The sequence below is a fragment of the Paraburkholderia yinzeri genome, assembly GCF_046581065.1.
GTDB lineage: Bacteria > Pseudomonadota > Gammaproteobacteria > Burkholderiales > Burkholderiaceae > Paraburkholderia.
On the sequence record NZ_JBFOCJ010000002.1, the window covers coordinates 1,659,498 to 1,715,520 of the forward strand.

At 66.7% G+C, this 56,023-nt stretch carries 51 protein-coding genes (2 of these 51 only partly in view); 30 read left to right on the plus strand and 21 right to left on the minus strand.

The annotated features are described in order from the left end of the window. Nucleotides 1-592 carry the 5' portion of a LysR family transcriptional regulator gene (locus WJ542_RS24550; RefSeq protein WP_411192070.1) on the minus strand. It extends 353 nt beyond the left edge of the window, so 592 of the gene's 945 nt are visible here — the first part of the coding sequence; the start codon lies at nucleotides 590-592; its stop codon lies beyond the left edge, outside the window. A 150-nt stretch (nucleotides 593-742) separates the two neighbouring features. Between WJ542_RS24550 and WJ542_RS24555 the strand changes: the two genes are divergently transcribed. After that, nucleotides 743-1,759, plus strand: a complete 1,017-nt coding sequence (locus tag WJ542_RS24555) for a LysR family transcriptional regulator (RefSeq protein WP_411192071.1) — start codon at nucleotides 743-745, stop codon at nucleotides 1,757-1,759. A gap of 62 nt (nucleotides 1,760-1,821) precedes the next feature. On the opposite strand, the gene WJ542_RS24560 is transcribed toward WJ542_RS24555, so the two are convergent. Further along, on the minus strand, nucleotides 1,822-2,799 hold the full coding sequence (locus WJ542_RS24560) for a 2-dehydropantoate 2-reductase (RefSeq protein WP_411192072.1): 978 nt from the start codon (nucleotides 2,797-2,799) through the stop codon (nucleotides 1,822-1,824). Nucleotides 2,800-3,176: 377 nt separating this feature from the next. Between WJ542_RS24560 and WJ542_RS24565 the strand changes: the two genes are divergently transcribed. The 7 genes from WJ542_RS24565 (at nucleotide 3,177) to WJ542_RS24595 (ending at nucleotide 9,323) form a co-directional block, all read left to right on the plus strand. Then, nucleotides 3,177-4,589 (plus strand): DUF2252 domain-containing protein, encoded by a 1,413-nt coding sequence (locus WJ542_RS24565; protein WP_411192073.1) that lies wholly within the window; start codon nucleotides 3,177-3,179, stop codon nucleotides 4,587-4,589. A gap of 56 nt (nucleotides 4,590-4,645) precedes the next feature. Then, complete coding sequence (locus WJ542_RS24570; RefSeq protein ID WP_411192074.1) at nucleotides 4,646-5,431, plus strand: SDR family oxidoreductase; 786 nt, start codon at nucleotides 4,646-4,648, stop codon at nucleotides 5,429-5,431. Between the two features lie 85 nt (nucleotides 5,432-5,516). After that, nucleotides 5,517-5,741 carry an oxidoreductase-like domain-containing protein gene (locus WJ542_RS24575; protein WP_411192075.1) on the plus strand — a complete coding sequence of 75 codons (225 nt, stop codon included), beginning with the start codon at nucleotides 5,517-5,519 and terminating at the stop codon, nucleotides 5,739-5,741. Next, a complete protein-coding gene (locus WJ542_RS24580; RefSeq protein WP_411192076.1) occupies nucleotides 5,738-6,625 on the plus strand; it encodes an NAD-dependent protein deacetylase in 888 nt (295 codons plus the stop codon). Before WJ542_RS24575 ends, WJ542_RS24580 begins: the two co-directional genes overlap by 4 nt. Continuing rightward, a complete protein-coding gene (locus WJ542_RS24585) occupies nucleotides 6,622-7,272 on the plus strand; it encodes a DUF938 domain-containing protein (protein ID WP_411192077.1) in 651 nt (216 codons plus the stop codon). The genes WJ542_RS24580 and WJ542_RS24585 overlap by 4 nt, the downstream gene beginning before the upstream one ends. Before the next feature lie 110 nt (nucleotides 7,273-7,382). Beyond that, nucleotides 7,383-8,792, plus strand: a complete 1,410-nt coding sequence (gndA, locus tag WJ542_RS24590; RefSeq protein WP_027795017.1) for an NADP-dependent phosphogluconate dehydrogenase — start codon at nucleotides 7,383-7,385, stop codon at nucleotides 8,790-8,792. 228 nt (nucleotides 8,793-9,020) lie between these two features. Beyond that, entirely contained in the window at nucleotides 9,021-9,323 is a 303-nt protein-coding gene (locus tag WJ542_RS24595; RefSeq protein WP_411192078.1) for a DUF4148 domain-containing protein, read from the plus strand. 370 nt (nucleotides 9,324-9,693) lie between these two features. On the opposite strand, the gene WJ542_RS24600 is transcribed toward WJ542_RS24595, so the two are convergent. After that, nucleotides 9,694-10,425, minus strand: coding sequence for a DUF2968 domain-containing protein (locus tag WJ542_RS24600; protein ID WP_411192079.1), 732 nt, complete (start codon nucleotides 10,423-10,425; stop codon nucleotides 9,694-9,696). 152 nt (nucleotides 10,426-10,577) lie between these two features. Continuing rightward, nucleotides 10,578-10,898, minus strand: a complete 321-nt coding sequence (locus tag WJ542_RS24605; protein ID WP_411192080.1) for a hypothetical protein — start codon at nucleotides 10,896-10,898, stop codon at nucleotides 10,578-10,580. A 204-nt stretch (nucleotides 10,899-11,102) separates the two neighbouring features. Here WJ542_RS24605 and WJ542_RS24610 point away from each other — a divergent pair, with 204 nt between their 5' ends. Next, on the plus strand, nucleotides 11,103-11,846 hold the full coding sequence (locus WJ542_RS24610; protein ID WP_411192081.1) for a peptidoglycan DD-metalloendopeptidase family protein: 744 nt from the start codon (nucleotides 11,103-11,105) through the stop codon (nucleotides 11,844-11,846). Between the two features lie 55 nt (nucleotides 11,847-11,901). Then, nucleotides 11,902-12,909, plus strand: coding sequence for a low-specificity L-threonine aldolase (gene ltaE / locus WJ542_RS24615; protein WP_411192082.1), 1,008 nt, complete (start codon nucleotides 11,902-11,904; stop codon nucleotides 12,907-12,909). Nucleotides 12,910-12,948: 39 nt separating this feature from the next. Here ltaE and WJ542_RS24620 read toward each other — a convergent pair whose 3' ends face one another. Continuing rightward, nucleotides 12,949-14,451, minus strand: coding sequence for an MFS transporter (locus WJ542_RS24620; protein ID WP_411192083.1), 1,503 nt, complete (start codon nucleotides 14,449-14,451; stop codon nucleotides 12,949-12,951). Nucleotides 14,452-14,652: 201 nt separating this feature from the next. Between WJ542_RS24620 and WJ542_RS24625 the strand changes: the two genes are divergently transcribed. After that, a complete protein-coding gene (locus tag WJ542_RS24625; protein ID WP_411192084.1) occupies nucleotides 14,653-17,106 on the plus strand; it encodes a glycogen/starch/alpha-glucan phosphorylase in 2,454 nt (817 codons plus the stop codon). Nucleotides 17,107-17,154: 48 nt separating this feature from the next. On the opposite strand, the gene WJ542_RS24630 is transcribed toward WJ542_RS24625, so the two are convergent. The 11 genes from WJ542_RS24630 to phnG form a co-directional block, all read right to left on the minus strand. After that, on the minus strand, nucleotides 17,155-17,559 hold the full coding sequence (locus WJ542_RS24630) for a DUF6232 family protein (RefSeq protein ID WP_411192085.1): 405 nt from the start codon (nucleotides 17,557-17,559) through the stop codon (nucleotides 17,155-17,157). A 164-nt stretch (nucleotides 17,560-17,723) separates the two neighbouring features. Continuing rightward, nucleotides 17,724-18,926 (minus strand): porin, encoded by a 1,203-nt coding sequence (locus tag WJ542_RS24635; protein WP_411192086.1) that lies wholly within the window; start codon nucleotides 18,924-18,926, stop codon nucleotides 17,724-17,726. A gap of 323 nt (nucleotides 18,927-19,249) precedes the next feature. Continuing rightward, nucleotides 19,250-20,365: a succinylglutamate desuccinylase/aspartoacylase family protein gene (locus WJ542_RS24640; RefSeq protein WP_411192087.1), complete on the minus strand. Its 1,116-nt coding sequence runs from the start codon at nucleotides 20,363-20,365 to the stop codon at nucleotides 19,250-19,252. A 261-nt stretch (nucleotides 20,366-20,626) separates the two neighbouring features. Continuing rightward, a complete protein-coding gene (locus WJ542_RS24645; RefSeq protein WP_411192088.1) occupies nucleotides 20,627-21,394 on the minus strand; it encodes an ABC transporter substrate-binding protein in 768 nt (255 codons plus the stop codon). Nucleotides 21,395-21,749: 355 nt separating this feature from the next. Then, nucleotides 21,750-22,883 (minus strand): alpha-D-ribose 1-methylphosphonate 5-triphosphate diphosphatase, encoded by a 1,134-nt coding sequence (locus WJ542_RS24650; protein WP_411192089.1) that lies wholly within the window; start codon nucleotides 22,881-22,883, stop codon nucleotides 21,750-21,752. 35 nt (nucleotides 22,884-22,918) lie between these two features. Continuing rightward, entirely contained in the window at nucleotides 22,919-23,704 is a 786-nt protein-coding gene (gene phnL, locus WJ542_RS24655) for a phosphonate C-P lyase system protein PhnL (RefSeq protein WP_411192090.1), read from the minus strand. Between the two features lie 10 nt (nucleotides 23,705-23,714). Further along, nucleotides 23,715-24,485, minus strand: a complete 771-nt coding sequence (gene phnK, locus WJ542_RS24660; RefSeq protein ID WP_411192091.1) for a phosphonate C-P lyase system protein PhnK — start codon at nucleotides 24,483-24,485, stop codon at nucleotides 23,715-23,717. Continuing rightward, on the minus strand, nucleotides 24,482-25,390 hold the full coding sequence (locus tag WJ542_RS24665) for an alpha-D-ribose 1-methylphosphonate 5-phosphate C-P-lyase PhnJ (RefSeq protein WP_411192092.1): 909 nt from the start codon (nucleotides 25,388-25,390) through the stop codon (nucleotides 24,482-24,484). Before WJ542_RS24665 ends, phnK begins: the two co-directional genes overlap by 4 nt. Continuing rightward, nucleotides 25,387-26,523 carry a carbon-phosphorus lyase complex subunit gene (locus tag WJ542_RS24670; protein ID WP_411192093.1) on the minus strand — a complete coding sequence of 379 codons (1,137 nt, stop codon included), beginning with the start codon at nucleotides 26,521-26,523 and terminating at the stop codon, nucleotides 25,387-25,389. The genes WJ542_RS24665 and WJ542_RS24670 overlap by 4 nt, the downstream gene beginning before the upstream one ends. Then, entirely contained in the window at nucleotides 26,523-27,185 is a 663-nt protein-coding gene (gene phnH, locus WJ542_RS24675) for a phosphonate C-P lyase system protein PhnH (protein WP_411192094.1), read from the minus strand. The genes WJ542_RS24670 and phnH overlap by 1 nt, the downstream gene beginning before the upstream one ends. Continuing rightward, nucleotides 27,182-27,673, minus strand: a complete 492-nt coding sequence (gene phnG / locus WJ542_RS24680; protein WP_411192095.1) for a phosphonate C-P lyase system protein PhnG — start codon at nucleotides 27,671-27,673, stop codon at nucleotides 27,182-27,184. The genes phnH and phnG overlap by 4 nt, the downstream gene beginning before the upstream one ends. 200 nt (nucleotides 27,674-27,873) lie before the next feature. Here phnG and phnF point away from each other — a divergent pair, with 200 nt between their 5' ends. Genes phnF through phnN form a run of 3 tightly spaced genes read left to right on the plus strand, consistent with a single transcriptional unit; the run spans nucleotide 27,874 to nucleotide 29,911 of the window. Continuing rightward, entirely contained in the window at nucleotides 27,874-28,632 is a 759-nt protein-coding gene (gene phnF / locus WJ542_RS24685; protein ID WP_411192096.1) for a phosphonate metabolism transcriptional regulator PhnF, read from the plus strand. Beyond that, the gene (locus WJ542_RS24690; RefSeq protein WP_411192097.1) at nucleotides 28,629-29,360 is read left to right on the plus strand and encodes a DUF1045 domain-containing protein; all 732 of its coding nucleotides are present in this window, start codon (nucleotides 28,629-28,631) and stop codon (nucleotides 29,358-29,360) included. The genes phnF and WJ542_RS24690 overlap by 4 nt, the downstream gene beginning before the upstream one ends. Then, nucleotides 29,357-29,911, plus strand: coding sequence for a phosphonate metabolism protein/1,5-bisphosphokinase (PRPP-forming) PhnN (phnN, locus tag WJ542_RS24695; RefSeq protein WP_411192098.1), 555 nt, complete (start codon nucleotides 29,357-29,359; stop codon nucleotides 29,909-29,911). Before WJ542_RS24690 ends, phnN begins: the two co-directional genes overlap by 4 nt. 71 nt (nucleotides 29,912-29,982) lie before the next feature. Here the strand turns inward: phnN and WJ542_RS24700 are convergent, their stop codons facing one another. Further along, complete coding sequence (locus WJ542_RS24700; protein ID WP_411192099.1) at nucleotides 29,983-30,807, minus strand: IclR family transcriptional regulator; 825 nt, start codon at nucleotides 30,805-30,807, stop codon at nucleotides 29,983-29,985. Nucleotides 30,808-31,382: 575 nt separating this feature from the next. Here WJ542_RS24700 and cyoA point away from each other — a divergent pair. The 6 genes from cyoA (at nucleotide 31,383) to WJ542_RS24730 (ending at nucleotide 37,690) form a co-directional block, all read left to right on the plus strand. Next, nucleotides 31,383-32,279, plus strand: a complete 897-nt coding sequence (gene cyoA, locus WJ542_RS24705) for a ubiquinol oxidase subunit II (protein ID WP_411192100.1) — start codon at nucleotides 31,383-31,385, stop codon at nucleotides 32,277-32,279. Nucleotides 32,280-32,282: 3 nt separating this feature from the next. Further along, nucleotides 32,283-34,292: a cytochrome o ubiquinol oxidase subunit I gene (gene cyoB, locus WJ542_RS24710; protein WP_411192101.1), complete on the plus strand. Its 2,010-nt coding sequence runs from the start codon at nucleotides 32,283-32,285 to the stop codon at nucleotides 34,290-34,292. Further along, entirely contained in the window at nucleotides 34,292-34,903 is a 612-nt protein-coding gene (gene cyoC, locus WJ542_RS24715) for a cytochrome o ubiquinol oxidase subunit III (RefSeq protein ID WP_411192102.1), read from the plus strand. Before cyoB ends, cyoC begins: the two co-directional genes overlap by 1 nt. After that, nucleotides 34,904-35,248 (plus strand): cytochrome o ubiquinol oxidase subunit IV, encoded by a 345-nt coding sequence (cyoD, locus tag WJ542_RS24720; RefSeq protein ID WP_411192103.1) that lies wholly within the window; start codon nucleotides 34,904-34,906, stop codon nucleotides 35,246-35,248. A gap of 313 nt (nucleotides 35,249-35,561) precedes the next feature. Continuing rightward, entirely contained in the window at nucleotides 35,562-36,764 is a 1,203-nt protein-coding gene (gene pcaF, locus WJ542_RS24725) for a 3-oxoadipyl-CoA thiolase (RefSeq protein WP_411192104.1), read from the plus strand. A 344-nt stretch (nucleotides 36,765-37,108) separates the two neighbouring features. Beyond that, entirely contained in the window at nucleotides 37,109-37,690 is a 582-nt protein-coding gene (locus tag WJ542_RS24730) for a hypothetical protein (protein ID WP_411192537.1), read from the plus strand. Between the two features lie 96 nt (nucleotides 37,691-37,786). Here WJ542_RS24730 and gabD read toward each other — a convergent pair whose 3' ends face one another. Both gabD and WJ542_RS24740 read right to left on the minus strand, forming a co-directional pair. Then, a complete protein-coding gene (gabD, locus tag WJ542_RS24735; protein WP_411192105.1) occupies nucleotides 37,787-39,238 on the minus strand; it encodes an NADP-dependent succinate-semialdehyde dehydrogenase in 1,452 nt (483 codons plus the stop codon). A 136-nt stretch (nucleotides 39,239-39,374) separates the two neighbouring features. Beyond that, entirely contained in the window at nucleotides 39,375-40,658 is a 1,284-nt protein-coding gene (locus WJ542_RS24740) for a 4-aminobutyrate--2-oxoglutarate transaminase (RefSeq protein WP_411192106.1), read from the minus strand. Nucleotides 40,659-40,815: 157 nt separating this feature from the next. Between WJ542_RS24740 and pdxR the strand changes: the two genes are divergently transcribed. From pdxR to WJ542_RS24765, 5 genes are all read left to right on the plus strand, one after another. Beyond that, nucleotides 40,816-42,465, plus strand: a complete 1,650-nt coding sequence (gene pdxR / locus WJ542_RS24745; protein ID WP_411192107.1) for a MocR-like pyridoxine biosynthesis transcription factor PdxR — start codon at nucleotides 40,816-40,818, stop codon at nucleotides 42,463-42,465. Between the two features lie 196 nt (nucleotides 42,466-42,661). Then, nucleotides 42,662-43,699: a M14 family zinc carboxypeptidase gene (locus WJ542_RS24750; RefSeq protein WP_411192108.1), complete on the plus strand. Its 1,038-nt coding sequence runs from the start codon at nucleotides 42,662-42,664 to the stop codon at nucleotides 43,697-43,699. Continuing rightward, complete coding sequence (locus WJ542_RS24755) at nucleotides 43,696-44,490, plus strand: alpha/beta fold hydrolase (RefSeq protein WP_411192109.1); 795 nt, start codon at nucleotides 43,696-43,698, stop codon at nucleotides 44,488-44,490. The genes WJ542_RS24750 and WJ542_RS24755 overlap by 4 nt, the downstream gene beginning before the upstream one ends. A 64-nt stretch (nucleotides 44,491-44,554) precedes the next feature. Beyond that, nucleotides 44,555-45,628, plus strand: coding sequence for a selenide, water dikinase SelD (gene selD / locus WJ542_RS24760; RefSeq protein WP_411192110.1), 1,074 nt, complete (start codon nucleotides 44,555-44,557; stop codon nucleotides 45,626-45,628). Beyond that, nucleotides 45,625-46,545 carry a cation diffusion facilitator family transporter gene (locus WJ542_RS24765; protein WP_411192111.1) on the plus strand — a complete coding sequence of 307 codons (921 nt, stop codon included), beginning with the start codon at nucleotides 45,625-45,627 and terminating at the stop codon, nucleotides 46,543-46,545. The genes selD and WJ542_RS24765 overlap by 4 nt, the downstream gene beginning before the upstream one ends. A gap of 26 nt (nucleotides 46,546-46,571) precedes the next feature. On the opposite strand, the gene WJ542_RS24770 is transcribed toward WJ542_RS24765, so the two are convergent. Next, nucleotides 46,572-46,784, minus strand: coding sequence for a hypothetical protein (locus WJ542_RS24770; protein WP_411192112.1), 213 nt, complete (start codon nucleotides 46,782-46,784; stop codon nucleotides 46,572-46,574). 158 nt (nucleotides 46,785-46,942) lie between these two features. Then, on the minus strand, nucleotides 46,943-47,947 hold the full coding sequence (locus WJ542_RS24775) for a LysR family transcriptional regulator (protein ID WP_411192113.1): 1,005 nt from the start codon (nucleotides 47,945-47,947) through the stop codon (nucleotides 46,943-46,945). A 247-nt stretch (nucleotides 47,948-48,194) separates the two neighbouring features. Here WJ542_RS24775 and WJ542_RS24780 point away from each other — a divergent pair, with 247 nt between their 5' ends. From WJ542_RS24780 to WJ542_RS24800, 5 genes are all read left to right on the plus strand, one after another. Then, nucleotides 48,195-49,046: an alpha/beta hydrolase gene (locus WJ542_RS24780; RefSeq protein WP_411192538.1), complete on the plus strand. Its 852-nt coding sequence runs from the start codon at nucleotides 48,195-48,197 to the stop codon at nucleotides 49,044-49,046. Nucleotides 49,047-49,078: 32 nt separating this feature from the next. Continuing rightward, nucleotides 49,079-50,332 (plus strand): efflux RND transporter periplasmic adaptor subunit, encoded by a 1,254-nt coding sequence (locus WJ542_RS24785; RefSeq protein ID WP_411192114.1) that lies wholly within the window; start codon nucleotides 49,079-49,081, stop codon nucleotides 50,330-50,332. A gap of 92 nt (nucleotides 50,333-50,424) precedes the next feature. Further along, a complete protein-coding gene (locus WJ542_RS24790; RefSeq protein WP_411192115.1) occupies nucleotides 50,425-53,610 on the plus strand; it encodes an efflux RND transporter permease subunit in 3,186 nt (1,061 codons plus the stop codon). 14 nt (nucleotides 53,611-53,624) lie between these two features. Beyond that, nucleotides 53,625-55,181, plus strand: a complete 1,557-nt coding sequence (locus WJ542_RS24795; RefSeq protein ID WP_411192116.1) for an efflux transporter outer membrane subunit — start codon at nucleotides 53,625-53,627, stop codon at nucleotides 55,179-55,181. 72 nt (nucleotides 55,182-55,253) lie between these two features. After that, a protein-coding gene (locus tag WJ542_RS24800; protein ID WP_411192117.1) for an Nramp family divalent metal transporter crosses the window boundary here: on the plus strand, nucleotides 55,254-56,023 show its 5' portion. It continues 556 nt past the right edge of the window; only the first 770 of its 1,326 coding nucleotides appear in the window; the start codon lies at nucleotides 55,254-55,256; the stop codon falls past the right edge of the window.

Genomic DNA, 56,023 nt, shown 5'->3' on the forward strand with positions numbered 1-56,023 from the left:
GCACGACGAAGGCTTCGTTGGCCAGCGCCTCGAGCGGGATGCCGCGCCGGTGCGCGAGCGGGTGAGTGGGCGCGGCCACGATCACGTAGGGATGCGGCGCAAACGCTTCGTTGATGGCGTCCGCGCCATGCGGCGGACGCACCATCACGGCGAGATCGGTCTGGTTCGTCGCGAGTTGCTGCAGCAGTTGCTCGCGGTTATGCACGGAGAGATTGAGTTGCACGCCCGGATAGCGCCGCGTGAATTCGGCCAGCACGCGGGGGAAGAAGTAGTCGCCGGCGCTGATGACGGCAACGTTGAGCTTGCCGCCCGAAATGCCCTTCAACTGGCCCATTGCCTCGTCGACCTCGTGGAACTGCTGGATGATCGTGCGGCTGTAGTGAAGCATTTCGCTGCCGGCCGGCGTGAGGTAGATCTTCTTGCCGAGCTGCTCGAAAAGCGGCAGCCCCGCATGGTCTTCGAGCTGGCGGACCTGCGTGGAAACGGCTGGCTGGGTGAGGTGGAGCTCCTCGGCCGCGCGCGAAAAGCTGAGATGACGCGCCACGGTTTCGAAGACTTTCAACTGGCGCAGCGTGGCGTTTCGCATGGTCATGGCCGATCCATAAAGGAACGTGAATTGCCATGGTAACAACATCTAATCGTGAGTCATTCAGCAATGACCCTGGCGTGAAGTATAAAGGACTCCGAATGTAGTGCGTGAGACGTGCGAAAAAGCGCCGGAACCAAGGAGCAAGAGATGTCGATGAACGTATCGCTTCAGCAACTCAAGGTATTCGTGGCCGTCGCGCGGGCGCGCAGCTTCACGCGCGCCGCGCGCGAATTCGGTCTCACGCAGTCGGCGGTGAGCCGCTGCGTGCGCGATCTCGAAGAGGCGGTCGAACTGAAACTGTTCGACCGCACCACGCGCCAGGTCGAGCTCACGGTCGCCGGCAGTGGCTTCGAGCGGCGCATCGGCCGTCTGCTCGACGAGATCGACATGGCGCTCAACGAAGGCCGCGCTGCGCATCAGTCGCATAGCGGCGTGGTGCTCGTGGCGAGCAATCCGGTGCTGTCCTCGGGCTGGGTGCCGGCTGCGCTCGCGCGCTGCGCGGCGGCGTTTCCGGATCTCACGATGCAGCTCGAGGATTTGCCGCAGGCTGCCGTCATTCACGCGGTGGAACAGGGCGAAGCGGACTTCGGCGTGATCGCCGAAACGATGCCTTTTGCCGGCGACGGCAGCCTCGAAGTGCAGCCGCTCGCCGCAACGCCGCTGTGCGCCGTGCTGCCGCCGCGTCATCCGCTCGCCCAGCACGGCACGCTGCGCTGGAGCGATCTTGCCGACGAAGCGCTCGTGACGCTCAATCGCGACGCGGGGTGTCACGGTGCCGTGATGCGTGCGCTGGCGGGTTGCCGACCGGAAGGCAAGCCCGTGCAGGAGTTTGCGCATGTCGAGGGCGTGGCGCGTATGGCGCAGTTAGGGCTGGGCATCGGCGTGCTGCCGGTTTGCGCGGGCCATGCCCACGCCGTCGATCCGGCCGATGCCACCTGCCACTGGCCCGCGCCGCCGGGCTCGCTCGTTGCGCGCGTGCTGCATCCGGTCGTTAACGTGAACACGATGCTCGTGCGCCGCCGTCATCGTTCGCTGCGTCCTTGTGCTCAGGCCGCGTGGACGCAGTTCGTCACCGATGGATCGGCGGCGGACGAGCAGGACGGCGCGCGACGCGGCGCGATGCCAGCCGGCGCCGACGCGCCGGCACCTGACGAGGTGAGCATTGATTGATCGGGGGCCGACTGTAGGCCCATCGGCGGCCGCGCCGACCACGCGCAGCCGCCTGCCTCGCATTACGCGGCTTGCAGCGCCATCCGCTCGCGTTGCTTGACGAGCGCGAGCACGACGTCGATCGCGGGCGTGGGCTCGCCGACCAGCCGGCCCATCTCCTGCACCACGGTCAGCAGCGGATCGATCTCCATGGGCCGGCGGTTTTCGAGGTCGACGAGGGTCGAGGTCTTGTGCGCGCCCACCGCGCCGGCGCCGTCGATGCGCCGTTCGACGTCCACGCGAAACTGCACGCCGAACTGCCCGGCAATGCGCTGCGCTTCCAGCATCATGGTGCGCGCGACGTTGCGGGTGGCCGGGTCGGACGCGATGATGTCGAGCGTCGCATGCGTGAGCGCGCTGATCGGGTTGAAGCAGAGATTGCCCCACAGCTTCAGCCAGATTTCGTCGCGGATGTTCTCGCGAATCGGGGCTTCGAAGCCGGCGGCCTGCATGATTTCGTGCAACTGAACGAGCCGCGGCGTGCGCTTGCCCGAGGGTTCGCCGATGGGAAATTTCTTGCCGTAGACGTGGCGGATCACGCCGGGGGCTGCGATTTCGGCAGCCGGATAGAGCACGCAACCTATCGCGCGCTCGGGCGTGAGGCGGGTCCATTGCGAGCCGTCCGGGTCGATGCTGTTAAGCCGCGTGCCCTCGAACTTGCCGCCGTGTTCGTGGAAGTACCAGTAAGGGATGCCGTTGGTGCCGGTCACGATGGCCGTGTGCTTGCCGATCAACGGCTCCATGGCGTCGATCACGCCAGCCACCGAATGTGCCTTGAGCGTGATGATGACGACGTCCTGCACGCCAGGCTCCCGCGGATCGGACGTGCAGCGCACGTTGGCGACATATTCTTCGTTATCCATAAGAAGTCGTGCGCCGCGCTCGCGCATGGCGGCCAGGTGCGGGCCGCGCGCGATGAAGCTCACGTCGGCGCCCGCGCGTGCGAGCTGCACGCCCATCATGCCGCCTATCGCGCCCGCTCCAAAGATGCAGATCTTCATGGTGAAACCCCAATGACGTTGAGAACCGCTTGTCCGTCATGCGCGCGGCGGACGATGGTTCGAGCATAGGGGCGCGCGCCGCTTATCGACAGTTAAAGTTTATCGGCGCGATCATCAAGGGAAGCTTATGGTTGGTTGGGCGGCCGCCGGAATCCATCCGGTTCTCGCGCCGCGCCGGGCGACGGTGAGCGGCATCACGGCGCAAGGTATATGAAGGGCGTTCCGGGTGCGTCTGCGCGGTCGCATCGCGACATCCGGCTTGCGCGATTGCGGCCTGCACGCTTAAATAGTGCCCGAGAGGTGGCGCACGCGAGGGGCCGCAGGAGCGCGCGTCCATGCATGGCGAATCGTGACATCGAAAGGAACCGGAGACGTTCATGAGTACGAGCACCATTGCTGAACGCGAGGCGGCCGGCCGTGCCGTGCGCGAGCGTGTGAAACGTTCCAGCCATCGGCATATCGGCGAGCTCGATCGCGATCCGCTCGACCTGCTGCGGCAAAACAGCGAGGGCCGCGTGCAGAACCTCGTGCCGCTGCGCTACGGGCGCATGCTCGTCTCGCCGTTCACGTTCTTTCGCGGCAGCGCGATCCTGCAGGCACACGACCTTTCGCTCGTGCCGAATACCGGCATGGCGATGGAGATCTGCGGCGACGGGCATCTGATGAACTTCGGCGGTTTCGCCACGCCCGAGCGGCAGCTCGCGTTCGACCTGAACGACTTCGACGAAGCCGCGCCCGGTCCCTGGGAGTGGGACCTCAAGCGCCTCACGGCGAGCCTCGTCGTGGCCGCGCGGCATATGCGCTACTCGCGCGGCGTTGCGGAGGCGCTCGTGGCGGCCGCGGTCACCACCTACCGCGACCGCATGAGCCAGTACGCCGAGTTCGGCGCGCTCGATCTCTGGTACGACAGGATCACGTTCGACCGCATGGTCGAGACGGCGCTCACGCCGGAAGGCCGCCGCCTGATCCGGCGCGGCATGGAGAAGGCGGCGGGCCGCACCCATGAAAGCATGCTCGACAAGCTCGCCGAACGCGATGCCGACGGCCGCTGGACGATGCGCGACACGCCGCCCGCGCTTTTTCACGTGCACGGCGCGAACACGCTGTTCGAAGCCGAGGACGACTGGTTCAGGATCGGCGGCTGGCGCGAACTCGTCGAGCCCATGTACGACGCTTACAGGAAGACCCTCGCGCAGGACCGGCGCGAACTGCTCGATCACTTTGCGCTGCAGGACCTCGTATTCAAGGTGGTGGGCGTGGGCAGCGTGGGCACGCGCTGCCTCGTCGCGCTCCTGACCGACCACCACGACAAGCCGCTCTTCCTGCAGATCAAGGAAGCGCGCCGGTCCGTGATCCAGCAGTTCTACAAATCGCCCGCGTTCCGGCACGAGGGGGCGCGCGTCGTGCAGGGCCAGCGGCTTCTGCAGGCGGCGAGCGACATCTTCCTCGGCTGGTCCACAGGGCCCTCGGAGCGCCACTTCTACTTCCGGCAACTGCGCGACATGAAGCTTTCGGTCGAGCTCGAACTGCTCGACAGCACGCTGCTCGAAGGCTACGCGCGCCTGTGCGGCTGGGCGATGGCGCGCGCGCACGCGAAGTCGGGCAACACGGCTATCGAAATCGCCGCGTATATCGGCCGCCACGACCAGTTCGCGGAGGCACTCGTGGGCTATGCGTTCGCCTATGCGGATCAGGTGGAGCGCGACTACGACGTCTTCCTGAAGGCCGCGCGCAGCGGCAAGATTCTCGCGCGCAGCGACGAGGACATGGCCGCCGACTTCCGGGTCTGACGAGACCGCGGGTGTCCATGCGTCTACGTTCGATAACCCCAGGCAAGGAACTCATCATGAACGAATCCCAGACCGCCTCCCAGGCCACCTCGCCACGCAAGGTTGCGCTCGTCACGGGCGCGGGCAGCGGCATCGGGCGCGCCTGCGCGCGCAAGCTGCTCGCGAACGGCTTTACCGTGGTGCTGGCGGGGCGGCGCGCCGAACCGCTGCGCGCACTCGCCGACGAAGCCGCGGCAGCCGGCCAGACGGTGCTCGCGGTGCCCTGCGACGTGACCGATGCCGCGGCCGTCGATGCCCTCTTCGCGACCATCCGCGCGCAGTATGGCCGCCTCGATCTGCTGTTCAACAACGCGGGGCGCAACGTGCCGCCGGTCGACATCGACGAAATCGAGGTGGCCGACTGGCGCGCCGTGGTCGATACGAACCTGACCGGCGTGTTCCTCTGCACGCGCGGCGCGTTCGGGCTCATGAAGCGGCAGACGCCGCGCGGCGGCCGCATCATCAACAACGGATCGATTTCGGCGCATGCGCCGCGGCCTTACAGCATCGCCTACACGGCGACGAAGCACGCCATCACGGGGCTCACGAAGTCGGTCTCGCTCGACGGGCGCCGCTACGACATTGCGTGCGGACAGATCGACATCGGCAATGCGGCCACCGAAATGGCCGAGCGCATGGCGCGCGGCGTGCCGCAGGCGAACGGCGAGATCGCCGTCGAACCCCTCATGGATGTCGAACGGGTGGCCGACGCGGTGCTGCAGATGGCGCAGTTGCCGCTCGAAGCGAATATCCAGTTCATGACGATCATGGCCACGAAGATGCCGTTCGTCGGGCGCGGCTAGGCGGCGCGACACTCTGCGGCGAGGGCGCGCAAGGTTACGCGAGGTTACGTATACTGGACGCCGATCCGCCACGACGCCCGCGCTCATGCCCAAGCCCCCGCGTCCCGACGACGACCCGCGCCCCGAACCGCCCGAGCGTCCCGACAACGACGCCTGCTGCCACAGCGGCTGCGACCCTTGCATCTTCGACCTCTACGACGAGGCGCTAGACCGCTGGCGCGCCGAGCTGGCCGCATGGGAGGCGCGCGAGACCGCCCGCCGCGCGGCGGGGCGCAAACGCAAGCCCAAAGTTCCAGCCAGGCCGTCATGACCGAATCCGTTTCGCCCGAATTCATCCCGCTCAAGGCTCCCGCACTCGACCTTGCCGCGCTTGACGCACTGCAGGCTTACGTCGAGCGCCATCCGCGCCTGTTCGTGCTGACCGGCGCGGGCATCAGCACCGACTCCGGCATCCCCGGCTATCGCGACGAAAACGGTGCGTGGAAGCGCTCGCCGCCCATTACGCTGCAGGAGTTCCTCGGCTCGGAAGCGTGGCGCCGCCGCTACTGGGCGCGCAGCCTGCTCGGCTGGCCGACCGTGGGGCTCGCGCAGCCCAACGGCGCGCACCGCGCGCTCGCGCGGCTCGAAACCGCCGGCTACGTGGGCGCGCTCGTCACGCAGAACGTGGACGGGCTGCACCAGCGCGCCGGCAGCCGCGACGTCGTCGAGCTGCACGGCAGCATCGGTCACGTGCACTGTCTTGACTGCGGCGCCCACTACACGCGCGCGTCGATTCAGCCGCTGCTCGAAGCGAACAACCCCGAGGTGGCGGCCTCGATCGCCCAGCCCGCCGCCGATGGCGATGCCCATCTCGACTTCGATGGCAACCTGCCGTTCGTGGTGCCGGCATGCGCCGCCTGCGGCGGCATGCTCAAGCCCTCGGTGGTGTTCTTCGGCGAAAACGTGCCGCGCGAGCGCGTGGCGCAGGCCTCGGCGGCGCTCGACGAGGCGGATGCCGTGCTCGTCGTCGGTTCGTCGTTGATGGTGTTTTCGGGCTACCGTTTCTGCGCATGGGCGCAGCAGCGCGGCAAGCCGGTCGCGGCCGTGAACCTCGGGCGTACGCGCGCCGACCCGCTCCTCGCGCTCAAGGTCGAGGCCCCGTGCGCCGCGGCGCTCGACGCGCTCGTCGAACGCCTCGGCATCGACCTGCAATGAAATTCCCGACCACGATGAACGATTCGCAAACCGACCCGCGCGAACCACGCGACTCGCGCCTGAGCGCCCCCGCCGCCGAACGCAACGCCGCGCCGATCCTCGACGTGTTGCGGGGTGTGCTGCCCGCGCGCGGCACGGTGCTGGAAATCGCAAGCGGCACCGGCACGCACGCGGCGTATTTCGCCGCCGCGCTGCCGCATCTCCTCTGGCAGCCGAGCGACGCCGACCCGCGTGCCCGCGCGTCGATCGCGGGCTGGCGCGCGCAGACGGACCTTCGGAATCTGTTGATGCCGCTCGACCTCGACGTGACGCGCGAGCCCTGGCCGATCGACGCGGCAAACGCGATCGTCTGCATCAACATGATCCACATCGCGCCCTGGGAAACGGCGCTTGCACTTATGCAAGGTGCCGGTACGCGGCTTGCTACGAGCGGCGTGCTGGTGACCTACGGCCCATACCGGCGCGGCGGCGCGCATACTGCGCCGAGCAACGAGGCATTCGACGCCGACCTGCGCGCGCGCAATCCCGCCTGGGGCGTGCGCGACATGGAAGCCGTGGAAACGCTGGCCGAAGCGGCGGGCCTTGTCTACGAGGCGCGCGTGCCGATGCCGGCGAACAATTTCAGCCTCGTGTTCCGAAAGCGCTGAATCCGGGCGCCGCGTGCAGGCATTCGCGCATCGCACGGGCGTTTCCCTTATGCTTGCACGATTGACGCCCCGGGCGTCTCCGTCATTCTGAAGTGGAGTGGAGAAACAACATGAGCAAACAGCCAATCGGCGTGGTAGGGCTTGCCGTGATGGGCAGCAATCTGGCGCTCAACATCGAGAGCCGGGGCCATGCGGTGTCGGTGTTCAACCGCAGCCGCGAGAGAACCGACGAGCTGATCGCCGAGTACCCCGACCGCAAGCTCGTGCCGAGCTATACGCTGGAAGAATTCGTCGCGTCGCTGGAAAAGCCGCGCCGCATCCTGCTGATGGTGAAGGCCGGCGAGCCCACCGACGCCACCATCGCCGCGCTCAAACCGCTGCTGGACCAGGGCGACATCCTGATCGACGGCGGCAACACGCATTTCACCGACACGATCCGCCGTAACCAGGAACTCGCGAAGGCGGGCCTGCACTTCATCGGCACAGGCGTTTCGGGCGGCGAGGAAGGCGCGCTGAAAGGCCCCTCGATCATGCCCGGCGGCCCGCGCGACGCTTACGATCTGGTTGCGCCGATCCTCACCGAAATCGCGGCCAAGGCGCCGGACGGCGCGCCCTGCGTCGCGTATATGGGGCCTGACGGCGCGGGCCACTACGTGAAGATGGTGCACAACGGCATCGAGTACGGCGACATGCAACTGATCGCCGAAAGCTACGCGGTGCTCAAGCAGGTGCTGGGCCTTTCGAACGAGGAACTCGGCAAGGTCTATACCGAATGGAATCAGGGCGAGCTCGACAGCTATCTCATCGAGATCACCTCGAAGATCTTCGGCAAGAAAGACGAGGAGACGGGCAAGGATCTCGTGGACGTGATCCTCGACCGCGCCGCGCAAAAGGGCACCGGCAAGTGGACGAGCCAGAACGCGCTCGACATTGGCGTGCCGCTGCCGCTCATCACCGAGTCGGTGTTCGCGCGCGTGCTCTCTTCGCTGAAGACGCAGCGCGTGGCGGCGAGCAAGGTGCTCTCGGGGCCGGCTCACAAGCCGTTCACGGGCGACCGCACGGCCTTTATCGAAGCGGTGCGCCGCGCGCTCTACCTGAGCAAGGTGATCTCGTACGCGCAGGGCTTCGCGCAACTGCGCGCCGCCTCCGACGAGTACAAGTGGGATCTGCAGTACGGCACCATCGCGAAAATCTTCCGCGCGGGCTGCATCATCCGCGCGCGCTTCCTGCAGAAGATCATGGACGCCTACGCCAACGATCCGCAACTGGCGAACCTTCTGCTCGACCCGTACTTCCGCGACGTCGCGGCGAACTACCAGGCAGCGCTGCGCGATGTGGTGATCCAGGCCGTGGCGGCCGGCGTGCCGGTGCCGGCGTTCTCGTCGGCGGTCGCCTACTTCGACGGCTATCGCTCGGAGCGTCTGCCGGCGAATCTCGTGCAGGCGCAGCGCGACTTCTTCGGCGCGCATACGTTCGAGCGCATCGACAAGCCCGGCAGCTTCCACGCCGACTGGGCCTGACGGCAGCGGAGCGCGCCACCGGCGGCGCGCGGCCAAAAACCGCACTGTCGTTGCGGTCTTTGTAGGAATCGAAAGGTGAGTCCTCAGGACTCACCTTTTTTATTACCGAAATCGCAACGGTGTTTTCCAGATTAAGGGTTTTCCCTATATCGGGTTTACTCCTACACTGTCATCACTCGCTGACGAACAAGGTGTTCGAAGCGAAAGAAAACAGACGGAGGTCCGATCATGAAGAAGCTTCTTCCCGCAGTTGTTGTTGCTGCCATGCTTGCCGCCCCGGCGATTTCGTTCGCCCAGTCGAGCCAGCAAGGCCTGACCCGCGCCGAGGTTCGCGCGCAGCTCGTCGAACTCGAGCAAGCCGGCTACAAGCCGCAAAGCGACCGGGTGAACTACCCGCAAGACCTGCAAGCCGCAGAGGCTCGCGTCAGCGCGGAAAAGCTCGCCAACGGCAATACCAGCGGCTATGGCGCACCTGCCGCCGGCACCTCCGAGTCGGGCGCTCCGGCGCAACCGGCCCGCGTCACCCCGTAACGGTCAGCGCGCTTCGGCTGCCGGATAGCCCGGCTGGCCGGGGCGGCAGTACCGCCTGGAATTTGCAGGAGTAGTCGCCAGTTGTAGAAGTGGCAATGCCCCGCAGTGAAGTTCTCGCAGTAGCGCCAGCCGTAGAAGTTGCAGTCTCAGGCAGTTGATGTGGCAGTAGCAGTGGCTGTAGTGGTTGCAGTGCAGAAGTGAGCAGAGAGAGCTTGCAGTATGCAGTAGAGAAGTGGCAGTACGAGCAGGACAGAGGTAGCTGTACCCGCAGTACGCAGTCGAGCGCGGCCCGGTCCAGAACCGGCCCGCGCTTTTTCTTTGCCTCGATCATCGGCCTCCGGCCCTCTTTGTGCGGGCCGTCGCGGCGCTTTCAGCGTCCCGGCAGATGCGGCACGCCTTCGTTGCTCGTCACGCTGAGCTGGTGGATCGTGCGGTGCGTCTTGTTCAGTTGCGCCTGGGCAGCAATACGCTGGGCCTCCAGTTGCGCCACCTCCTTGCGGACCTGATGCTGGCGGCTCGTCACGCGATGCTCCTGCTCCGTGTGCCGCTGCAGGTCCGTGCGCAGACGCTCCGCCTGCGCTTCCGATTCCTCGATTTGCCGCACCAGTTGCTCGTTCTGGGCGATCAGCCAGGCGCGGCGCGTTTCGCCGTCCGCGAGCCGCGTGGCCTGCTCCTCCAGGAGATGAAACGCCGCCCCGGCGGCATCGACGTCGGCGGCCTTCAGCGCACGCCAGAGCAAACCGTCCTGATGCAGCGCCACGTAATAGCTCAGCGTGCGCGCGTGGAAAAGCAGGCTTACCGTGTAGTCGAAGCTGCGGAACACGCGGAATGTCGCGAGCTCGTTCGCGGCGGCGAGCGCCGCGAATGTCGCGCCGTCGGCGATCTGCACGGGGCGGCCGTTCAACTGCGACGGCACGACGGGCACCGCGCGCAGTGTCGGCACCGGGCGCACGGCGCTGCCGCCTTCGGCTTCGAGTGCTTCGGACTGCGTTTCTTCGGCCACGGTTTCGGCCGACGCCAGATGCGCTTTGTGCGATACGGCGACGAGATGCGACGGGCCGCCCGAGAGCACGGCGTTACGGCGGTTCAGGAAAGTTTTCACGGCGTTTCCCCCAGAATGACACGCCCTCTTGCCGGCGGCCGGTCATACGCCTCACAACGAGGCGAGCCGCCGGGGCAGGCGTGCTGTCAAAACGGGGCAGGCGGGGGGAGGGCAACCGCAGGCTGCCGTCCGCCGTCCGCTCCGGGCTGGCCTCAATGCAACAGGCGCCGCCGGTGTGCGATGTCGTCGAAGAGCGCACGGCCGGGCTCCAGCGCGAAAAGCCAGGTTTCGTCATAGCCGCTGAGCGTATCGAGCGCGTCACGCAGGCGCTCCAGCACCACGGCCGGAATTTCGACGGTTGCCTCGACGCCGCCCGACAGGCGCGCGACGCTGGCGTGCTGGACCAGTTCGTCGGCGGCCTCGGCCACGTCGGCTGCAAAAACCAGATGGTTGTTCAACAATTCGACGAGGCCAGGCGAAGCCGCGACGTCTTCGACACTGAGTTGCACGGAAAGGAAAGTGGCTTTGTTCATCCTCGGATTCCTCACGGACGTGGCACCGCAGCGAGAGACCTGGCATTGTTTTTCTGGAGCAGCACGACGCAGTATAGGCGAGCGCCGCAACAAGTGAGAGCCGGCCGCTTCGAGGGGGCGCCTGACGGGTCGACAAACGGCGGGCGGCAAACGGCGGGCGATATAATGGGGGCCGTTCGCGAGGAACCAGCGAGGATCAGCAAGATGAATCGATACCGGCGAAACCCGGGCGTGGCGGCGGCGTTGGCTGCCCTGACGCTCCTGATGAGCGCCTGCACGATCACCCCTTGGTCGGGCGAGCCGGCGGCGCCTGCCGCGACCTCGAACGGCGGCGTACCCGCCGGCTATTACCGCGTCAATCCCGGCGATACGCTGGGACGCATCGCCAATGCCTTCGGCCAGCGGCCGCAGGATATCGCCAGCTGGAACCAGTTGCCGCCCAGCGCTTCCGTCGTGCCCGGCCAGGTGCTGCGCGTGGCGCCGCCGTCCGCCTACGCGCCCTCGCCCGTGCCGCCGCAGCAGTCGTCGGCAGTGCCAGGCGCGCCAGCGGCGGCGGGCGTCGCGATGCCCGCGCCGGTCAACGCTTCCCTCGCGCTCAACTGGCCCGCGCGCGGGCCGATCGTGCAGCGTTTCGTTCCCGGCCAGTCCACCGGCATCCTGATCGGCGGATCGGTGGGCGAGCCCGTGAAGGCCGCTGCGGCGGGCCGCGTGGTCTACGCGGGCACGGGTATCGAGGCCTACGGGCCGCTCGTCATCATCAAGCACAACGATACGGTGGTGACCGCCTACGGCCACAACAGCAAGCTGCTCGTGAAGGAAGACGACGTCGTCGCGCAGGGCCAGCCCATCGCCGAAATGGGCCTCGACTCGCATGGCGTCGCGGGCGTCCAGTTCGAAGTGCGCAGCGGCGGCAAGCCGGTCGACCCGCTGCCGCTGCTGCCGCGCTAGGTCGGCTTGCCGCCGGCCGCCGCCACGCGAGCGCCCGATACAAGGAACCCGTAGCATGATCGATCTGCGTAGCGATACCGTCACCCGCCCGGGCCAGGGCATGCTCGCCGCCATGACGCAAGCCGAAACCGGCGACGACGTCTGGGGCGACGATCCCACCGTGCTGCGCCTGCAGGCGCGCGTTGCCGGGGAAGCGGGCAAGGAGGCGGGCCTCTTCTTTCCGAGCGGCACGCAGAGCAATCTCGCCGCGCTGATGGCCCACTGCGCCCGCGGAGACGAATACATCGTCGGCCAGGCGGCGCACACGTACAAATATGAAGGCGGCGGCGCGGCCGTGCTCGGCAGCATCCAGCCGCAGCCGCTCGACAATGCCGAGGACGGCACCATTGCGCTCGAGCGCATCGCCGCCGCGATCAAGCCGCTCGACGACCACTTCGCGCGCACGCGCCTGCTGGCATTGGAGAACACGATTGGCGGGAAGGTGCTGCCCGCGGCCTACGTGGCCGAGGCAACGCAGCTTGCCCGCTCGCGCGGGCTCTCCACGCACCTCGACGGCGCGCGCGTGTTCAATGCGGCCGTTGCGTCGGGCCAGCCATTGAACGTGTTGGCCGAGGGCTTCGATTCGGTTTCGATCTGCTTCTCGAAGGGGCTGGGTGCGCCGGTGGGTTCGGTGCTGGTGGGCAGCCGCGCGCTGATCGACACGGCGCACCGCTGGCGCAAGGTGCTGGGCGGCGGCATGCGCCAGTCCGGCGTGCTGGCGGCCGCTTGCCTTTATGCGCTCGACCACAACGTCGCGCGTCTCGCCGACGATCACGCGAACGCCGCCCGGCTTGCCGCGGGTCTCGCGCAGATCGGCGAGGTCAAGGTCATGTCGCAGGCCACGAACATGGTGTTCGTCCAGTTCCCGCAGGCACACTGCGCGCCGCTCGAAGCGTGGCTGAAGGAGCACGGCATTCTCACGCAGATGCTTTATGCGTCGCGCTTCGTCACGCATCTCGATGTAACGGCCGCCGATATCGACACCTTTGTCGACGCCGTGAAAGCGTACTTCGCGAGCCGCTAACCGGCGCGCGCGCCCGTTTCCCCATTCCGTCCTGATGCCTCAGGCGCCGCGCACCGCCCGGTGCGACGGCGCGAAGAGGCGTACGCCGCTGACCACGCTCGCGGCGCCCGCGAACACGGCGCCGAGCGTTAGCGCGAGGGTGGGCCCGTGGCGGCCCACGAGGCCGAAGCACAGCGCGACGAGCGCCGCCCCCGTGGTCTGCCCGATGAGCCGCGCGGTGGCGATGATGCCGCTCGCGCCGCCGCTGCGCTCGGGCGGGGCACTCGACATGATGGCGCGCAGATTGGGCGACTGGAAAAAGCCGAAGCCCGCGCCGCAGATCGCCATGCGCCAGACAATGGCTCCCACGCTGGGGTGTGGCGCCATCAGCGCGAGCGAGGCCATGCCTGCCGAAAGGATCGCGAGCCCGATCGCGCCGAGTAGCCCGGGCGGGTAGCGGTCGGACAGACGCCCGGCGATGGGCGCGGCGGCCGCCACGACGACCGACCAGGGCGTCATGAGAAAGCCGGTTTCCACCTGGCTGCGCATCAGCACGGTTTCGAAATAGAACGGCAGCGAGACGAACGCGAGACCCTGCGCCGCGAACGAGCAGATCGCCGTCAAGGCCGACAGCGTGAACACGGGCCGCTTGAAGAGATCGACGGGCAGCATCGGCGCCGGATGGCCCGCTTCGCGCCGGATCAGCAGCATGCCGAAGACGAGCGCGATCACGGCGGCAATGCCGATTACGCCGGCGCTCGCGCGCTGCGCCGATTCGCCGAGCGCGAAGATCAGCGCGGCGAACGCGACGACGTTCAGGACCGCCGCGACGGGATCGAAGGCGTGCTTTCCGTTGGCCGTGTGCGGCAGCGCGGGCAGGGCGAACGCGAGCGCGAGGACGCCAAGCGGCACGTTGACCGCGAAGAGCCACGGCCAGGTTCCCACCGAGAGAATCACCGAGGCGATGGTCGGCCCGATCGCGAACGAGACGCCCACCACGAGCGCGTTCATGCCGAGCCCGCGTCCGAGCCGGTGCGGCGGATAGAGGAAGCGGATCAACGCCGTGTTGACGCTCATGATCGCGCTCGCGCCGAGGCCCTGCAGCACGCGCGCGGCGGCGAGCGCACCGAGCGTGGGCGAAAGCGAGCAGGCGAGCGACGCCACCGTGAAGATCGCGAGCCCGCTCACGTAGACGCGTCGGTGCCCGATGATGTCGCCGAGCGCCGCGAGCGGCAGCAGCGTGGCGACCATGGCGAGCTGGTAGGCGTTGATGATCCACACCGAAGCCGCAGGCGCCGCGTGCAGGTCGGTGGCGATGGCGGGCAGGGCGGTATTGGCGATGGCGGTGTCGAGTGTGGCGAGCGCGACGGCCAGCATCACCGCGGCCATCGCGCGGCGATTCTTTGCGGATACGGGGGCGTCGGCGGACTGCGCCTCGCGGGTCGCGGACGTGGTTTCGGGCAAGGCGGTCTCGGGCGGAAGAAGGGAAAGGGCGGCGGCGCGCGCCGCGCCGAACCCGGTAATTGTTGCAGAGCACAGCGGATCGTGCAGGGCGCGCCTCATGGCGTGGGCTGACTGTAAGGCGAGCGGCGCGGCATCGGGCAATGCGGGGCGGCATGCCACTTGCGGCGGCGCGCCGTCCCGCATTGCCCGATGCCGCGCCGCCGCAAGCGCCGGGAAAATGTCCTACTCTGCAAATTTGATCTGTGCTCGTGGTCCGGCGGGACGCTGCAGCACACCCACTCCGGTCGACGGGAGGTATCGATGACAGCCATAGGTCTGGAATTCGACCAGTTGAAGAACAGCGCCGAGGCGCTGCGCCGTTCCATTTCCAACCGCCTCATGTACGGCGTCGGCAAGGACGCCGTCACGGCGCGCCCGCAGGACTGGCTGCATGCCGCGGCGCTGGCCGTGCGCGATCGGCTCGTCGAACGGTGGATGGTCACCACGCGCCGGCAGTACGACCAGGACGTCAAACGCGTCTATTACCTTTCGATGGAATTTCTGATCGGCCGCACGTTTTCCAACGCGCTGCTCGCGCTCGGCATTTACGACCAGATGAAAGAGGCGCTGGCCGACGTCGGCGTCGACATGGAGTCGGTGATCGACTTCGAACCGGACGCCGCGCTCGGCAACGGCGGCCTCGGCCGCCTCGCCGCGTGCTTTCTCGATTCGATGGCGACGCTCGGCATCCCGGGCTTCGGCTATGGCATCCGCTACGACTACGGCATGTTCCGGCAGCAGATCGTCGACGGCGAGCAGGTCGAGGCGCCCGATTACTGGCTGCACGCCGGCAATCCGTGGGAATTTCCGCGGCCCGAGGTGCAATATCACGTGCGCTTCGGCGGGCGCACGGTGCAGCGCAACGGCACGGTCGAATGGATCGACACGCAGCACGTCAACGCGATGGCCTACGACACCGTGATTCCCGGCTACGCCACGAGCGCGACCAACACGTTGCGCCTGTGGTCCGCGCGCGCGGACGAGGAGCTCGATCTTTCCGCCTTCAACCAGGGCGACTATCAGCGCGCGGTGGAAGCGCGCAACGAGTCGGAGAACGTCTCGCGCCTGCTCTATCCTGACGATTCGACCATGGCCGGCCGCGAACTGCGCCTGCGCCAGGAGTACTTTTTCGTCTCCGCGACGATGCAGGATCTGATCCGCCGCTACCTGCGCACGCACAGCACGTTCGGGCGCTTCTCCGACAAGGTGGCGGTGCACCTGAACGACACGCACCCGGTGCTCGCCGTCCCCGAACTGATCCGTTTGCTCGTGGACGTGCACGGCATGCCGTGGGACGAAGCGCTGCAGCATGTCGGCCGCGTGTTCTCGTACACGAATCACACGCTCATGCCGGAAGCGCTGGAAACCTGGGATGTCGAACTATTGGCGCGCCTCCTGCCGCGTCACCTCGAAATCATCTTCGATATCAACGCGGCCTTTCTGCGCGAGGCGAACGAACAGGGCGCGCACGATCTCGACATGATCCGCCGCATCTCGCTCGTGGACGAATATGGCCAGCGCCGCGTGCGCATGGCCTATCTCGCGATCGTGGCGAGCCACAAGGTCAACGGCGTTTCGAAGCTGCATTCGCAGCTCATGCAGCGCGATATCTTCTCCGACTTCGCGCGTCTTTTTCCCGACCGCTTCACGAACGTCACGAACGGCATTACGCCGCGCCGCTGGCTCGCGCAGGCGAACCCGCCGCTTGCGCGCCTGATCGACGAGAGCATCGGCACGCGCTGGCGCAGCGACCTGCTGGAACTACACGGCTTGCGCAAGCTGCGCGGCGACGCTTCGTTCGAAGCCGCGTTTCGCGCGGCCAAGCGCAGCAACAAGGTGCGGCTCGCGCAGCGCATTGCTCAGCGTCTCGGGGTGACGGTCGACCCGGACGCGCTCTTCGACATGCAGGTGAAGCGCATTCACGAATACAAGCGGCAACTGCTCAACGTGCTGCATGTGATCGTGCGCTACAACCGTATCGTCGAGAACCCGCAGCGCGACTGGGTGCCGCGCGTGGTGGTGTTCGCGGGTAAGGCCGCGTCGGCCTACCGCATGGCCAAGATGATCATCCGGCTCATCAACGACGTGGCCGCGAAGGTGAACCACGATCCGCGGGTAGGCGACCGGCTCAAGGTGGTGTTCGTGCCCAATTACGGCGTGAGCGTGGCCGAGGTGCTGATTCCGGCCGCGAATCTCTCCGAGCAGATCTCGACGGCGGGCACGGAGGCCTCGGGCACCGGCAACATGAAGCTCGCGCTCAACGGCGCATTGACGATGGGCACGCTGGACGGCGCGAACATCGAGATCGGCGAGGCCGTGGGACCGGAGCACATCTTCATCTTCGGCAACACGTCGGACGAGGTGGATGCGTTGCGCGCCTCGGGCTACCGGCCGCGCCAGATCTACGAGGAAAACGCCGAACTGCACACCGCGCTCGACCAGATCCGCACGGGCTTCTTCTCGCCGGGCGACCCGGCGCGCTTCACGGAGATTTTCCACACGCTCGTGGACTGGGGCGACCACTATCTCGTGCTCGCCGACTTCGCGGCCTTCGTGGCCGCGCAGGAAGCGGCCGACCGGCGTTTTCTCGACGTGCCGGGATGGACGGCGAGCTCGATCGAAAACGTGGCGGCGATGGGGCCGTTCTCGTCGGATCGGGCGATTGCCGAATACGCGCGCGATATCTGGCGCGTCAAACCGATCGATCCGAACTGACCGGGCTGCCGGGCTTCGTGTCAGGTCGGTGCGAAGCTCAATGCAGGCTCAATGCGCCGGGCTGCGAGCGGCCGCATCGGGTCGGCCCGCCATGGCGAAGCGCACGATCTGCTCGACGCGTTCGGCAAAACCGCGGTCGAGGCTCGTCAGCGCTTCGCGCCGTTCGCCGCCCATCACGACGATCAGCCGATGCGTGACATCCTGGGTGAACCACGCGATCAGCCCGACCACGAACAGCATCGCCCCGCAGATCAGCCCGCCCCCGGAACCGTGAAGGCCGCCCCACGCGCCGAGCGCGACGCCGGCTACCGAGAGCACGATCGGCACGATGCGGTTGCGGCGCCCGGTGATGACCTGCACGTCCTCGATGTCGCGCAAGGCGAAGACCTGGCCCGCGACGGAGAGCGCGGTGCGCGTGACCGATACGCCGGCTTCGTTGAAGGGGAGTTCCATCGATGAGAACGCTGCGAGGGGAAAGGGCGCAGCGTACCAGAAGCGCGCGCGTCGCGCGCGGCGGCGCGACGTCGCAAAGGAAAACGGGGCATCCCGCCGGATGCCTCGTGTCAATGACGCCGGCATCGCAGACCGGCGCCGGGCCGTTGCCGGCCGCTTCGTTTTTAGAACTTGACGCGCATGCCCACGTGCACCGCGAGCTGGTCCTGCGAGCCCGAGCCCGACGGCTGGAAGATGCTCGAGTTCGAGTCGCCGATCTGCGCCTGCACCGGCGCGCCCTTGTACGAGCCCGACGCGTCCTGGTAAGCGACGGCCAGATAGACGTCCGTGCGCTTGCTGAGCAGGTAGTCGACGGCCGCGTCGATCTGGTTCCAGTGCGCGCCGAAGAGACCCGAGGCACGCGAGTACGTATAGCCGAGCTGGCCCGAGAGCGCCGGCGTGAACGCGTACCTGGCGCCGGCTTCGTAGGCGTTGTAGAGGTACGACGAGGAGGCGATCTGCGAGAGCAGCGTGTTCGTCCACAGGGCCCACACGGTGGCCGGGCCGAGCGTGTAGCGGCCGCCCACGCCGAACGTGCGCAGGTCCTGCAGCGCGCCGCCGATGCCGGAGATGGTCGTCGTGAAGGCGGGCGAGGCCGCGCCGGGGTACGTGATGTTCGTATAGGCGGCGCCGAGGCCGAACGGGCCGTAGGCGTAGTTCGCGCCGAAGCTGTACGTGCGCGACGAAGCCTCCGCGGACGTGGTCGGCGCGCCGGCGAACGAGGTCGTGTTCGAGAAGCCGTACAAGCCGCCGAAGGTCAGGCCCGAGAAGTTCACGCTCGAGAACTTGACCGAGTTGTTGATGCGGCTCGACGTCAACTGGTCGATATCGTTGAAGTGGTAGGCCCAGTTGCCCACGGCCGTGTTGCCGCCGTTCGAGTAGTAGCCGCCGAGATAGTCGGTGCTGAACGAGTATTGACGGCCGAACGTGAGCGAGCCGATCGTGTTTTGCGTCAGGCCGACGTAGGCCTGGCGGCCGAACAGCGTACCACCCTGGCCGGCTGCGCCGGTGCCGCTGCTGAAGCCGTTTTCGAGCACGAAGATCGCCTGCAGGCCGCCGCCCAGGTCTTCCGTGCCGCGCAGGCCCCAGCGGCTGCCCTGCGCGACCCCGTCGCCGTAGCCCCAGTAGCTGCTGCTTCCGCCCGTAGCGTTCTTGATGTGGCTGTTGTAGCTGATACCCGCGTCGATCAGGCCGTACAGCGTGACACTGCTTTGTGCCTGTGCTGCGCCCGCGACCGAGGCAAGAACGGCGGTGGTCAATATTTTCTTCAAAGCATTCTCCGGATTGAGGAAAGATTCGAATGCCCCGTTTCTGCTGGACAGGGTCATGCGACGCGCTGAAATTTAAACACCAATCGCGAAAGGGATGTGACAGTATTTTCATATTACTGATATGTATTATTTATGTTGCATAAATAAGACATCGCCTGCAAAGCCTTTTGTGGCATGGGTTCCGGCGATTTATGGGGTGCCGGGAGGGGCCGTCAGAAAGCCTCTTTTGCAGCTTTCAAGCTTTCAATATGAAAATTTGTTCATTAGATGTTTAGATTTCGCCCGGCCGGGGTCGATGCGGAGTGCGAAGCAATGGGGAGGGGCGCCGGAGTGGCGCGAAGCCGGCCCATGCCACGGCATGAGCCGGCTGGAAGGACGGGTTACAGCGACAGGAGCGAACCGCTGCGGATCGGCCGGTCTCCCGCGATGCGGGCCACTTCCATGCCCGCCGTCGCGAAGCGCGCGCTATGTCGCGCGTACATCACGCCGCTCACGGTGCTGCACAGCGTGAGCACTTCGTCGGTGAGCGGGTTGACGATGTCGGCCACGGGCGCGCCGGCCTCGATCCAGGCGCCGGTATCGGCGCGAAACACGATCACGCCGCTGGCGGGCGCGACGACAGGCTCGGTGCCGGCGAGCGGCGTGGCGGGAAACGCCAGCGCCGGCAGCGGCGCCGGGGTGCCCGCGATCACGCCGCGACGGATCAGGTAGTCGACGATACCCTGCGCGTCGCGCTCGGCGAATTCGTGCGAGACGTCGCGCTGGCTGCGCAGCTCCACCGTCACCGAGATCGCGCTGTGCGGAATCGGGAAGCGCTTGCCGAAGCGCTCGCGCAACTCGGTCCAGCAAAAGCTGTGAATCTCGTCGAACGGACTGCCGATCGAGTTCAGCGCGAGCAGCGACGCCTTCGCGTCGAGATAGCGCGCGAGCGGCTCGACGTCGGTCCACAGCTCGGGGTTCGTGTAGAGGTGCAGCGCCGCTTCCCAGTCGCAGTGCAGGTCGAGCACGATGTCGGCATCGTACGAGAGGCGCTGCAGCGCGAGGCGCTGCGAATCGAGCTCGTTTCGCGGCTTCTGCGCGGCGAGCGCCTCGCCCATGGCGGCGCGGATGGCCTGGCGGTTGGCGTCGGCGTCGGGGCCGAGGCGTTCCTCGATGGTGGGCAGTACGAGCGCCGTCAGGTCGTAGAAGTTGCGATTGAAGTTCTGCGCCGTGTTCGATTCGAAGCGCCCGATGAGATGGCCGAGCCACTGCTGGTTCAGGCCGATCGGATTGGCCACCGGCACCACGACGATCTCGCCGCGGAGGCGGCCCGCTGCTTCGAGCCCGGCGAGCTTGCGCCGCAGCGCCCAGGCGGCAAGCATGCCCGGCAGTTCGTCGGCGTGCAGCGAGGCCTGTACGTACACCTTCTGGCCGCCGCCCGTGCCGTAGTGAAAGCTCGTGATCTGCCGCGCGGTGCCGAGGGCGGGCGCTATCAACGGATGGTTCTGGGTACGCATGTTGGAGACGCGCGCTGCGGCAGGCCGCGGCACACGTGAGTAGTGGGTTCGTGAAAGGGAAGCCCGCAGCCGGGCTGCAAGAAGCGATCTTAGCGGATTCGATCTGGCGCCGTAACTTCGGTGGAAACGCGCCGAGGCGTGCGGCGCGCGCAGATTGCGCAGATGAAGCAGACAAAGCAGGGGCGAAAAAAAACCCGAACCGCAGTCCGGGTTTTTCTCTCACCTCGGGGAACACGCCGCGAGGCTTGGAGCGCGCGTCGATCAGCCGCCGTACACGTCGAAGTCGAAATACTTCGCTTCGATCTTCTTGTACGTGCCGTCCTTGATCATGTCGGCGATGGCCTTGTCGATCTTCGTCTTCAGGTCGGCGTCTTCCTTGCGCAGGCCGATGGCGGCCGCGCCCGTCGGGATTTCCTTGCCCGCGAACTGGAAGCCCGCGCCGCGCGGGGTCTTCAGGAAGCCGAGGTCGGCCTGCACTTCGTCTTGCAGCGCGGCGTCCAGACGGCCCGAGAGCAGGTCGGCATAGACCTGGTCCTGGTTCTGGTAAGGCACCACGTTCACGCCCTTGGGCGCCCAGTTTTCCTTCGCGTAGGTTTCCTGGATCGTGCCTTGCTCCACGCCCACCGACTTGCCCTTGAGCGAATCGGCCGTCGGCAGGAGGTTCGTGCCCTTCTTCGCGACGAGGCGCGTCGGCGTGTTGAACAGCTTCGCCGAGAACGCGATCTGCTCTTCGCGCTGCGGGGTGATCGTCATTGACGAAAGCACGCCGTCGAACTTCTTCGCCTTCAGGGCCGGGATCATGCCGTCGAAGTCCTGCTCGACCCACACGCACTTGGCGTTCAGGCGCTTGCAGATTTCGTTGCCGAGGTCGATGTCGAAGCCGACGAGCTTGCCATCCGGTGCTTTGGATTCGAACGGCGCGTAGCTGGCATCGACGCCGAAGCGGACGGTCGTCCAGTCTTTCGCGTGGGCGGCGCCGGCCGATACGGCCAGCAGGGCAACCGACAGGGCGGCAAGCAGTTTTTTCACTATGGTGTACTCCTCGGATGGTTCATGGAGCGCCGCGTGCGGTCATGCCGCCGCGGCGCATTGTCCGGCGCGTTGTGCATCCCGGACTTTCTTTGGGCTTGCCGGCGCGAGAGCCGGCGGCGCGGGCAGAAGCTTACCCGGTCAAAATTGCTGCGTCGCTAGTGTAATACCGGATAGCGCAAGAATGCTCGCTGAAAGGAACGTTCGATTTCCGGCGGCGATGGGCGCAAAGCCTTGCCGGGCAAGGCGCTGGTGGATAGCGGTGCGACCTGCGCGAATGGTCTGCAGAAAGCGGATGCGATGCCTGGTTGCAACAGTCGGCGGCAGGCGGCCCCGCCGTCCTCCGTCGCCCGGCTCAAACCACCCGCCTGCCCGCGAGATAGGTGGCGCGCGGCACCGGCAATGCATCGAGCATTGTCACGCGCACGAAGTCCGCGCGCAGGCCCGGCGTGATGGCGCCGCGGTCCGTCAGCCCGGCGCGGCGAGCCGGCTCCCACGAAACGGTCGCCATGGCGCGCGGCAACTGCCAGCCGGCCTGGGTGACGAGGTCGAATGCCGCCGTGAGGAGGCTCGACGGCACGTAGTCGGACGAGAGGATGTCGAGCAGGTTCGCCTGCGCGAGCTCCAGCGCCGAGACATTGCCCGAATGCGAGCCGCCGCGCACGAGGTTCGGCGCGCCCATGATGGTCGAAATGCCGCGCTCTTTCGCCGCCTCGGCCGCGATGCGCGTGGTCGGGAATTCGGCCAGCACGATGCCTTCCGCGGCCGCCTGCTCGACGTGCTCGACCAGCGTGTCGTCGTGGCTCGCGAGCGGAAGGTTGCGCGCCCGGCAGCGCTCGACGATCTGGCGGCGATGCGCGTCGGCGAAGCGCTGCTGCTCGTCGGCCAGCTCGGCCTGCATCGTCGCGGCTTCTTCGTCGGTCCACTTGCCGTAACGCTCCTGGAAGCGGCGCCACTGCTCGCGGTCGTGCCACTGGCGCTGACCCGGCGTGTGGTCCATCACGGAGGCGAGGCGCAAGAGCGGGTGCGCGCTCAGCGTGTCGAAGAGTTCGATCACGTCCTGGGTCGCGATTTCGCAGCGCAGATGCAGAAAGTGCTCGGCGCGCAGCAGGCCGCGCTCCGAGAAGCGCGAGAGTGCGCCCGCGCAGGCGAGCTGCACCTCGCGGCCGCGCACGCCCACCGAAAGGCGCGTGCCGATGGCGAGCGCGTCGAATACGGTCGTGATGCCGGCCGCCGCGATCTGCGCGTCGTGAATCACGAACGCGGCGTCGGTATTCCAATGCACGCCGGGGCGCGGTGCGAGGTGCTTCTCGAGGTTGTCGGTGTGCAGTTCGACGAGGCCGGGCAGCAGATAGTCGCCCATCCAGTCCTCGGCCTCGGGGGCGGACGTCGTGCCGCGCGACAGCTCGCGGATCCGGCCGTCCTCCACGCGCAACGTGCCGGTGAAAACCTCGTCTCGCGTCACGATGCGAGCGTTCTTGATCAACATCGTCTGGCTCCGTAATCAGAACAGATAGAGCGGTTTCAGGCGGCTTCGTTCAATGCCGTCTGCACGCGCGGTGCGGCGAGCGCGAGACGGCGCGTGGTGACGCGCTCGCGCGTGTCTTCGTCGTGGAAGACGCCCACGATCGCCGCGCCGTGCTCGCGCGCCTCGACGATCAGGCTCGACACCACCTCGCGATTTTCCGCATCGAGCGAGGCCGTGGGCTCGTCCAGCAGCAGCACGCGATGCCCGGCGATCAGACCGCGCGCGATGTTCACGCGCTGCTGCTCGCCGCCCGAAAACGTTGCGGGGGCGAGCGACCAGAGCCGCCGCGGCACGTTCAGGCGCGCGAGCAGCGCTTCGGCGCGCGCGTGCGCCTCGTTTTGCGCCACGCCGCGCGCCACGAGCGGCGCCGCGACGAGGTCGCGCGTGGCGACGCGCGGAATCACGCGCAGGAACTGGCTTACGTAACCCACCACGTTGCGGCGCAGGCGCAGCACGTCGTGTGGCGCCGCGCCCGTGATTTCGAGGTGCTGCGAGGGCGCATCGTCGTCGCGAATGGCGATCGAGCCGCCGCTCGCGAGGTAATTGCCGTAGAGGCAGCGCAGCAGCGTGCTCTTGCCCGCGCCGGACGGCCCGACGAGCACGACGCATTCGCCGCGCTCCACATCGATCGAGACACCCGCGAGCGCCTCGATGCCGATGCCGCCCTGGCCGTGCAGCGTGAACGTTTTGCGCACGTCTTGCGCGCGCAGCATCAGCGCGGGGCGTTCGACGAAGGGGCTTTCGTGCGCATTTTCGTGCGGGGATGAGGCGGTACGCATCATGTCGATCATCCTAGACCGGCAGCACGGAGGCCACCAGCGTCTGCGTGTAGGGATGCTGAGGATCGTCGAGCACCTGGTCGGTCAAGCCCGCCTCGACCACCGTGCCGCCCTGCATCACCATGAGGCGGTGCGCGAGCAGGCGGGCCACGCCGATATCGTGCGTGACGATCAGCACCGAGAGATGCAGTGTCGTCGTGAGCGTGCGCAGCAGATCGAGCAGGCGTGCCTGGACGGAGACGTCGAGACCCGCCGTGGGCTCGTCCATGAAGACGAGGCGTGGGCCCGTGACGAGATTGCGCGCGATCTGCAAACGCTGCTGCATGCCGCCCGAGAACGCGGAGGGCAGCTCGTCGATGCGCGCGGCGTCGAGCTCCACGCGCTCCATCCATTGCTGGGCGGTGTGGCGGATCTGGCCATAGTGGCGCGCGCCGACGGCCATGAGCGGCTCGCCGATGTTCGCGCCCGCCGAAACGCCGGCGCGCAGTCCGTCGCGAGGGTTCTGCTGCACGAAGCCCCATTCGGTGCGCATGATGCGGCGCCGGTGCGGCTCGGGAAGCGTGCGCAGGTCGAGCGTTTCGCCCTCCGTGCTCACGTAGCGCAGCTCGCCGGCATCGGCCCCGGTGCGCAGCCCGAGCGTGTTGAGCAGCGTGGTCTTGCCCGAGCCCGATTCGCCGACGATGCACAGCACCTCGCCGGGATAGAGGTCGAAGCTCACGTCGCGGCAGCCGTTGCGGCCGCCGTATTGCTTCGTGAGACGGCGGGCGCTCAGCAGGGGCGTCATGCCGGTTCTCCGTCTGGTTCTCCGTTTTCTTCGCGGCGCTCGTGACAGTAATCGCTGTCCGAGCAGACGAACATGCGCGTGCCCGCGTCGTCCACGATCATTTCGTCGAGGAAGCTTTCGCGCGAGCCGCAGAGGGCGCACGCCTGCTCCCAGCGCTGGACCTCGAACGGATGGTCGTCGAAGTCGAGGCTCCTGACCGGCGTCCAGGGCGGAATCGCGTAGATGCGGCGCTCGCGTCCGGCGCCGAACAACTGCAGCGCGGCGTTCATGTTGAGCTTCGGGTTGTCGAACTTGGGGATCGGCGAAGGCGCGGTGAGATAGCGGCCGTTGACCGTCACCGGATAGTCGTAGGTCGTCGCGATGCTGCCGTGCTGCACGATGTCCTCGTAGAGCTTCACGCTGACGAGGCCGTAGTCGGCGAGCGCGTGCAGCTTCCGGCATTCGGCCACGCGAGGCTCCAGCCGGAACAGCGGCTCGGGCATCGGCACCTGATAGACGAGGATCTGGCCTTCCGCGAGCGGCGTTTCGGGAATGCGGTGGCGCGTCTGGATGATCGTCGCCTCGCGCGTGCGGCGCGTGGTCTTCACGCCGGTCGTGCGCGCGAAGAAGCGGCGGATGTTCACGGCGTTCGTGGTGTCGTCCGAGCCCTGGTCGATCACCTTGAGCGTGTCGTTCGCCCCGATGATCGCCGCGCTAACCTGGATGCCGCCCGTGCCCCAGCCATAGGGCAGCGGCATCTCGCGCGAGGCGAACGGCACCTGATAGCCGGGCACCGCCACGGCCTTGAGCAGCGCGCGGCGGATCATGCGCTTGGTCTGCTCGTCGAGGTAGGCGAAGTTGTAGCCTTCGGCGGCCTGCGTCTCGTGCGAGGCGATCGGCGCGGCCAGGGTGGCGGGCGCGCTCATGCGGCCTCCTCGTTCGTCGGGTCCGGCTGTCCGTGCTGTTCGTGTTGCGCGCGCAGGCGGCGCACGAGTTCGAGTTCGGCCTGGAAATCGACGTAGTGCGGCAGCTTCAGGTGCTGCACGAAGCCGGAGGCTTCGACGTTGTCGCTGTGCGAGAGCATGAACTCGATGTCCTGGGTGGGCGAGGCGAGCGTTTCGCCCAGTTCCTCGGCACGCAGCGCGCGGTCCACGAGCGCCATCGCCATCGCCTTGCGCTCGGCGTGGCCGAAGGCGAGGCCGTAGCCTTGCGTGAAGGTGGGCGGTACCGCCTTGCTGCCCGCGAACTGGTTGATCATCTGGCATTCCGTCAACTCGATCTCGCCGATCTCGACGGCTTCGCCCAGCTCGTCCAGTCTCATTTCTACGGAGACCGAACCAAAGCGGATCTCGCCCGCGAACGGATGCGAGTGCGCGTAGCCGCGCTGCGTCGCATAGCCCATCGCCAGCAGGAAGCCTTCGTCGCCGCGCGCGAGATTCTGCAGGCGCACGGCGCGGTCGGCCGGAAACGACAGCGGTTCGCGCGAAAGATCGCCGGGTTCAAGCGCGCCGGGCGCGGGCGCTTCCTGTTCGATCAGGCCTTCCTTGTCGAGCAGCGCGACGACGCGCGGCATCGGCTCCGGCGGGATGCTGTCAGGCGATGCGGCTGCGTTCGACTCCGGGCTTTGCGCGCCTGCGCCCACGTCGCCGCCTTCGGCCAGCAGCGCGAAATCGAGCAGGCGCTGCGTGTAGTCGTAGGTCGCGCCAAGCACCTGGCCGCCCGGTACGTCCTTGAAGGTGGCCGAGATGCGGCGCGCCACGTCCATCCGCTCCGTTTCTACGGGCTCCGTATAGCCGAAGCGCGGCAGGGTCGTGCGGTAGGCGCGCAGCAGAAAAATGGCTTCGACGAGATCGCCGGCGGCCTGTTTGATGGCGAGTGCGGCGAGCTCTTCGTCGTACACCGAACCTTCGGCCATCACGCGCGCGACGGCAAGGCGCAACTGCTCGCGAATCTGCGCGACGCTCAGTTCGGGCACGCGCGTGTCGCCGCGGCGCGCCTCGTCGAGCAGGCGCCACGACGCTTCGATCGCGCGCTCGCCTCCTTTGACGGCGACATACATCAGTTCATCTCCACGCGGGTGGTGCGCGGCAGGCCGACCAACTGGTCGCCGCAGACGAGATAGAAGTCGATGCCGCACGGAAAGAGCGGGCCCAGTGCGGCACGCTCCTGCCAGAAGCGCTCGGGCAGGCCGGCAGGCGCGATCGTGTGAGCATTTTCGATGCCCGGGCCGCGCAGCGTGACGGGCGCGCCGCCCGCGAGCGAGGCGACGCGCACGAATACGGTGGCCGACAGCTCGGGCGATTCGGGCGTGCCGATGGCGAATGAGGCAAGCGGCGGCAGCGCCGCGGCGTCGTGCACGTAGACGAATGCGGCTTCGCCCGGCGCGGCGGCGAGCGGAGCGTCCGCATGAAAGCGCAGGGCGGCGCTGAGCGCGGCGTCAGGCTGCGCGAGCCAAACGGGCGTGGCGTAGTCGGCGAGCGCAAGCAGCGAGGCGAACGCCGCAAGGCCGGCGCGTTCGCCGCCATTCGTGGCGTCGGCGGCGGGCAACACCGCTTCGATCACGCCGACGCGGCCCGGACGCGCGAGCGCGTCGAGCAGCGTGCGGAACACCGCCTGGGTGTCGTGGACGGGATCGGCAAAGCCGGGAGCGAGCGCATCGAGCGCGAGGTGTGCGGCCTGTGCGGCTTGCGGGTCAAGGGCGGTTTGATGTTCGTCGATCATGCGTCACCTCGAACCATGGTGAAAAACTCGACCTTCGTGCTGGCGGTAGCGGCGCGGCGCGCGGCACGTCGTGCCTCTGCGCGCGCGGCGAGCGGCGCGATCAGTTGCGCGTGCAACGAGGCATGGCGCTCGGGCTGCTGCAGGAGCGCGTCGGCCAGCGCGGCCAGTTCGGCGCGGCGCTTGTCGCGTCCCAGGTGACAGGCCACGCCCACCGTGCCGCTGCCAGCGCCGTCCGCACCGCGCAGGCGCAGCGTGGCGCGTGTCACGGTGGCTTCGCCGAGATTGAAGGCATTGCCGGTGCCGCCGATGCGGCCACGCACCATCGCGAGGCCCGTCTGCGGCGGGCGCAGCCAGTCGAAGGCAGGCGCGGCGGCGCCTTCCAGCGCGGCCGCGAGCGCCGCTTCGAGATCGGCGCGCGGCGTGCGGGCGAGCACCGCCATCCATGCGCGCCGCGATGCGGCCGGGGGCGAGACGGAGGTAGCGTTCATCTGCGGTTCCTGTGTCATGAACGGGAGTGTCCTGCGAACGTCGCTGAAGTTCGTTATTGGACCATCTATTCATCTAAACGTCTAGACGTCTGGTCGTGCAGTCGTCTATATGCAGCGAGGGAGATGTTTTCATATTTCCATCACGCCGCGCGCACTACAATGCGGGAAACGCTATTGAACCCGGAAGGAATGACAGCACCATGACATCGAACGACGACGCGCCGCACGGCGCCCAGCTCGAGCGCGGCGCAGGCGTGGCGGTGTGGCGGCAGATCGAACAGATCCTCGTGGCCGAAATCGCGGCGCAAGGTTTCGGCGAGGACGGGCGCCTGCCGAGCGAGGGCGAGCTGGCGAAGCGCTTCGACGTGAACCGCCATACGGTGCGGCGCGCGATGCTCGGCCTCGCGGCGAGCGGGCTCGTGAGCGTCGAGCAGGGGCGCGGCACGTTCGTTCAGCCGGGCGCGATCGACTATACGATCGGCAGGCGCACGCGCTTTACCGAAAACCTCCGGCAGCACCAGCAGGCGGCGGTGGGCAAACTGCTGTCGTCGTCGCGCGTGAAGGCGGAGCCGACCGTCGCAAAGGCGCTGGGCATCCGCGCGGGCGCGCTGGTCTATCGGATCGAAACGCTGCACGAACTGGACGGCGTGCCGCTCACCTACGCGCGCAACTGGTATCCGGCCGCGCGCTTCGCCGACCTGCCCGCCGTGATGGAGCGCTTCGACAGCACCTCGAAGGCGCTCGCCGAATACGGCGTGGCGGACTACCTGCGCAAATGGAGCCGCATCGGCAGCGCGCTGCCCGAGCCCGAGGTGGCGCGGCGGCTGAACATCAACCGGCAGCAGCCTGTGCTCGTGGTCGAGAACGTGGACGTCGACATGGACGGCACGCCGATCAAGTACGGCATCACGCATTTCGCGGCCGACCGCGTGCAGTTGATGGTGGAGCACGACGTATGACGGGCGCCGCCGAGGCCTGGAGCGACGCCACCCGCTTCGCGATCTACTATGCGCCGCCGCGCGAATCGGCCTGGTGGCGAGCGGGCTGCGCGTGGCTCGGGCGCGATCCGGAGAGCGGCGAAGCCCTGCATGCGCCGCAGCCCGCAGACCTGGCCCGCCCGCTCGCCGCAGTCACGGCCGCGCCGCGCCGCTACGGCTGGCACGGCACGCTCGTGCCGCCATTTCGCCTTGCGCCCGGCGCGACTCCCGAGGCGTTGCTGGCCGCCGCGCAGCAATGGGCCGCGACGCGCGCGCGCTTTGCGCTGACGGTCGAGGCGGCGACGCTCGGCCGCTTCGTCGCCCTGCGTGCCGCCGACGACGAAGGCGACGCCGCCGTGCGCGAGCTGGCCGCCGACGCGCTGCGCACGCTGGCGGCGCTGCGGGCCGCGCAGACCCCGGCGGAACTCGCGCAACGGCTCGACGCGCCGCTCACGGCGCGCCAGCGCGCCTACGTCGAGGCATGGGGCTACCCGTACGTCTTCGACGAATACCGTTTCCACATGACGCTTTCCGATTCGCTCGACGATGCGCGCGAGCGGCACGCGCTCGTGGCGGCCTGGAACGCGCGGATGGCGGATGCCGGCGCGCTGCCGGTGGACGGCGCCGCGCTCTTCGTCGAACCGCGGCCGGGCGCGCCGTTCGCGCTGTGGCGCCGGGTGGCGTTCGCCGGCGGGGAGCCGCGCCGATGAACGACCGGCTGATCTACCTGATGGGGCCTTCGGGGGCGGGCAAGGACTCGCTGCTGGGCTTCGCGCGCGCCCGCCTCGCGGCCGAAGGCGTGGTGCTGGCGCACCGCTACATCACGCGTGCCGAAGGCGGCGGCGAGAACCACATCGCGCTCACCGACCACGAGTTCGAGGCGCGCGCGCGGCTCGGCCTCTTTGCGCTGCAGTGGCGCAGCCACGCGCTGCGCTACGGGATCGGCGTGGAGATCGACCAGTGGCTCGGGCTTGGCTGCACGGTGGTGGTGAACGGCTCGCGCGCGTACATGGGCGAGGCGCTCAAGCGTTATCCGCAGATGACGCTCGTGCATGTCGAGGCGGCGCACCCCGTGCTGGCGGCGCGCCTCGCCTCGCGCGGACGCGAGACGCCCGCGCAGATCGCCGCGCGTCTCGCACGCCAGGCGCCGTTCGAGGTGCCGGCGGGGGCGCGCCTCGCGCGCATCGACAACTCGGGCCGGCTGGAAGAGGCCGGCGAGGCATTCGTCGAGGTGGTGCGCCGCGTGGCGGCGGGCCGCTGAGCGCTGCGTCGAAACCGGGCAGACAGCGTTTGGTCGAGCGCCCGGCGCCGCGGCGCGCCGGACGCGGCCGCTCAGGTGCGTCGCGCCACCATGCCGGAGACGCGCTGCGCGGCCTGCTGGAGCGGTTCGAGGAAGGTCTTGACCATCTGCTTCGCCGAGGTCCGCTGCGCATTCCCGCTGATGTTCATTGCCGCGATCACGCGGCCCTGGCGGTTGCGGATGGGCGCGGAGATCGAGATCAGGCCGCCTTCCAGTTCCTGGTCGACGATGGCCCAACCCTGCTGGCGCACCTGGGCGATGACCTTTTTCAACTCTTCCTTGTCGGTAACCGTGCGCGGCGTGTGCGCGTAGAGCGGCGAGGCGCCGAGCGTGGCGTCGAGCGCGTCCTCGTCGAGCGCCGAGAGCAGCACCCGCCCCATCGACGTGCAATACGCCGGCAGGCGGCTCCCGATCGAGAGGTTGATCGTCATGATCTTGTGCGTGGGCACGCGCAGGACGTAGACGATTTCCGTGCGGTCGAGCACCGCCGCCGAGCAGCTTTCGTGCACCTGCCCCGAGAGCTCTTCCATGACCGGTTCGGCGAGGTTCCAGAACGGCATCGACGTGAGGTAGGCGAAACCCAGGTCGAGGATCTTCGGCGTGAGGCGGAAGAGGCGGCCTTCGGCCTCGACGTAGCCGAGCGTCTGCAGCGTGAGCAGGATGCGGCGCGCGCCGGCGCGCGTGAGGCCGGTGGCGGCGGCCACGTCGGTGAGGGTCTGCTCGGGGCGTTCGGCGTTGAACGCGCGGATCACCGAGAGTCCGCGGGCGAACGACTGCACATAGGAGTCGCCCGGCTTGTCGGGGATCTCCGGCTGCTCGGCGGGACGGTCGGGCGAGGCACTGGATGCAGAGGTCATGGGCGTCGGAAAAGGGTTCGGCGGCGCGTAACGAACCCATGACGATAGCGCAAGCGCCCTGTTTCGCCAACCGGCGGCGCGGGGGGGGCCGCTGCGCGCGGAGGTGCCGGCATTGGCGAGAGCGCGCAACCGCCATTGATTTTTGTCAATCATTTATCTCTTTATTTTTTATTCTGCATCTAACTTGCTTTAGGTCCAGGGGTGTGTGCGCGAATATTGGCCTGATTTTATAAATATGCTTCCGCTTGGCGGCGAATGTCGATTCGAATTAATAGCGTGCCGAGAAACGGCGAGTCATGAATAACAGGGTGGGTCGACGCTTTTGCGCGAGCCTCGCTGGCCGGCTGGGAGGCGCCGCAGCGCGTTTTCATGGCCGAGGTGAAAGATTTTAGAAAGCATGATGCGTCCTTCCGTCGCGCCAGTTTGAGCGAGATTTAGCGAATCGAGATCAAATTAGATCCGAATATCTTTCCGTAGAATTTTGCCGAGCACGATACGGGTGCATTTCTCGCGATTTCTTGCGATGTAAATGCGTTAAAGCGTCCAAAGATCGTTTAACGGAAAGACGGGCAAACATGACAGACAGACAGGCCTTCAAAAGGTGGCTCATCCCCCTCGGCAGTGGGCTGGCCGCAATGCTTTCGGGGTGCAGCGGCAATTTCCCGCTGCTCGATCCCAAGGGCAGCGTGGGGGTGGCCGAAAAATCGCTCATCGCCACGGCTACCGGCGCCATGCTGCTGGTGGTGGTGCCCGTGATCATCCTCACGCTGCTGTTCGCATGGCGCTACCGGGCGTCGAACCGCCATGCCGTTTATGCGCCGAAGTGGGCGCACTCCACAGCCATCGAGGTCGTGGTCTGGGCCATTCCCGCCGTGATCATCCTCTTCCTCGGCATCCTCACCTGGCGGACTTCGCACGAGCTCGATCCCTATAAGCCGCTCGAGTCGAACGTGAAGCCCATCAACGTCGAAGTCGTGGCGCTCGACTGGAAGTGGCTCTTCATCTATCCGGACCTCGGCATCGCCACGGTGAACCAGCTGGCCGTGCCGGTGGGCACGCCGGTCAATTTCCGCATCACGTCGGATTCGGTGATGAACTCGTTCTTCATCCCGCAACTGGGCACTCAGGTGTACGCGATGGCGGGCATGCAGACACACCTGCACCTGATCGCCGACCAGCCCGGCAACTTCGAGGGCCTTTCGTCGAACTACAGCGGCCGCGGCTTCTCGGACATGAAGTTCCGCACGCTCGCCACGAGCCAGGGCGACTTCGACGCGTGGGTCAAAAAGGTCAAGGCGTCGGCCGGCTCGCTCGGCATGGACCAGTACGCCACGGTCGCGCAGCCCAGCGAGAAGGTGCCCGTGCAGTACTTCTCGACGGTCGACCCGAAGCTCTTCAACAACATCATTGCGAAGTACAACAACGGCCACGTCACGGACTTCAGTGACGCTGCCTGCGGTACTAAGGGGTAACGCATGTTCGGCAAACTCACATTAGACGCGATTCCGTTCGATCAGCCGATCATCATGGGCGCCGCGGCGTTCATGGCGCTGATCGTCGTCGCGGTGCTCGGTCTCGTGACCGTGACAGGGAAGTGGAAGTACCTCTGGAGCGAGTGGCTCACGAGCGTCGACCACAAGCGCATTGGCGTGATGTACATCGTCGTGGCCGTGCTCATGCTCGTGCGCGGCTTCGCCGACGCCGTGATGATGCGTATCCAGCAGGCTATCGCCTTCAACGGGCCGGGCTACCTGCCGCCGCATCACTACGACCAGATCTTCACGGCGCACGGCGTCATCATGATCTTCTTCATGGCGATGGCGCTCATGGTCGGCCTCTTCAACCTCGTCGTGCCGCTGCAGATCGGCGCGCGCGACGTGGCGTTTCCGTTCCTGAACTCGCTTTCGTTCTGGATGACGGCGATCAGCGCGATCCTGATCAACCTGTCGCTCGTGATCGGCGAGTTCGCACAGGTGGGCTGGCTCGCCTATCCGCCGCTCTCGGAGCTGCAATATAGTCCGGGCGTGGGGGTGGACTACTACATCTGGGCGCTGCAGCTTTCGGGCGTGGGCACGCTGATCACGGGCGTCAACTTCTTCGTCACGATCATCAAGATGCGCGCGCCGGGCATGAGTCTCATGAAGATGCCGGTGTTCACGTGGACGGCGCTCTGCTCGAACGTGCTCATCATGGCCACGTTCCCGATCCTCGCCATCGCGGTGGCGCTGCTCGGCCTCGACCGCTATCTCGGCATGCACTTCTTCTCGAACGATGCCGGCGGCAACCCGATGCTGTATCTGAACCTGATCTGGGCCTGGGGCCACCCCGAGGTGTATATCCTCGTGCTGCCCGCGTTCGGCATCTATTCGGAAGTCATGGCCACCTTCTCGAAGAAGCCGCTGTTCGGCTACAAGACGATGGTCTATGCCACGTGCGCGATCATGATTCTCGCGTTCCTCGTCTGGGCCCACCACTTCTTCACGATGGGATCGGGTGCCGACGTCAACGCGTTCTTCGGCATCATGACCATGGTCATCGCGATCCCTACGGGCGTGAAGATCTTCAACTGGCTGTTCACGATGTATCGCGGCCGCGTGCATTTCACGGCGCCGGTGCTCTGGACGATCGGCTTCATGGTGACGTTCTCGATCGGTGGCATGACGGGCGTGATGATGGCGATTCCGGGCGCGGACTTCGTGCTTCACAACTCGCTCTTCCTCGTCGCGCACTTCCACAACGCGATCATCGGCGGCGTGGTGTTCGGCTACCTCGCGGGCGTGCACTACTGGTTCCCGAAAGTGTTCGGCATCAAGCCCAGCGAAAAGCTCGGCAAGGCGTCGTTCTGGTGCTGGTTCGTCGGTTTCTACGTGGCGTTCGTGCCGATCTACGTGCTCGGCTTCATGGGTATGACGCGCCGGACCAACCACTACGACAACCCCGACTGGCAGTCGTGGCTGATCGTGGCCGCGATCGGCGCCGCGATCATCGCGCTCGGCGTGGTGTTCCAGGTGCTGCAGTGGGTGATGGCGTTCGTGAACCGCAACAAGGCCGAATGGCAGGACGTTACGGGCGACCCGTGGGACGGCCGCACGCTGGAGTGGTCGACTTCGTCGCCGCCGCCGGTCTACAACTTCGCGGTCATTCCGCAGGTCGGCGATATCGATGCCTTCGCGCACATGAAGGAATCGGGCCAGGGCCTCGGTCTTGCGGACAAATACAGCGATATCCATATGCCGTCCAACACGCCGGCGGGCTTTTTCGTCGGTGTATTCAGCCTCGTGCTCGGTTTTGCCGGCGTGTGGCACATCACGTGGCTCGGCGTGCTCGCGTTCGCGGCGGTTGTGCTGACCATTGCCATTCGCAGCTTCGGCGATAACGACGGCTACTACATTCCGGCGGCAAAGGTCCGCGAGATCGAAGAGCGACGCCATGGCGCCGTTGCCTCTGCGAATCGTCGCGAAATGGTTGCTGAGGAGGCTTACTGATGTTACAGAAAACCAACGCGGCAACTCTTGCCGAACTCGATCATCACGATCATCCGCCTTCGAACTCGGTATTCGGGTTTTGGGCGTACCTGATGACGGACTGCGTGCTGTTCGCGGCGCTGTTCGCCACCTTCGGCGTGCTGGGGCACCAGTACGCGGGCGGTCCCACGGGCAAGGATCTGTTCGATATCCCCGGTGTTGCGATCGAAACGGCGGTGCTGCTGCTTTCCAGCATCACATACGGCTTCGCGATGCTGGGCGCCCACCAGGGCAAGCGCGGTGTCGTGCTCGGCTGGCTCGCCGTCACGTTCGTACTGGGCGTGACCTTCCTCGTGTTCGAACTGCGCGAGTTCTCGCACCTGATCGGAGAGGGTGCCGGCCCGCAGCGCAGCGCGTTCCTGTCCTCGTTCTTCACGCTGGTCAGCACCCACGGCCTGCACGTGTTCTTCGGCCTCGTCTGGATGATCGTGATGATGATCCACGTGCTTCGCAAGCCGGAACTCGGCGAAAAGGAAATTCGCGGGCTGACCTGCCTGAGCCTCTTCTGGCACTTCCTTGACGTCGTCTGGATTTGCGTGTTTACCTTTGTCTATCTCGGGAGCGTGCTCTAAATGGCTCATTCTTCCTCGGTCGCTGAGGGTGGTGCTCATGGCACCGCTCATGGCACATTCGGCAGCTATCTTGCAGGCTTCGTTCTTTCCGTGATTCTCACGGCGGGTGCGTTCGGCATCGTGATGCACGGTTCGCTCGATCCCGCTACGGCGATCGTCGTGCTCGCGGTGCTGGCGTTCGTGCAGGTGGTCGTCCACCTCGTGTTCTTCCTGCACCTGAACGCGTCGGCGGGGCAGGGCTGGAACGTCCTGTCGCTCGCCTATACGGTGCTTGCCGCCGCCTTTCTCATTTTCGGCACGATCTGGGTGATGCATAACGTCGGCATGAATATGATGTCGCGCTGATCCCGCCCCTTTCGGGGGGCACGGTAGTTCGTGGCTTGCCGGGGTATCGAACGGCCGCATAGACTCTCAGTCTGTGCGGCCGTTTCGTTTTCGGTGCGAAGCCATGCGCTTGACACCGTTTGCGCACGCCGCCTATCATGCAGGGCAATTGTTCGATACACGACCATGAGTTCATATATCGAACAAGACGCATCTGGACCGGCGCGCTCGAGGGTTGGGTTTCGTCCGCGCAGTCCGTCACGCTGGTTTGCATAGGATGGGCCCGAGCGCTAACGCTGGTCGGCACGCCAGGTTCCATCGACAGGAGACGTTCATGACGGAAGCTTTTCTGTGCGACGCGATTCGCACCCCCATCGGGCGCTATGCCGGCGCTCTCGCGCCGGTTCGTGCCGACGACCTCGGCGCCGTGCCGCTCAAGGCCCTGATGGAGCGTAACAAGGAAGTCGACTGGTCGGCGATCGACGACGTGATCTACGGCTGCGCCAATCAGGCCGGCGACGACAACCGCAATGTGGCGCGCATGTCGCTGCTGCTCGCGGGGCTGCCGCAGGCCGTGCCGGGGTCGACCGTCAACCGCCTGTGCGGTTCGGGGATGGACGCCGTCGGTATTGCCGCGCGCGCGATCAAGTCGGGCGAGACCGGGCTGATGGTGGCGGGCGGCGTCGAGAGCATGAGCCGTGCGCCCTTCGTCATGGGCAAGGCCGCGAGCGCTTTTTCGCGCGACGCCGCGATCTACGATACGACGATTGGCTGGCGCTTCGTGAATCCGCTGATGAAACAACTGTACGGTGTCGACTCGATGCCCGAAACGGCGGAAAACGTCGCGGTCGACTACAACGTGAGCCGCGCGGACCAGGATGCCTTTGCTGTGCGCAGCCAGCAGAAGGCGGCGCGCGCCCAGGCCGACGGCACGCTCGCGCAGGAAATCGTCGCGGTCACCATCGCGCAGAAGAAGGGCGATCCGGTCGTCGTTTCGCGCGACGAGCATCCGCGTGAAACGAGTCTCGAAGCGCTTGCGAAACTCAAGGGCGTGGTGCGTCCGGACGGCTCGGTGACGGCGGGCAATGCCTCGGGCGTCAACGACGGCGCCTGTGCGCTGCTGCTCGCCAACGAAGAGAACGCGAAGCGCTACGGCTTGACGCCGCGCGCGCGCGTACTGGGTATCGCCACGGCGGGCGTTGCGCCGCGCGTGATGGGCATCGGCCCGGCGCCCGCGACGCAAAAATTGCTCGCGCGCCTGAACATGACGATCGACCAGTTCGACGTGATCGAACTGAACGAGGCATTCGCGTCGCAGGGTCTGGCCGTGCTGCGCATGCTTGGCGTAGCCGACGACGATCCTCGCGTGAATCCCAACGGCGGCGCGATCGCGCTCGGTCACCCGCTCGGCATGAGCGGTGCACGCCTCGTGACGACGGCGCTGTATCAGCTTGAGCGCACGAAGGGCCGCTATGCGCTGTGCACGATGTGTATCGGCGTGGGGCAGGGTATCGCCATGGCGATCGAACGACTCTGAGGGTTGCCCCGCTCGCCTGATCCCGTGAGGCCAGGCTGACAGACGCCGCGAACCGAACGATTCGCGGCGTTTTTGTTTCCAGCATGTGAACGGGCTGCGACTGAGGCAGTCGCCGAGTATTTCGAGAGCCAAAACAATGGCCAAATTCGTATCGAATTTGTGAATGCCGGATGCGCGGCATTCACTTACTTTGATTCATGGTGGATAACGTGAAAGTATTCCGGCCCACTAACCATCGGTTTTTTTTGAACGCTCGCGTAGAATCGTCCGCACTTCGGTGCACACCCGCTGCACCGTCGATTGCAACAGCATTCCAGGCTACCTTGATAAGGAGAACGCGGATGATGAAAGCAGCAAGCTGGGGCGCAGCCTTGATTCTTGGCATCGCGGCCGTGCAACCCGCCATCGCGCAGGACGCGCTCGCGAGCGCTGCGCAGGCCGTGGTCGCCAATGCCGAGCCGGTTCATGTGCAGGCGCAGATCGTCGGCATCGACCGCACGGCACGCGTGGTGACGTTGCGCGGTCCGCGCGGCAACGAAGTGGATATCGGGATCGGGCCGCAGGTCGGAAACTTCGATCAACTGAATGTCGGCGATACCGTTGACGTGCTCTACAAGAACGCACTGCTCGTTACGGCCGACAAGGTCACCGGCAAGGACAAGGGTATTCGCAAACGCGTCGATACGAGCGTTTATCTCCCGGCGTCGTCGGGCTACAGCGCGGCGCGCCAGGTCGAGGTGCAGGCCACGGTTCAGCACATCGATCTGAAGAAGCGCAAGGTGACGCTGCGCGGCGCCTACCAGACGGTGACGCTCGACGCTACGCCCGATATCGACCTCAAGTCGCTGAAGGTTGGCGACACGATCCACGCCGTGTTCGTGTCCGCTTACGCGACGCAGGTTACGCCGGTCGGCGCGACGCAATAAGCGCGTTTTCCGCGCGACAAACAACAACGCCGGGGTGCAGCGATCGATTCGCTGCACCCCGGCGTTTTTTCATGAGAGGCGGGCGCCCGTTGCGCTTTACAGACCGCCCATGCACATGTACTTCACGACGACATAGTCGTCCACGCCATAGTGCGAGCCTTCGCGGCCGAGGCCCGATTGCTTCACGCCGCCGAACGGCGCGACTTCGTTCGAGATCAGGCCGGTGTTGATACCCACCATGCCGTATTCGAGCGCCTCGGCCACACGCCATACGCGGCCGATGTCGCGGCTATAGAAGTACGCGGCGAGACCGAACTCGGTATCATTCGCCATCCTGATGACTTCCTCGTCCGACGAGAAGCGGAACAGCGGGGCGAGCGGGCCGAACGTTTCGTCGCGCGCGACCTTCATGGCAGGCGTCACGCCCGTGAGAACGGTCGGCTCGAAGAAGCCGTGGCCGAGCGCGTGGCGCTTGCCGCCCGTCGCGATCTGGGCGCCTTTCGCGAGCGCGTCTTCGATGTGCGATTCCACCTTCAGCACGGCCGCTTCGTTGATGAGCGGGCCTTGCGTCACGCCCGGCTCGGTGCCGAGGCCGACCTTCAATTGCTCGACGGCGTCGCGCAGCTTCGCGGCGAACGCGTCGTACACCTTGTCGTGCACGTAGAAGCGGTTCGTGCAGACGCAGGTCTGGCCGCTGTTACGGTACTTCGAGGCGATGGCGCCCGCGACGGCCGCGTCGAGATCGGCATCTTCGAACACGATGAACGGCGCGTTGCCGCCCAGTTCGAGCGAAACCTTCTTGACGGTCGGCGCGCACTGGCCCATCAGCAGGCGGCCAACGGGCGTCGAGCCCGTGAACGAGAGCTTGCGCACGGTGGCATTGCTGGTCATTTCGCCGCCGATGGCCTTCGGGTCGCCGGTCACGACGCTGAACACGCCGGCGGGCACGCCCGCGCGCTGCGCGAGCACGGCCATCGCCAGTGCCGAGAACGGCGTCGCTTCGGCCGGCTTCACGACGATCGGGCAGCCCGCTGCGAGCGCCGGGCCTACCTTGCGCGTGATCATCGCGGCCGGGAAGTTCCATGGCGTGATCGCGGCGCAGACGCCCACCGGCTCCTTCGTGACGACGATGCGGCGGTCGCTCGCGACTGTCGGAATCGTGTCGCCATAGATGCGCTTGCCTTCTTCGGCGAACCATTCGAGGAAGGAGGCGGCGTAGCCGATTTCGCCCTTCGCTTCCGCGAGCGGCTTGCCCTGTTCGGTGGTGAGGATCAGCGCGAGGTCGTCCGCGTGTTCGAGCATCAGATCGTGCCACTTGCGCAGGATCGTGGCGCGCTCCTTCGCGGTCTTCGCGCGCCAGGCGGGCCAGGCGGCGTTGGCGGCCGCGATGGCGCGGCGCGTTTCGGCTGCGCCCATCTTCGGCACCGTGCCGATCAGCGCGCCGGTGGCGGGATTCGTCACGTCGAATGTGGCGCCGTCTTCGGCCCCTTGCCATTCGCCGGCGAGGAAGGCCTTGTTTTGCAGCAGCGATGCGTCTTTCAGGTTCATGGTTGAACTCCCGACAGCTTGCGATTTATTTGATCAGCCATGCGAACGATGTGCGTGTGGCCAAAACGGTGGACGGCACAGCGGCGCGCGCCGGTGTACCGTCCGTTTCCTTCAGCGAGGTTTCCGTTCGACGTGCTCAGGCGGCGACGCCCACGGCTTCCTTGACCGACTCTTCGAGGATCGCGAGCGCTTCGTCGAAGACGTTGTCCTGGATCGTCAGCGGGAACAGGAAGCGCACGACGTTCGAGTACACGCCGCACACGAGCAGCAGCAGGCCGCGTTCGAGCGCCGCCGTCTGCACGCGCTTCGTGAAGTCGGCGTCCGGCTCGTTCGAACCCGGCTTGCAGAACTCGACGGCGTTCATCGCGCCCGGGCCGCGCACGTCGGCGATCTGCGGCACTTCCCCCTTCATCGCGTCGAGCCTGGCCTTGAGCTTGTCGCCCAGCTTCGTGGCGCGCTCGCAGAGCTTTTCTTCGTCGATGATGTCGAGCACCGCGTGCGCCGACGCGACGGCCAGCGGGTTGCCCGCGTACGTGCCGCCGAGGCCGCCCGGCGCCGCCGCGTCCATGACTTCGGCGCGGCCGACCACGCCCGACAGCGGCATGCCGCCGGCCAGGCTCTTGGCGATCGTCATGAGGTCCGGCGTGACGTCGTAGTGCTCCATCGCGAACAGCTTGCCGGTGCGCGCAAAGCCCGTCTGCACTTCGTCGGCGATCAGCAGGATGCCGTGCGTGTCGCAGATCTGGCGCAGGCCGCGCACGAAGTCGGCGGGTGCCTGGTAGAAACCGCCTTCGCCCTGGACCGGTTCGAAGATGATCGCGGCAACGCGCTTCGGATCGATGTCGGCCTTGAACAGCGTTTCAATGGCCTTCAGCGAGTCGGCGGTCGTGATGCCGTGGACCGAGTTGGGGTACGGAGCGTGATAGACGTCCGCCGGGAACGGCCCGAAGTTCAGCTTGTACGGCGCGACCTTGCCCGTAAGCGCCATGCCCATCATCGTGCGGCCGTGGAAGCCGCCGGCGAAGGCGATCACGCCCGGACGGCCGGTCGAGGCGCGCGCGATCTTGACGGCGTTTTCGACGGCTTCGGCGCCGGTCGTGAAGAAAGCGGCCTTCTTGGCGAAGTTGCCCGGCGCGCGCTTCGCGACCTTCTCGGCCAGCGAGACGTACGACTCGTACGGCACGATCTGGTAGGCGGTGTGCGTGAAGCGGTCGAGCTGTTCCTTGATCGCGGCAACGATCTTCGGATGACGGTGGCCCGTGTTGCACACGGCGATGCCGGCCGCGAAGTCGATGAAGCGGCGGCCTTCCACGTCCCACAGTTCGGCGTTTTCGGCGCGCGCGGCGTAGAAGTTGCACATCACGCCCACGCCGCGCGGGGTGGCGGCGTCCTTGCGGCTTACCAGTTCAGCGTTTTTCACGATTCATCTCCTTCGCAGACGATTTCTGGGTATCGGTGGTGGGTATGCAGGCCGCCGTGAGGCGGGAAGCGGGCAACAGGCGGCCGATGAAGCGACTATACTCACATTTGGCTCCAAGTTTCAGAGCCATTCAATGAAATTCTTGGGAGCCAATTCGATGCGAGCGAGTGTCCTCTCCGACTGGCTGGCCCAACGGCTCGACCATGGAAGCACTCAGCCGGTGTACCGGCAGCTCCACCGGCTGCTGCAGCAGGCCATCCTTTCGCGCGAACTGCCGGCCGGGGCGCGCGTACCCTCGTCGCGGCTGCTGGCGGCGGAGCTGGGCATCGCGCGCAATACCGTTACCCAGGTCTACGAGCAGCTCGCCCTGGAAGGCTACGTGATCTCGACGACCGGGCGCGGGACCTATGTGGCCGACACGTCGCCGGACGAGATCGTCGGGGCGAATGAACCGGGTTCCGTAGGGTTGGATCGAATAAAGGGCGCGAGTGCGATGACGGGCGGCTTGCCCGGTTTCATCCAGGCTGCGCCGGGTGTCGTTTCGCCGGCTGCCGCGCGAACGGCGGCGCCTTCCACCGGCCTTGCCGCGTCCTTCGCCGGGCCCGCTACGCAGGGCGTCACGCGTGCGTCGCGCGAAGCGGCCCGGGCGCTGTCCGCGCGCGGCGCGCGGCTGATCGCGGACGCGGGCGTCTCGAAGCGCCAGGGCGGCGCGTTCATGCCGGGCGTGCCCGACGTCTCGCGCTTCCCGTCGCGCGTCTGGACCCGCCTGCACAACAAGTACTGGCGCAGCCTGCGTCCCGATCTGCTCACCTATGCGCCGGGCGGCGGGCTCGCGCTGCTGCGCCATGTCCTGGCCGACTATCTGCGCACGGCGCGCTCGGTGCGCTGTGCGCCGGAGCAGATCATCATCACGACCGGCATTCACCAGTCGGTCGACCTGGCCGTGCGCCTGCTGACCGATTCCGGCGACGTGATCTGGACCGAGGACCCTTGCTACTGGGGCCTGCGCAGCGTGTTGCAGGTGTCGGGGCTGAACCCGCGCCCGATCGCCGTGGACGGCGAAGGCATCAACCCGTCGGCCGGGGACTTCGCCGTGCCGCCGAAGCTGATACTCGTGACGCCCTCGCATCAGTACCCGCTCGGCATGGTGATGAGCCTCGCGCGCCGCCGCATGTTGCTGGAGTACGCGCGCCAGCACCAGTGCTGGATCATCGAGGACGACTACGACAGCGAGTTTCGCTACGGCAGCCGCCCGCTCGCGTCGCTGCAGGGCCTCGACACGGCGGGGCAGGTGATCTACGTGGGGAGCTTCGGCAAGACGCTGTTTCCGGGCTTGCGCGTGGGGTATCTGGTCGCGCCGGAGGGGCTCGCGGAAAGCTTCGCGACCGCGAGCGCGGAGCTTTACCGCGAGGGCCAGTTGCTGCAGCAGGCGGTGCTGGCTGAGTTCATCGCGGAAGGGCACTTCACGTCGCATATCCGCAAGATGCGCGGGCTTTATGGGCAGCGCCGCCAGGCGCTGCTGGACGCCGCCACGAGCCGCTATGGCGACGCGCTGCCCGCGATGGGCGGCGACGCCGGCCTGCACGTGGTCATGCAATTGCCCGAGGGCTGCGACGACCGCGCCGTGGCGGAGGCGGCGCTCGCGCGCAACATTGTCGTGCGGCCTTTGTCGGGCTATTACGCGGAGCGCGCGCGTGCCGCGTCGGGTCTGCTGATCGGCTATGCGTGCGTGCCTGACGAGGAGATCGCCCCGGCGTTCGACACGCTCGGCGAAGCGATCGACGCGACGCTGCCGCTGTTCGCCTGAGCTTTGCCTGAGGTCTGCCCACGCGGCGCATCGCCGAAGCCTGTAGTCATGCGAAGGAATTCCGGCATGTGACAGGCGCGTGACGCCGCGGATCTGTCATGCGCAATGCGTCCCCAAGGCGCTATATTGTGGGCGGCGTACGTGCCGCCGCTGTTCCTTTCGACAACCCTTCCATCATTGCCCACCGAGTGCATCGATGCGCCAGGCCCTGAGCTTTCTGCCCGACAGCTTTGCCGAGTACGAGGATCTCAAGGCGATCCTCGATGCGGGCAGCCGCTGGCTCTCGATACGCAGCGCGGGCGAGGTGGAAGTGCACGGCCGCTCGTTCGAGCTCTACGCCGCGAGCATCGGATCGAAGGATCCTTGCGCGCCCGCCATCGGCTTTTTCGGCGGCATACATGGGCTGGAGCGGATCGGCTCGCAACTCGTGCTCGACTACATGCGGGCGCTCGTGGGACGGCTGGCCTGGGACGAGTTGCTCATGCAGCAGCTCGAATCGATACGGCTCGTGATGGTGCCCATCCTGAATCCGGGCGGCATGTGGCTCGCCACGCGCGCGAACCCGAACGGCGTGGACCTGATGCGCAACGCGCCGCAGGACGCCGACGAGCGCGTCCCGTTCCTCGCGGGCGGCCAGCGCGTGGGCTCGTGGCTGCCGTGGTATCGGGGCAAGCGCGGCGCACCGATGGAAGTGGAGGCGGCGGCGCTCCTGAAGATCGTGGACGAAGAGCTGGCGTCGCGCACGCTCAGCTTCGCGCTCGATTGCCATTCGGGCTATGGCTGGAGCGACAGCATCTGGTTCCCGTACGCGCGCACGCGCAAGCTCATGCGCCATCTGCCCGAGATGTACCTGCTCAAGACGATGTTCGAGCGCGCGCATCCGCATCACGGCTATGCCTTCGAACCGCAGAGCCACCAGTATCTGCTGCATGGCGATCTCTGGGACTGTGCCTACGATCGCGCACCCGCGGAGAACGTATTTCTGCCGCTCACGCTCGAACTCGGCTCGTGGCTGTGGATCAAGAAGAACCCGCGCCAGATTTTCTCGCGCCAGGGCATGTTCAATCCCGTCATGCAGCATCGCACCGCGCGCGTGCTGCGGCGCCATGCGAATCTGTTCGAATTCCTTACGCGCGCCGCGTATTCCGCGCGGTGCTGGCTGCCCGAAGGCGCGCAGCGCCAACAACTGCTGCAAAGCGCGATCGGGCATTGGTACCGGCAGCCGGGCGCATGAGCGCGGGCCCCTGGATCCTGCTGCGCGGTCTCACGCGCGAGTCGCGCCACTGGGGCGCGTTTGTGCCGATGCTCGAAGCGGCCACGGGCGGCGTGCTGCCCATCGACCTGCCGGGCAATGGCACAGCAGCGCAGGTACGCTCGCCCGCCCGGGTGGAGGCATTCGTCGACGCGGTGCGTGCCGAGATCGAGCGGCACGGCGTGCGCGCGCCGTACCGCGTGCTGGCAATGTCGCTGGGCGGCATGGTGGCGACGGCCTGGGCGCTGCGTTATCCGGGCGAAATCGAACGGCTCGTGCTCGTGAACACGAGCATGCGGCCATACAGCCGCTTCTACGAGCGCCTGCGGCCGGCTGCCTGGCCGTCGCTCGTGCGCGTGGCGCTAGACTGGCGCGATGCCGAGGGGCCGGCCGAGGCCCTGATCCATGCGCGCACCTGCGAACGTCGCGATACGCATGCTGCCGATCTCGGCGCATGGCGCGCGATCCGCGCGGGCACACCGGTTAGCCGGGCGAACGCGCTGCGCCAGTTATGGGCCGCCGCGCGCTATGCGGCGCGAGGCGTGCCGCATGGCGCAGTACTCGTGGTGTCGGCACGCGGCGATCGTCTCGTGAACCCCGTGTGCTCGGCACGGCTCGCACGCGCGTGGAACGCGCAGCACGTGGCGCATCCGTGGGCAGGACACGATCTGCCGCACGACGATCCGCAATGGCTCGTGGCTGCGCTGCTCGCGCTGGAGGAGAAAGGGTTGCCGGGCACCGCGGTGGGCGCATCGCGACCCGTTGGCTCATAATAGGGCGCGTGATTCCGCTTTACTCAATTGCCTTATCCCGCCTTATCGCGAACGACTTCCGCCTATGAACGCAAGCACTTCCCAAACCGGCGCGGCGCCGCGCCTCACGAGCCTCTCGCATGGCGGCGGCTGCGGCTGCAAGATTGCGCCGGGCGTGCTCTCCGCGCTGCTCGCGCGCAGCACGCCGCTTACGGCCGCTTTCCCGAACCTGCTGGTGGGCACCGAGACGGCGGACGACGCCGCCGTCTACAAGCTCAACGACGAGCAGGCCATCGTCGCGACCACCGACTTCTTCATGCCGATCGTCGACGATCCCTACGACTTCGGCCGCATCGCCGCCACGAATGCCCTTTCGGACGTCTATGCAATGGGCGGCAAGCCGATCCTCGCGCTCGCGCTCGTGGGCATGCCGATCAACGTGCTGCCGCATGACGTGATCGCCCAGGTGCTACGCGGCGGCGAGGACGTTTGCGCTGCCGCGGGCATTCCGGTCGCGGGCGGTCATTCGATCGACTCGGTCGAGCCCATCTACGGCCTCGCGGCGCTTGGCGTCGTGCATCCGGATCGTGTGAAGCGCAACGCGTCGGCGCGTGCGGGCGACCGGCTCGTGCTCGGCAAGCCGCTAGGCGTGGGTGTGCTCTCCGCGGCGCTCAAGAAGGACCGGCTCGACGCTGCGGGCTATCAGGCCATGGTCGCCGCCGCGACGAAGCTCAACACGCCGGGCGCGAAGCTCGCCGCGCTCGACGGCGTTCATGCGATGACCGACGTGACCGGCTTCGGCCTGCTCGGCCATACGCTGGAGATCGCGCGCGGCGCCAGACTGACCGCGCGCGTGCGCTATGCCGACCTGCCGTTCCTGCCCGGCGTCGAGGCGCTTGCTGCCGACGGCGTGTTCACGGGCGCTTCGGGCCGCAACTGGGCGTCGTACGGCGAGAGCGTGACGCTGGGCGCGAGCCTGCCGCTCGTTGCGCAGGCGCTGTTGACCGACCCGCAAACCTCGGGTGGCCTGTTGATTTCGTGCGCGCCCGACTGCGTGAACGAGGTGCTCGCGATCATGCACGCGGACGGCTTTGCCGAGGCACGCGTGATTGGCGAAATGAGCGTGGAACCGGGCCCGGCCCGCGTCGAGATCGTATGAGTGCGGAGTCGCCGAAGGCGATTTTCTATGCGCTCGCGGCGAACGCCGGTATCGCGGTTTTCAAGTACGTGGCGGCGGCGTTTACCGGCTCCGGTTCGATGTTCGCGGAGGCGATCCACTCCACCGCCGACTGCGGCAACCAGTTGCTGCTGCTCTTCGGCCTGCGGCAGTCGCGCAAGCCGCCTTCGCCGCTCCACCCGATGGGCTCGGGTCGTGCGATCAACTTCTATTCGCTGCTCGTTGCGCTGCTGCTGTTTTTCGTGGGCGGCGCGTTTTCCGTGTACGAGGGCATCCATCGCCTGATCGTACGTGAGCCGTTGCAATACGTATTTGTGGCGCTCGCCGTGCTCGGCGTTTCCGTGATCCTGGAGGCGCTTTCGCTCTACGGCGCGCTGCGCGAGATCCGGACGGGAACCCCCACGAAATCGCTATGGCGCTGGGCGCGCGAGACGCGCGAATCCGACCTGCTCGTCGTGGCGGGAGAGGACATTGCCGCGCTCGCGGGCCTCGCCATCGCCTTCGCTGCGGTGCTGCTCACCGTCATTACGGGCAACCCGGTGTGGGACGCATGCGGATCGATCGGCGTGGGCGTGCTGCTCATGCTCATCGCGTGGTTCATCGCGCGCGAGGTGAAGTCGATGATCGTCGGCGAATCGGCGAGCCCCGAAAGACGACGCGAGATCGAAGCGTTTCTGCGCGGCCGGCCCGAGATACGCAGCATCATCAACCTGATTACCCTGCAATGGGGTAAGGACGTCGTCGTGGCCGTGCAGGCCGAGATGATCGACTACGCGCAAAGCCGCGCGATGGTCGAAGCGATCAACGTGATCGAGGCGGATCTGCAGGCGCGCTTTCCCGAAGTGCGCTGGGTGTTCTTCGAGCCGGACTTCGAGGACCGCTACGACCGGCGGACCTGAGACTGCCGTGCGTCGGTCGTTGGACTTCAGTGCCGGAACGGCGTCCAGACAGCCGTCGTCGTATCCCAGTAGTCGAGTTCCGAAGACGGCGCGGTCTTCGCGACCACATGCCTGTTCGCTTCGTTATCCTGAGTAATGCCCGCCGTACGCCAGCTTTCCGCCGTGCCTATGCCCTCGGCGAAGGCAGGCGCGCTCGCGGCCAGCGCGAGCACCGAGGCGGTTGCGAGAGTGCGTTTCATGATCTGCTCCTGTAGCGAGGGCCGCGAGCCGGTTGGAAGACAACCGGCCCGCGGCGACAGGAGCTAATGTAATTAAGCGCGTCGCGGCGATAAACGGCGCAAACGCGAAATGAATTGTCGAAAATCCGGAACAATCATCGCGCGCCTTTTTGCGTGCATTAGGCGACCCACTCTGAAACCACCGGCGTTTCATGACTCGGCGCCGATTCGCGGTCCTCGGGCGTGCGCATGGTGCAGGTCTTGTCGAGCGACGCGCGGCCGGAGAGGAGCGGGCAGCGGTCGAACACCTCGGCAATCCAGTCCACGAATACGCGCACTTTCGGTGACAGATGGCGGCTGTGCGGGTAGACGGCCGAGATGGGCATGGGCAGCGGCTTGAAGCCGGGCAGCACCTCCACGAGCTCGCCCGACTTCAGATACGGCAGCACCTGGTAGCGCGCGGGCTGGATCAGGCCGAAGCCTTCGACGCCGCAGGTGACGTACGCATCCGCGTCGTTGACCGACACCATGCTCTTGAGCTTGACCTCCACTTCCTTGCCCTCGACGAGGAACGCCCAGTCGATCACGCGCCCGGTGCGGCTCGAGAAGTAGTTCACCGCGCGGTGGCCTTCCAGGTCTTCGAGCGTGTGCGGAATGCCGTGCCGTTCGAGGTAGTCGGGCGACGCGCACGAGACGCCCTCGAAGAGGCCGATGCGCCGCGCCACGAGCGAGGAATCCTGCAACGCGCCCACGCGCACCACGCAGTCCACGCCTTCCTGCAGCAGATCGACGGGGCGGTCGGAAAGCCCCAGTTGCAGATCGATATCCGGGTAGCGCGTGTGGAATTCGCACAGCGCCGGGATTACGATCAGGCGCCCGATCGAGCCGGGCATGTCGATGCGCAGTTTGCCGTGCGGCTTGCGGTTGCCGTTCTGGAACGTTTGTTCGGTCTCCTCCACGTCGGCGATGATGCGCACGCAGCGTTCGTAATACGCGGCGCCGTCCGGCGTGAGCGAGAGGCGGCGCGTGGTGCGATGCATGAGCCGCACACCGAGAAACGCTTCGAGATTCTGGATGATCGTCGTGACCGAGGCGCGCGGCATGTTGAGCGTTTCGGCTGCGCGCGTGAAGCTGTTGGTGTCGACGACACGGGTGAACACCTGCATGGCCTGAAGGCGGTCCATTGCCACTCTCCGAAAGAGTTCGGCTGCACCGCGCGCTACGGGCAAAACCGCACCGCGCGCAAAAAGAAGAGACAGATTGTTCAGGTGCGCCGAATTGTGTTGCCGGATTATAGGCATTTATTTGAAAGTCTGCCGAACCCACAATTCGCACCATTCGAATCACTATCGCGCTTTGCGCCATTTCGACATGGATGCTTTCAAGCCTGCGCCGACACTGGGGGTCGCGTCCGACGACACGGCCGACAGCGTGCACGGCAGTGTGCCGTCGGCGTTTGCCACGCCGGCTTCGGCTGCCACGGCCAACGGCACGCGTGCGCTCCTCGCGACGGACGTGACGATCGAAGGCTACGCGCAGCAGATCGGCCTGCGTCTGTACCGTCCCGAGGGCGCACAGGGCCTGCCGGTCCTGCTCTATTTTCACGGCGGCGGCTTTGTGCGCGGCACGCTCGACGATGCCGACGAAGCCGCGCGCTACCTGGCTGTGCAATTGCCCGCGCTGGTGGTTTCGGTGGACTACTCGCTTGCGCCGCAGTTTCCGTTTCCCGCCGCGCCGGAAGATGCCCATCGCGCCGCGCTGTGGATCGTCACGCGCGCCCGGGCGTTTGGCGGCAACGCGAAGCGCGTGATCACGGCGGGGCACGACGCGGGTGGTCAGATCGCGAACGTGCTCGCGTTTATCGGGCGCGATCGCGGCGACGTGCGGTTCGTCGCACAGGCGTTGTTCGCGCCGATGCTCGACCCGAGCCTCACGCGGCTCGGCGACGAGCGGCGTCTTGGCTCGGACATCACGGCGGGCGAATGCGCCGCGTGTTATCGGGCCTATCTGCCCGAGGCCTCGCAGCGCATGCATCCGTACGCGGCGCCGCTCGAATCGTCGCGGCTCGCGGGGCTGCCGCCCACGCTCATCGTCACGGCGCAGAACGACGTGCTGCACATCGAGGCGGAAAAGTACGCGAGCCGGTTGATCGACGCGGGCGTGCGCACCCAGGTGGTGCGCTATCCCAGCGTCTCGCACGCGCAGATCGCGGCGTATCCCGCCGCGCTCGGCGAAGCGGTGCGTTTCTTCAAGTGCTGCTTTGAAGCCGGTGCACAACGATAACGAACATGGATTCACTCAATTTGGAGCTCGACATGTCACTGAAATCGCATTCCCGTACGCGTATCGCGATGGCGGCGCTAGCCGTCGTCGCGGTCGCGGGGCTCGGCACCCTCGTCGCCATGCGGCTCGACGTGCATTCCGCCGTCGCGGCCGAAGCGTCGCCCGCACCCGAGGTGGACGTTGCCGCCGTGGTCCAGCGCAATGTCACCGACTGGCAGGTCTACTCCGGGCGTCTCGCCGCCGTGGAGAAGGTCGATGTCCGCCCGCAGGTATCGGGTACGATCGTTTCCGTCGACTTTCGTGACGGCGCGCTCGTCAGGAAGGGCGACACGCTCTTCGTGATCGATCCGCGTCCGTATCAGGCCGCCGTCGATCAGGCCGCCGCGCAACTGGCCGCGGCCCAGGCGCGCAGCGGTTACGCACAGAGCGACTGGGAGCGCGCGCAGCGGCTCATTGGCGACAATGCGATCGCCAAACGCGACTACGACCAGAAGCAGAACGACGCGCGCGAGGCGAGCGCGAACGTGAAGGCCGCGCAGGCAGCGCTCGAGGCCGCACAGATCAACCTGGGCTACACGCGCGTCGTGGCGCCGGTGGCGGGGCGCGTGTCGCGGGCGGAAATTACCGTGGGCAACGTGGTGTCGGCCGGCGCGGACGCGCCGCCGCTCACGACGCTGGTGTCGGTCTCGCCAATCTACGCCGAATTCGACGCCGACGAGCAGACCTATCTCGACTACATCAGCCACATGAAGGATGGTTCGAAGGTGCCGGTGGATCTGGGCCTCGCGAACGAAAGCGGCTATTCGCGCCAGGGCACGATCGAGTCGGTGGACAACCGCCTCGACACGTCTTCGGGCACGATCCGCGTGCGTGCGCGCTTCGACAATGCCGATGGTGCGCTCGTGCCGGGCCTCTACGCGCGGGTGAAGGTGAGCGGGAGCGCACCGCACCCGGCGCTGCTCGTGGACGACGCCGCAATCGGCACCGACCAGGACAAGAAGTTCGTCTATGTGCTGGACCGCGACAATCACGTGACGTACCGCCCGGTGCAGCTCGGCGGCCTGCAAGGCAATCTGCGCGAAATCGCGGGCGGCTTGCAGCAGGGCGAGCGCGTGGTGGTGAACGGCACGCAGCGCGTGCGTCCGGGCGAAGTGGTGAGCGCGCACATGGTGCCGATGAACGGCGACGCCAATGGCGATGCGCTGGCTGCCGCGCCGCAGGGCGCGTCCGCGGCGGGCGAGACCCTGCAGTCGCAGGCCGGCACGAAGCACGACAAGACCTCCTGACGCCGGGCGGCGGGGGGGCGCGCTTGCCGGCGCAGCCCGCCCGTCCCCGCATGCCATTTAGTGCTACTAAGCGTCAATTCGAAGAGCGACCCATGAACATATCGAAATTTTTCATCGACCGGCCGATCTTCGCGGGCGTACTGTCCGTGCTGATCCTGCTGGCCGGGGTGATCGCCCTGTTCCAGCTACCGATTTCCGAGTATCCCGAGGTCGTGCCGCCTTCGGTGGTGGTGCATGCGCAGTATCCGGGCGCGAACCCGAAGGTGATCGCCGAAACCGTGGCGGCGCCGCTCGAAGAGCAGATCAACGGCGTCGAGGACATGCTCTACATGCAGTCGCAGGCGAACAGCGACGGCAACCTCACGCTCACGGTCACGTTCCGTCTCGGCACCGATCCGGACAAGGCCACGCAGCTCGTGCAGAACCGCGTGAACCAGGCGCTGCCGCGCTTGCCGGAGGATGTCCAGCGTCTTGGCATCACGACGATCAAGAGCTCGCCCACGCTCACGATGGTCGTGCACCTGATCTCGCCGAACAACCAGTACGACATGACCTACCTGCGCAACTACGCGCTCCTCAACGTGAAGGATCGTCTCGCGAATATCCGGGGCGTGGGCGAGGTGCAGTTGTGGGGCTCGGGCGACTACGCCATGCGCATCTGGCTCGATCCGCAGAAGGTGGCGCAGCGCAATCTCACCGCGCAGGATGTGGTCAACGCCATTCGCGAGCAGAACGTGCAGGTGGCGGCCGGCGTGATCGGCGCCTCGCCTAGCGTGCCGGGCACGCCGCTGCAGTTGAACGTCAACGCTCAGGGCCGTCTGCGCACCGAAGGCGAGTTCGGCAACATCATCGTCAAGACGAATCCGGATGGCGGCGTCACGTATCTGCGCGACATCGCGCGCATCGAACTCGCGGCCTCCGAATACGGGCTGCGCTCGCTGCTCGACAACAAGCCCGCCGTGGCGCTCGCGATCAACCAGGCGCCGGGTGCGAACTCGCTCGCGATCTCGGACCAGGTGCGCGCGGCCATGAAGGAGCTCAAGGAGGACATGCCGGCGGGCGTGGACTACCGCATCGTCTACGACCCCACGCAGTTCGTGCGCGCGAGTATCGAGGCGGTCGTGCACACGCTGCTCGAAGCGATCGCGCTCGTGGTGATCGTCGTGATCGTGTTTCTGCAGACCTGGCGCGCGTCGATCATTCCGCTCGTCGCCGTACCGGTGTCGATCGTCGGAACGTTTTCGCTGCTGCTGGCGTTCGGCTTCTCGATCAACGCGCTCTCGCTGTTCGGCATGGTGCTCGCCATCGGGATCGTGGTGGACGATGCGATCGTCGTGGTGGAGAACGTCGAGCGCAACATAGAGCGCGGGCTATCGGCGCGCGACGCCACCTACAAGGCCATGCAGGAGGTGAGCGGCCCGATCATCGCCATCGCGCTCACGCTCGTCGCCGTGTTCGTGCCGCTCGCGTTCATGAGCGGTCTCACCGGTCAGTTCTACAAGCAGTTCGCGATGACCATCGCCATTTCCACGGTGATTTCGGCGTTCAACTCGCTCACGCTCTCGCCCGCGCTTTCCGCGCTGCTGCTGCGCGGCCACGGTGCGAAGGAGGACTGGCTTACGCGCGGGATGAATCGTGTGCTGGGCGGCTTCTTCCGGCGCTTCAACAAGGTGTTCCATCGTGGCTCGGAGGAATACGGGCGCGGCGTGAACGGCGTGCTGCGCCACAAGGGCGCGATGCTGATGGTCTACGTCGTGCTGATCGGTGCGACCGTGCTGATGGCGCGCGTCGTGCCGGGGGGCTTCGTGCCCGCGCAGGACAAGGAGTATCTGATCGCGTTCGCGCAATTGCCGAACGGCGCGTCGCTCGATCGCACCGAAAACGTGATTCGCGACATGAGCGCCATCGCGCTCAAGCAGCCGGGTGTCGAAAGTGCCGTCGCGTTCCCGGGGCTCTCGGTGAACGGCTTCACGAACAGTTCGAGCGCGGGCATCGTGTTCGTCACGCTCAAGCCGTTCAAGGAGCGCCATGGCGAGGCACTGTCGGCGGGGGCGATCGCGGGCGCGCTGAACCAGCAGTACGCGCAGATCAAGGACTCCTTCATAGCGGTATTCCCGCCGCCGCCGGTGCTTGGTCTCGGCACGCTGGGCGGCTTCAAGATGCAGTTGGAGGACCACGGCGCCGTGGGCTACGAAGCGCTCAACCGCGCGACGCAGGACTTCATCAAGCGCGCCGCGACGACGCCGGAGCTTGGCCCGACGTTTTCGAGCTACCAGATCAACGTGCCGCAGCTCAACGTCGATCTGGACCGCACAAAGGCGAAGCAACTGGGTGTTTCGGTAACGGACGTGTTCGACACGATGCAGATCTATCTGGGCTCGCTCTACGTGAACGACTTCAACCGCTTCGGCCGCGTGTACCAGGTGCGCGTGCAGGCGGACGCGCCGTTCCGCCAGAACGCCGACGACATTCTGCAACTGAAGACGCGCAATGCCGCGGGCGAGATGGTGCCGCTCTCGTCGCTTGTGACGGTGACGCCTACGTACGGCCCCGAAATGGTGGTGCGCTACAACGGCTACACCGCCGCCGACGTCAACGGCGGCCCGGCGCCCGGCTACTCGTCGGGCCAGGCGCAGGCGGCGGCGGAACGCATCGCGGCCGAAGTGCTGCCGCGCGGCGTGAAGTTCGAATGGACCGACCTGACGTACCAGCAGATTCTCGCGGGCAACTCGGGCATCTGGGTGTTTCCGATCAGCGTGCTGCTCGTGTTTCTCGTGCTGGCCGCGCTCTACGAGAGCCTCACGCTGCCGCTCGCGGTGATCCTGATCGTGCCGATGAGCGTGCTGTGCGCGCTGACCGGTGTGTGGCTCACCCAGGGCGACAACAACATCTTCACGCAGATCGGTCTGATGGTGCTGGTGGGTCTCGCTTCGAAGAACGCCATCCTGATCGTGGAGTTCGCGCGCGAACTGGAGCACGACGGCCACTCGCCGCTCTCGGCCGCCATCGAGGCGAGCCGCCTGCGTCTGCGGCCGATCCTGATGACGTCGATCGCGTTCATCATGGGCGTCGTGCCGCTCGTGCTTTCGACAGGCGCGGGCTCGGAAATGCGGCATGCAATGGGTATCGCGGTGTTCTTCGGGATGCTCGGCGTGACCGCATTCGGCTTGCTGCTTACGCCGGTGTTTTATGTCGTACTGCGTACGATTGCGGGCGGCAAGATTCATGTCGCGCAGAAGGACAGCGCGCGCGCGGCGCTGCCGACCGTCGACGCTTGAGGGAGAAAAAGAACATGATGAATTACTCGCATTCAGGCAGCGCGACGTGGCTGCGCCGCACGCGTCTGGCCGCCGGCGTGGCGCTCTTCGCGTGGCTCGCGGCGTGTTCGGTCGAGCCGCCTTATCACGTACCGGACGCCGCTGTTCCGGCGGCGTTCAAGGAAGCGCAGCAACCCCCCGCGGGCCCGCACGACGTGGGCACGTGGACACCCGCGCAACCGGCCGACGGCGCGCACCGCGGCCAATGGTGGACCGTATTCGACGATCCCACGCTGAACGCCCTGGAAGAGCAGGCCCAGGCCGCGAACCAGGATCTCAAGGCCGCGGCGGCGCGCGTGCAGCAGGCGCGCGCGGTGACGCAGGCGGCGCGGGCGTCGTGGTTCCCGTCGATCGATGCGGGCTTCGGGCCGACTTATGAGCGTCTCTCGCCGGCCTCGCAGTATCTGCCGCAGAACGCCGACGTGCCCGCGCAGACGCTCTGGCGCGCACAGGGGACGGTCTCGTACGAGGCGGACCTGTTCGGCCGCGTGAGCTCGAACGTGAACGCCGCGCGAGCGGACGCGCAGCAGAGCGAGGCGCTGTTCCTTTCGGTACAGTTGGCCTTGCAGGCCGATGTCGCGCAGAACTACTTCCAGTTGCGCCAGTTCGATTCGGACGTCGATCTGTACCGCCGCACGGTCTCGCTGCGCGAGGATGCGCTCGCGCTCGTCCAGCGGCGCTTCAAGGAAGGCGACATCAGCGAGCTCGACGTTGCGCAGGCGCGCAACGAACTGGCGAGCGCGCGTGCGGATGCCGTGGGCGTCGCGCGCCAGCGCGCCGCTTCGGAACACAGCCTTGCGATTCTGCTGGGTAAGGCGCCGGCCGACTTCACGTTCCCCGAAACGCCGCTCGCGTCCGTCAACGTGCGCGTGCCGCCGGGCCTGCCCTCGACGCTGCTGGAGCGTCGCCCCGACATCGCCGCCGCCGAGCGTTCGATGGCCGCGGCCAATGCGCGCGTCGGGCTCGCGAAATCGGCGTTCTTTCCCAAGCTCGATATCACCGGCCAGTTCGGCTACGAGTCGGCGACGCTCGGCGACCTCTTCATGTGGTCGAGCCGCGCGTTCCTGCTCGGACCGTTCGCCGGTACGGCGCTCACGCTGCCGCTCTTCGACGGCGGCCGCCGCAAGGCCAATCTTGCTCAGGCGCGCGGAAAGTACGACGAGGATGTCGCGCAGTATCGCCAGCAGGTGCTCGTGGCGTTCCGCGAAGTGGAGGACAACCTCTCCGACCTGCGCCTGCTCGACGACCAGATTCACGAGCAGGACGAGGCCGTGAACGCCTCCGAGCGCTCGGCGCATCTCTCGAAGACGCAGTACGAAGAAGGCGAGGTGAGCTATCTGAACGTGATCGACAGCGAGCGTTCGGTGCTGGTCGCGCAACTGCAGGCGAGCCACCTGCAGGGCGACCAGGCGGTGGCGACGGTCAACCTGATCCGCGCGCTGGGCGGCGGCTGGGGCGACATCAAGGCCGACGATCCCAAGCGCGACGGCGGCGCACCGCCTCCCGCACCGCTGGCGTCGCGCCAGGGCTGAAGCGCTTGTACACTTGAGGGACCGATCGCGCGGCGCGTGCCGCGCGGCTTCTTTTCCTCGAGGATCGAACCGTTGGAGTTCCGCCTACCCACCACCGCGACGGCGCCGTTTTGCCCGTCGGAAGTGCAGGGCAGCGTCGCCGTTTCGTCGGCCGCGCCATTCTGGAAGAAGTTCTGGCAGTTCGCGGGCCCCGGCCTGCTGGTTTCCATCGGCTACATGGATCCCGGCAACTGGGCCACCGACATCGAGGCCGGCTCGCGCTATGGCTACAGCCTGCTGTTCGTCGTGGTGCTGTCGAGCCTCGCGGCCATCGCGCTGCAGTGTCTCTCGATGCGGCTTGGCATCGTGACCGGGCACGATCTGGCCGAGCTCTCCCGCACGCGCTACTCGAAACCCGTCGCGATGGGGCAGTGGGTGCTCGCGGAGCTTTCGATCATCGCGTGCGATCTCGCCGAAGTGCTGGGCGGCGCGCTTGCGTTTCATCTGCTGCTGGGCTGCTCGCTGATGGCGGGCGTGGCGCTCACCGCGTTCGACACGCTCATCGTGCTCGGCTTGAAGGGCAAGAACTTCCGCACGCTCGAAGCGATCATGGCCGGGCTCATCGCGACCATCGGCGTGGGCTACGTGATCGAGCTCGCGCTCGTGAAGCCGCACTGGCCCTCGGTGTTCGCGGGCGTGGTGCCGTCGTGGCACGCGATCTCGACGCAGGAGCCGCTTTATCTGGCGATCGGCATCCTCGGCGCCACGGTCATGCCGCACAACCTCTATCTGCATTCGTCGATCGTGCAGACGCGCGCCGTGAAGCGCGACCCCGCGAGCATCGCGCAGGCCATCGGCCTTTC

What these genes read in the sequence shown, in the direction of transcription:
- WJ542_RS24565 (WP_411192073.1), top strand. Translation starts at nt 3,177, where the DNA reads ATGAGTACGAGCACCATTGCTGAACGCGAGGCGGCCGGCCGTGCCGTG.
- pcaF (WP_411192104.1), top strand. Translation starts at nt 35,562, where the DNA reads ATGACGGAAGCTTTTCTGTGCGACGCGATTCGCACCCCCATCGGGCGC.
- WJ542_RS24765 (WP_411192111.1), top strand. Translation starts at nt 45,625, where the DNA reads ATGAGTGCGGAGTCGCCGAAGGCGATTTTCTATGCGCTCGCGGCGAAC.
- WJ542_RS24670 (WP_411192093.1), bottom strand. Translation starts at nt 26,523, where the DNA reads ATGTATGTCGCCGTCAAAGGAGGCGAGCGCGCGATCGAAGCGTCGTGG.
- WJ542_RS24635 (WP_411192086.1), bottom strand. Translation starts at nt 18,926, where the DNA reads ATGACCCTGTCCAGCAGAAACGGGGCATTCGAATCTTTCCTCAATCCG.
- pdxR (WP_411192107.1), top strand. Translation starts at nt 40,816, where the DNA reads ATGCGAGCGAGTGTCCTCTCCGACTGGCTGGCCCAACGGCTCGACCAT.
- WJ542_RS24575 (WP_411192075.1), top strand. Translation starts at nt 5,517, where the DNA reads ATGCCCAAGCCCCCGCGTCCCGACGACGACCCGCGCCCCGAACCGCCC.
- WJ542_RS24620 (WP_411192083.1), bottom strand. Translation starts at nt 14,451, where the DNA reads ATGAGGCGCGCCCTGCACGATCCGCTGTGCTCTGCAACAATTACCGGG.
- WJ542_RS24560 (WP_411192072.1), bottom strand. Translation starts at nt 2,799, where the DNA reads ATGAAGATCTGCATCTTTGGAGCGGGCGCGATAGGCGGCATGATGGGC.
- WJ542_RS24570 (WP_411192074.1), top strand. Translation starts at nt 4,646, where the DNA reads ATGAACGAATCCCAGACCGCCTCCCAGGCCACCTCGCCACGCAAGGTT.
- WJ542_RS24595 (WP_411192078.1), top strand. Translation starts at nt 9,021, where the DNA reads ATGAAGAAGCTTCTTCCCGCAGTTGTTGTTGCTGCCATGCTTGCCGCC.
- WJ542_RS24775 (WP_411192113.1), bottom strand. Translation starts at nt 47,947, where the DNA reads ATGGACCGCCTTCAGGCCATGCAGGTGTTCACCCGTGTCGTCGACACC.
- WJ542_RS24795 (WP_411192116.1), top strand. Translation starts at nt 53,625, where the DNA reads ATGATGAATTACTCGCATTCAGGCAGCGCGACGTGGCTGCGCCGCACG.
- gndA (WP_027795017.1), top strand. Translation starts at nt 7,383, where the DNA reads ATGAGCAAACAGCCAATCGGCGTGGTAGGGCTTGCCGTGATGGGCAGC.
- WJ542_RS24640 (WP_411192087.1), bottom strand. Translation starts at nt 20,365, where the DNA reads ATGCGTACCCAGAACCATCCGTTGATAGCGCCCGCCCTCGGCACCGCG.
- cyoB (WP_411192101.1), top strand. Translation starts at nt 32,283, where the DNA reads ATGTTCGGCAAACTCACATTAGACGCGATTCCGTTCGATCAGCCGATC.
- WJ542_RS24690 (WP_411192097.1), top strand. Translation starts at nt 28,629, where the DNA reads ATGACGGGCGCCGCCGAGGCCTGGAGCGACGCCACCCGCTTCGCGATC.
- WJ542_RS24605 (WP_411192080.1), bottom strand. Translation starts at nt 10,898, where the DNA reads ATGAACAAAGCCACTTTCCTTTCCGTGCAACTCAGTGTCGAAGACGTC.
- WJ542_RS24790 (WP_411192115.1), top strand. Translation starts at nt 50,425, where the DNA reads ATGAACATATCGAAATTTTTCATCGACCGGCCGATCTTCGCGGGCGTA.
- phnH (WP_411192094.1), bottom strand. Translation starts at nt 27,185, where the DNA reads ATGATCGACGAACATCAAACCGCCCTTGACCCGCAAGCCGCACAGGCC.
- cyoD (WP_411192103.1), top strand. Translation starts at nt 34,904, where the DNA reads ATGGCTCATTCTTCCTCGGTCGCTGAGGGTGGTGCTCATGGCACCGCT.
- WJ542_RS24625 (WP_411192084.1), top strand. Translation starts at nt 14,653, where the DNA reads ATGACAGCCATAGGTCTGGAATTCGACCAGTTGAAGAACAGCGCCGAG.
- WJ542_RS24555 (WP_411192071.1), top strand. Translation starts at nt 743, where the DNA reads ATGAACGTATCGCTTCAGCAACTCAAGGTATTCGTGGCCGTCGCGCGG.
- WJ542_RS24730 (WP_411192537.1), top strand. Translation starts at nt 37,109, where the DNA reads ATGAAAGCAGCAAGCTGGGGCGCAGCCTTGATTCTTGGCATCGCGGCC.
- phnL (WP_411192090.1), bottom strand. Translation starts at nt 23,704, where the DNA reads ATGATGCGTACCGCCTCATCCCCGCACGAAAATGCGCACGAAAGCCCC.
- WJ542_RS24585 (WP_411192077.1), top strand. Translation starts at nt 6,622, where the DNA reads ATGAAATTCCCGACCACGATGAACGATTCGCAAACCGACCCGCGCGAA.
- WJ542_RS24700 (WP_411192099.1), bottom strand. Translation starts at nt 30,807, where the DNA reads ATGACCTCTGCATCCAGTGCCTCGCCCGACCGTCCCGCCGAGCAGCCG.
- phnN (WP_411192098.1), top strand. Translation starts at nt 29,357, where the DNA reads ATGAACGACCGGCTGATCTACCTGATGGGGCCTTCGGGGGCGGGCAAG.
- WJ542_RS24785 (WP_411192114.1), top strand. Translation starts at nt 49,079, where the DNA reads ATGTCACTGAAATCGCATTCCCGTACGCGTATCGCGATGGCGGCGCTA.
- cyoA (WP_411192100.1), top strand. Translation starts at nt 31,383, where the DNA reads ATGACAGACAGACAGGCCTTCAAAAGGTGGCTCATCCCCCTCGGCAGT.
- WJ542_RS24580 (WP_411192076.1), top strand. Translation starts at nt 5,738, where the DNA reads ATGACCGAATCCGTTTCGCCCGAATTCATCCCGCTCAAGGCTCCCGCA.
- WJ542_RS24755 (WP_411192109.1), top strand. Translation starts at nt 43,696, where the DNA reads ATGAGCGCGGGCCCCTGGATCCTGCTGCGCGGTCTCACGCGCGAGTCG.
- cyoC (WP_411192102.1), top strand. Translation starts at nt 34,292, where the DNA reads ATGTTACAGAAAACCAACGCGGCAACTCTTGCCGAACTCGATCATCAC.
- selD (WP_411192110.1), top strand. Translation starts at nt 44,555, where the DNA reads ATGAACGCAAGCACTTCCCAAACCGGCGCGGCGCCGCGCCTCACGAGC.
- ltaE (WP_411192082.1), top strand. Translation starts at nt 11,902, where the DNA reads ATGATCGATCTGCGTAGCGATACCGTCACCCGCCCGGGCCAGGGCATG.
- WJ542_RS24770 (WP_411192112.1), bottom strand. Translation starts at nt 46,784, where the DNA reads ATGAAACGCACTCTCGCAACCGCCTCGGTGCTCGCGCTGGCCGCGAGC.
- WJ542_RS24630 (WP_411192085.1), bottom strand. Translation starts at nt 17,559, where the DNA reads ATGGAACTCCCCTTCAACGAAGCCGGCGTATCGGTCACGCGCACCGCG.
- phnG (WP_411192095.1), bottom strand. Translation starts at nt 27,673, where the DNA reads ATGAACGCTACCTCCGTCTCGCCCCCGGCCGCATCGCGGCGCGCATGG.
- phnF (WP_411192096.1), top strand. Translation starts at nt 27,874, where the DNA reads ATGACATCGAACGACGACGCGCCGCACGGCGCCCAGCTCGAGCGCGGC.
- WJ542_RS24650 (WP_411192089.1), bottom strand. Translation starts at nt 22,883, where the DNA reads ATGTTGATCAAGAACGCTCGCATCGTGACGCGAGACGAGGTTTTCACC.
- WJ542_RS24750 (WP_411192108.1), top strand. Translation starts at nt 42,662, where the DNA reads ATGCGCCAGGCCCTGAGCTTTCTGCCCGACAGCTTTGCCGAGTACGAG.
- phnK (WP_411192091.1), bottom strand. Translation starts at nt 24,485, where the DNA reads ATGACGCCCCTGCTGAGCGCCCGCCGTCTCACGAAGCAATACGGCGGC.
- WJ542_RS24665 (WP_411192092.1), bottom strand. Translation starts at nt 25,390, where the DNA reads ATGAGCGCGCCCGCCACCCTGGCCGCGCCGATCGCCTCGCACGAGACG.
- gabD (WP_411192105.1), bottom strand. Translation starts at nt 39,238, where the DNA reads ATGAACCTGAAAGACGCATCGCTGCTGCAAAACAAGGCCTTCCTCGCC.
- WJ542_RS24610 (WP_411192081.1), top strand. Translation starts at nt 11,103, where the DNA reads ATGAATCGATACCGGCGAAACCCGGGCGTGGCGGCGGCGTTGGCTGCC.